Origin of the sequence: Gemella sp. 20925_1_85 (genome assembly GCF_041433735.1) — a bacterium.
GTDB lineage: Bacteria > Bacillota > Bacilli > Staphylococcales > Gemellaceae > Gemella.
In genome coordinates this window covers 1-42,276 of record NZ_JAPWCC010000019.1, presented here as the reverse complement: position 1 = coordinate 42,276, position 42,276 = coordinate 1, and the positions used below count along the sequence as shown (strand labels likewise).

Sequence of the window (42,276 nt, the reverse complement as noted above, 5' to 3'; positions counted from 1 at the left end):
TAATGGAGCGGGTGATGAGAATCGAACTCACAACATCAGTTTGGAAGACTGAGGTTTTACCACTAAACTACACCCGCATTATTTAATTTTTAACCTTAAGTGTTTCTTCAACACTTAAACTATTCTAACATTTTTAGAAGTCTTTGTCAAGAACTTTTTTTATTTTTTTAAAAAGTTTTTTTCGAAGTTTTACTTCGTTTCTAAGACTTTATTATTTTAACATTATCAATTTCTTTTGTCAAGAGTTTTTTTAAAATTTCTTAACATTTGTTTTTGATTAATGTTTGATTGTTCGTCTTCTCTATCAGAAGACTTTTATTATTCTATCATCACTTATACATTATGTCAATAGAAAATGAAAAAAAAGTTTAGAAAATTTCATTTTTTCTATTTCTAAACTTTTTCTTCTATAAAATATGTTTTTTTTTATTTTTATTTTGTTGTTTGTCTATGTACTATTCTATAAGGTAAATTCATCTCTTTTTCTTGAGCTTTCAGTTCTGCTAACTCTTCTTCATCGATTTCTTCACCTTTACGTTTTGCTTTTTCTATATCGATAATCTTAGTTAAGACACGCATAGAAACTGCACCTATATCAAAAATTGGTTGGAATACAGATGAAATTTTTGGTCTTGTCATATTAATTAGTTTTGTATTTTCTAATGAAAGAATTTGTAAATCACCTGGGATACTCATTCCAAGATCTAGTGCTTGTTGCATAGTTGCTAGTGCTACTTCGTCGAACATTGTAATTACAACTTCTGCTTCAATATTACTTACAGCTTTGTATAGTTTATTACTTTCTTTATATGTTCTATATCCATCAATTATATTTTGAGGTTTAAATTCTACTTTTTCTGATGCTAAGGCATCTTTGTAACCTTTGATTAATCTTTGAGTTTTTTGACTTTCGTATTTATCTATTATTAATGAAATATTCTTAGTACCTTTTGATAAAAATTCTTTTGTAATATCATATGCTGCTTTTTCATAATCAATGTTTACTGAATAAAACTCAGAATCTGTTCCTAAATTCCCAGCTAGTACTACCGGTATTTGAATATCTTGTAGATAATTTTTAGAACTATCTGATAATGAGTGTCCTAAATAGATGATTCCATCTACTTGTTTACTTACGAATGAAGCGAAAATATTTTTTTCGATTTCTTGATCGTCACATGAGTTAGCTAAGATAATGTTATATTTATACATATTAGCTACTGATTCAATACCACTTACTATTTCTGCAGAAGATAAGTCTGCTATATCTGGTAATACTATACCGATTGTTGTTGTTTTCTTACTAGCAAGTCCTCTGGCAACAGCGTTAGGTGTATATCTTAATTTCTTAATAACCTCTTGGACACGTAGTCTTGTATCTTCTTTTACATTAGGATTATTATTAACAACCCTAGATACAGTTGCCATCGATACTTTTGCTTCTTTTGCTACGTCATATATCGTTATTGTCATAGTTTATCTCCTCTACTTTTTTATTGTTAATTTATTTTGATAACTTTTAAAACCTTTTCATCCTTTTATATTGTAACAAATTTTTTAATATAAGTCTAGTACTTGAAAACAAAATTATTCATATTTTTTTATTTTCAAAAAACGTTTACTTATTTATAAATATGGTATTTCCTTTGCTTAAGTTCCACAAAAAAAAGAAGAATTAAATTCTTCTTTAAATTAAAGATTTGAATCTAATTCTTCTATAATTTTTTAATTGAATTAAGCTTCTAAAGCTGCGTATGCGTTGTCTAAAGTTTCTTTTAATACTTTAGCAGAGTGTAGCATTTTAGCTTTTTCATCTTCGTTTAATTCTAATTCAACAACTTCACGAACACCTTCGCGTCCAACGATAGCTGGAGTTCCGATGTATAATCCGTCGATTCCGTAGTGTCCGTCACAGTATCCACTTACTGCAAGCTCAACGTTTTCGTCACGTAAGATAGCTTTAACGATTGTGAATAAAGCAAGACCGATTGCGTAGTAAGTAGCGCGTTTACGGTTAATTACTTCGTAAGCAGCACGCATAACTTTTTCTTCTACATCAGCGAAGTCTTCTTTAGTAAATTTAGAAGTTTCTAAGAATCTGTCGAATTGTTTTCCGTAAACATTTACGTTACTCCATGCAGCAAGTTGAGTGTCTCCGTGTTCCCCAATGATATATCCACGAACACTGCTTGGTGCTAAGTTTAATCTTTCTCCTAAGATGTAACGGAATCTTGAAGAGTCAAGAGTAGTTCCTGATCCAACGATTTTGTTTCTTGGGAATCCAGTGAATTTTTGTAAAGCGTTAGTTAATACATCTACTGGGTTAGATGCAATAACGATAACTCCATCAAATCCAGAAGCTACGATTTGCTCAGACATATCTTTAACAACTTTCATGTTTTTGTCAACTAAGTCAAGACGAGTTTCACCTGGTTTTTGTGGAAGACCTCCAGCGATTACGATTACGTCTGCATCAGCACATTGTTCGTATCCACCTGAAGTTACTTTAATAGGTGGTACTAAAGCTCCACCGTGGTTAAGGTCCATTGCTTCACCTTCAGCTTTTTCAGCGAAGAAGTCAATTAATCCTAGTTCTTCACAAAGTCCGCTTGAATATAATTGATAAGCAAAGCTCATCCCTACCATTCCTGCTCCTATTAAAACAACTTTTCTGTTTTTCGCTTTCATAAGAAAACCTCCGTTTATTATATATAATTTTAGATATTTTAAAGTAATTATTTTTACTATTTTATATTTATGAAACAAAATACTATAATATTTTAAATTAAAGTATAAATATCTCATTTCCTCTAGAATTATATCACATTATTGTAAAAAAAGAAAGTGTTTTTATCCCTTTGAATTATACTATCTTGTTATTAATCTAAACAAATTTTCATATATTTTTTACAATTTATTATGTATTATTTCAATTTTAGTTAAAACGTTTTCTTCTTTTATTCTTAATTTTTGCTTATGCTTATATTATAAGATAATTTTTCAATTTTATTTTAATTTTTTTCAAAACACCTTGATTTTTTATTAAAATTCTTATTCTTGTACTATTATTTTTCTCTAAACTGTATTTACAATAGATTAATATATTATATAATATATCAATTACTTCTTCTTACTGTATTATTCATATACTTATTTTTGTTTCTTTAAACTTTTCTTTATGAAAATTTAATATTATAAAAAAAGAGTAACTAAGCTCTACTATTTTCACAGAAATAGCTAGTTAGTTACTCTTATTTATTATTTTTCTATAATATTTCCTTTTGAACTACAGTGAATTAATGTCACTAGTAATACAACTGATGTCGCTATTAATACATATAGTGCTTTATTCCAATCAGAGATATCCCTAATATATCCTAATAATGGTGGGAATACCGCCGCTAACAAGTATCCTCCTGATTGCGCTAATCCTGAGATATCAGCCGCTTCACTTTCATTTCTTGATTTAGCTGAGAATAGATACATAACATATGAGAATGATCCTCCCCCAGCTAACGCGAAGATAACTATAAATGTTAACATTAATACGAAGTTTCCACTTGTAGAAAGCATTCCAACAAGTGACACGATATATCCAATAGTAATTATTGTAGGGATAATTAATTTATTGTGTAATTTATCCGCTAAAATCGGTACTATAAAAGTAGATGGGAATTGAGCGAATTGACTAATTGATAATAATAATCCTGCTGTTTCCGGTGAGAAATCTTTACTAATCATAATTTCAGCAAACCATGAAACACTACAATAGAATAATGCAGATTGTAATCCCATACTCAACATAATCGTCCACATTTTAGAATATTTAAAATATCCATGTGCTTTTTCATGAGTATCTTTAACATCATTTACTACATTATTTTTCGACAGCGCAATATAAATAAAGATATTAATAACCGCAATCACAATCCAAATATTTACCGCAAGTCCTGTTGAGAATTTCTCGCCACCAATATTTGTACTTAATAGTGGATAACTAATACCCGCAGCAACCGCAGCTCCGATATTCATAACAACCGCATAAAACCCAGTCATAACTCCTAGTTTTTCTGGATAATATTTCTTAACTAATCCTGGTAATAATACATTACCTACTGTTATTCCTACTCCTACGATAAATGTCGTAAGAAAGAATACATAAGTATTAATATAGAACCTAAATCCTAAACCTACAGAAATAATTACCGCAGCTAATAATATAGTTTTTTCTAAACCTACTTTATTAGCCAGTTTTGCCATCATTGGACTAAATATTGCAAAGGCAATTAACGGTATTGTTGTGATAAATCCAGCAACCGTATTGTTAATATCTAAGATAGATTTTAACGGTCCAACGATTGCCCCCACTCCTGTAATAGGTGTTCTAAGGATAAGTCCTAAAAAGATAACACCTAGTAAAACTAAAATACTACTCTTTTTCTTTGTCATTGTTCCTCCTAATTTAACCTTGAAAAGGGAGTAACTCAAAAATACTGATTTTATATAAATCATATTTACAAAGTCACCCCCGTATAGTTAATAGATATTCTAAAAATTATTGGGAGTGACTCAAAAATCGTGATTTCGTAGAAATCTATTTCGTCGAGTCACCCCCGCACAGTTTATTAGATATCTAAAGAACTTTCATAAAGCGAATTTAGATATCAATAAACCACTGTGTCTAAGAGTTTTCTTGTAAACTTTTTTTAAATTTAGTACTTTTGGGTCATCCCCTTATCTATAAACCATTACGTTTTAAATTTAATAATTGATTTTACGGATTTTTTTATTTCAATCCGCTTCCCCTATTTATTATTAGTAAGTTCTTACCGGTAGAATTAATTCAATAATTTCTCTGTGGTAATCACTTGGTTGAATAATAAACGCTGTTAGTTCCCCTGAGAACTTAACGATAATTTCTTCTGCCGCAACCGCAGATACCGCATCTTTTAGATATTTTCCAGATACAGAAATTTCGAATTTTTCATCTTCTAATGTAGAAGAAACTTTTAATTCCTCCACTGCACTTCCTAAGTCTTTAGATTGAGAAGAAACTTCTAATAGATTATCAGTTACTACTAATTTAATAATATCATCTTTATCTTCTCTACTCATTAATGCAACCCTATCAACTGCACTGAAGAATTCTCTACTGTTCGCTACGAATGTACATTCAAAAACAGTAGGAATAAGTTTATTAGTATTTGGATAGTTTCCGCTAATTAATAATACTGTATAAACTACATTTTGGTAGTAAAGAACTATTCTATTATTTTCATAGAAGATTTCTACTTGATCTTTTCCATTTTCTATCATTCTTTGGAAATAAGTTAGAGCTTTTCTAGGAATAATTAAGTTAAACTCTTTATTACTATCTTCATCATTTAGTGTAACTTGTCTTCTACTTAGACGATATGAGTCAGTTGCTGTAGCTGTTAAGATTTTGTTACTTAATGAGAAGTTAACCCCCTCAAGAATTGGTCTTTGATCATTAGGTGCTGTACAGAATACTGTTTCTTTAATAATATCATTAAAAACATTAGCTTCTAATTTAAGACTATTTTCTTTAGAGATAACTGGAAATTCTGGATAATCATTAGCATCATATCCTTTTACGTTAAATTCACTTTTCCCTGATTTAACTAAAATATTGTTACCAACTGTTTCTATCTCTATTAAATCTGTTGGTGCTTTTCTAATTATTTCTATAAAATTACGAGAAGGTAATACTACTTGTCCTTCTTCTTCTATAGTAATAATTTCTTTATCATCTTCATAACTATCTACAGAATATTCTACAGATACTAAAGAATCACTTGCTTTTAATATAAGTTTATCTTTTTCTAATTCTATTTTAATACCTTTTAAGATTTCAAAAAGAGAATTAGGGGCAATTACTCTTGATACGTGATTTAAGCCATCAAGAAAATTTGATTTAGTTATAGTAAATTTCATTTTTTCTCCTTATATATAATATATATTTAATAAAATAATAATAATAAGGCCTGTAAAAACTGTGGAAAACTAAAGAATACTCAAAAATAATGAATTTTTCCTTGTTAATAACTTGTGAAAAAACATATTAATATCTTTAGTAGATTTTAACAGCCTCTTATATTTTTCCTAAACGTTCTTTTATTACTTCTATATCTTCAAAAATTTCAGGATTTTCATCTTTGCTAAGTTTTGCTATTTTATTGAATGAATAAAGAATAGAAGTATGATCTTTATTAAAACAATCACCTATAGAAGGGAATGATAATGTAGTAAGTTCCCTACATAAGTAGATAGCTATATTTCTAACCTGGACGACTTCTTTTTTACGAGAAGATGAAAGAATATCATCAACCTTGATTTTATAGAAATCGGCACAAACATTAATAATGTTCTCAGGTGAGATATTTTTTCTAGGTGAAGTTTTCGCGCTTTTTAGTATTTCCTCGGCAATACTAAGTGAAGGTTGTTCATGTTTAGAAGTTGCAGTGAACTTAATACGTTTAAGAACACCTTCAAGCTCTCTTATATTAGATGATACATTACTAGAAATATAAGTAAGTGTCTCTTCATCTAGTTTAATATCGAACTGTTCACATTTGAATTTAATAATTGCCATACGTGTTTCGAAGTCAGGAGGTGTAATGTCCGCAGTTATCCCCTGACTGAATCTAGTAACTAATCTATCTTCCAAATCATTAAGTTGAGATGGAGAGCGATCACTTATAAGGACGATTTGTTTCTGATTCATCTGTAGTTCGTTAAATGTATGGAAAAATGCGTTTTGTGTTTCAGTTTTACCTGATAAGAATTGAATATCATCGATTAAAAGAGCATCAACATCGCGGTATTTTCTTCTAAAGTCTTCATCCGCATTAGTATAGTTGTTTTTATCTTTCATAGGTTTAATAGAAGCAAGAAATTCATTTAAAAACTTCTCAGATGAAATACATTCAATTTTAAAATCAGGAAAATTAGCTTCCATTTCATTACCAATAGCGTGAAGTAAGTGAGTTTTTCCTAATCCAACACCTCCGTAGATAAATAGAGGATTATAGATACCACCAGGAGAAACTGCAACGTTCCATGCTATATTATGTGTAAAAGCATTCCCTTCCCCTACTACAAAATTCTCAAAAGTGTAGTTTTTATTAAGCGTAGGATTCTTTTTACTCGCTGTAATATTTTTATTAGGGACAGGATGTTTATAGTCTTCTAGAGGAAAAGTTTGTTTTTGATAAAAATGTTGAGCTCCAGAAGGTTTATCACCTTGAAGAAAATTCTGTCTAATTAGATTTTCAGCTGCTGGCTTTTCATCAACAACATGAGGTGTAATTAGAGGAATATCAGTGTCAAGGGAAGTATAGTCTATATTAAAATCAAATCCAGTATTTTTCTTTAGTATTTCTTTTAATTTTTGATCATAAGCACCTTGAATAAATTGAGAAATAAGAGCTTCTTTACTAGTAATAACGATAGATTTTTTCATAAAATCGACGTTATCTATAGAAGCACCAGAAAACCAAGTATCAAATACATGAGGATCAACGGTACTTTTTAGTTCACGAAGAATAATTTCCCATAAGAAATTAGAATTACTCAATGAAATACCTCCTTAAAAAAATATATAAATAATTATAACATAGATTGTTAATAAAATAAAATATTAGTTATTCACAAGTTGTTAACAGAAGTTATTAACTATGTGAATAAAAAACTAAGAAAAAGCTGTGAATATGTTAAAAAGAAAAGAAATAAGGGAAATTTATAATAAGATTTAATAGTTTTTTAACACCTATTAAGATTGCTATAAATATACTTAAAGAGTTTTTCACACACAATTCACACCTGTGAATAACTTTTAAATGTGAAATTGTGAATAACTTTATAAAACTGTTAAAAACTTAAGAAAAAAGAAAATGTTTTCTAGATGTTAATAAAGTTATTAACAAAGATATGTGGATAACTTATAATAAATTGTGGAAAACTGTTTAAAAGAGATACTTAAATATTTTCTTATACTGAGAAGAAAATATTAACAGATTATTAACAACAAGGGCTGATAAAAAGGTCCTAAATTTTTACGAAGTGTATATGAAAACTCGTAGATGCAGTGGTTTATTGATATCTAAATTCGCTTCATAAAAGCTTTTTAGATATCTAATAAACTGTGTGGGGGTGACTCGACAAATCAAAATTACGATTTTTGAGTCACTCCCTTATTTTTATGTATAATGAAAGAAACAAGAATTTTAATCATAATTAGTGATAATATTAAGTTATTAATTATAGTATATTTGCATCTGTCTAGATTTTTTTTAGAAAAAATGAGGTTTTTACTTGATAAATTATTTTAGATATGTTAAACTAATTCAGTTATTACATCTATCTAAGTAAAGAAAAGAAAACTCGAGGAGGACAAAATGAAACGTACGTATCAACCAAATAAAAGAAAACATTCAAAAGTACACGGATTTAGAGCTAGAATGAGCACTAAAAACGGAAGAAATGTATTAGCAAGACGTAGAGCTAAAGGAAGAAAAGTTCTTTCAGCTTAATGTTTGCACAGAGGGTATCACGAAAGTGGTACCCTTTTTTTATTAGATAGTCCTAAAAAATAAGAAAGATAGTTGTAAAAAGTTAAATAAACTGTTAAAATATTAGTGTTAAGAAAGGTTTTAAGATGAAAAAAGAATATAGAGTAAAAAGAAGTCAAGATTTTGATAATATTATAAGAAAAAAACAATCTTTTGCGAATAGACAGTTTGTTATTTATTATCAAAAAAATAATTTAGACCATATGCGTTTAGGTATTTCTGTTAGTAAAAAATTAGGAAAAGCCTTTGAACGTAATAAAATAAAAAGATATATACGAGAAACTTTTAAAACAAGAAAAGAATTTGTTAAAAACTATGATATTATAGTGATAGCAAGACCTGGTGCTAAAGAAATGCCATTCTTAGAGTTCGGCAGCAGCATCGATCATGTTTTAAAAAGATCAAAACTTATGAAAGCGAAGAGGAGTTAAGAATGGAAAAAGAATATTATTATGTTGGAGTTACTGTAGATGAGGCTATTAAAAAAGGATTAAAAGACCTAGCTTTATCAGAAGATGCAGTAAAAATTGAAGTAATCGAAGGTGGTAGCGCAGGTATTTTCGGTTTATTCAAAAAAGAAGCAAAAGTAAAATTAGTTCCATTAGATGAAGATTATAATAAAGAAGAAGCAGTTGAATTAGCTAAAGCTACTGAAGAAGTAGTTGAAGTTGAGAAAGTAGCAGAAAAAGAACAAGAAGTTGAAGTTAAAACAACAGAACAAGAAGAAGTTGTTGAAGAAAAAGTAGTTGCCCAAGAAGTTCATGCAGAAGAAACAAAACCAGCAGTAGAAGAAACTGTTGTAGAAGCTGAACAACACGAAGAACCAGTTAAAAAAGCTAAAAGAGAAGATTACATCGTAAAAAATAAAGATCGTATTGTAAATTATCTACAAAATATTGTTGTTGCGATGGGATATCCTGATGCGACTGTAGATTTTAGAGAAGATGGTAATCGTCACTTTACTTTAAATATTAAAACAGAAGAAAACACTAGTTTAATAATTGGTAAACGTGGAATAACTTTAAACAGTTTACAATTTTTAGTTAATAACTACGCTAAAAAATTCAGTTCACACTACTTCAGAATAGAAGTTGATTGTGATGATTACAGAGAAAATCGTAAGAAAACATTAGAAGAATTAGCGTTAAACTTAGCTAAAAAATCTAAAAAAATCGGAAAACCTGTTGAATTAGAACCAATGACAAGCATTGAAAGAAAAATTATTCACAATGCCTTAACAGGAATTAAAAATGTTGAAACAGAATCACGTGGTGAGGAGCCACACAGATATTTAGTTATTACAGCTAAATAGGAGGCCTAATGAAGTCAGTATTAATAGTTGATGATAGTTCATATTATAGAAGTCGTGGAGCAGAAATTGTTAGTCGAGCAGGATATAAGTGTCATTTTGCAGAAAATGGAGAACAAGCTGTGAGAATGTATAGAAGGATACAACCAGATTTCGTGACGATGGATATTTGTATGCCGATAATGGATGGTTTAGAGGCGACGAAGGAAATTTGTACGAAGTTTCCTGGTGCAAAAGTGCTTATCTGCAGTAGCGTTGGTGAAGTACCTGTGTATAAAAGACAAGCATTTGCTAATGGAGCATGTGGTGTACTGCCAAAAGAGTATGATTTAGATGATTTAGAATTTGCGATTTCAGAAATAGAACTTATCAATGAGAAAAACTAGTTAATTTATTACTAACGTCCTTTCAATTTAATAATGTCAAAATAAGTAGTTTGGAGATTTATCCAGGCTACTTGTTTTTTTGTTACTAAAAAATCGTGATTTTGAATTTCCTGTAAAGTTTATTAGATATCTAAAAAACTTTCATAAAATAGAACTTAGATATCAATAAACCATTGCGTCTATTAGTTTTATATAAAATTTTAAAATTTTGAATTTGTTGTCCCTCCCCTAACCTTGTATGTAAAAAGTATATAAAATGTAGCTTGGTCGTATATAGAGAAAAATTTAAAGGAATAGTGTATAATAAATAAGATATGAATTTTTAATTAATATAAAGATTAGAAGGAGTTTGAATAATGAGTGAAACAATTTGCGCTATATCGACTGCTCTAGGAGAAGGAGCTATTGGTATTGTTAGACTTAGTGGTGACGAAGCATTTAGTATTGCTGAAAAAATAGTAAGACTGCCAAAAGGTAAAACGGTAGAGAGTCTAGCTAGTCATACTATAAATTATGGTAATGTAGTTGATCCAGCTACAAATGAAAAAATCGAAGAAATTATGCTTGTAAAAATGGTAGGTCCGCGTACTTATACTACTGAAGACGTTATAGAGATTAACTGTCATGGTGGTATTGTAACTATTCAAAAAGTACTTGCACTTTGTTTAGAACATGGCGCTAGAATGGCTGAACCGGGAGAATTTACGAAACGTGCCTTTTTAAATGGGCGTATCGATTTAACACAAGCAGAGGCTGTAATCGACTTTATTAAGAGTAAAACAGATGAAGCTAGTCAAATAGCCAACAACCAAATGCAAGGACGCTTATCGACGCTTATTAAACGTCTACGTGCTGAAATTCTAGATATACTAACAGTTGTTGAGGTAAATATCGATTATCCTGAATATGATGACTTAGAAATAGAAACGACAAAAACTATTCTTGAAAAATCAACAAGTATTAGAAATAGTTTAGAAAGTCTACTAGAAACATCAAAACAAGGAAAAATTATTAAAGAAGGAATAAATACAGCTATTATTGGTCGACCTAACGTTGGTAAAAGCTCGCTGTTAAATAACCTACTACAAGAAAATAAAGCTATCGTAACTGATATTGCAGGAACAACTCGTGACGTACTAGAAGAGTATGTGAACATTAAAGGAGTACCGATTAAATTAATCGATACAGCAGGTATTCGTGAAACAGACGATATCGTGGAACAAATCGGGGTTAAACGTAGTAAAGAAGCTTTAGAAAAAGCTGATTTAGTATTATTCTTATTAAATAGTAGTGAAGAATTAACTGAAGATGATAAAGAATTATTAAAATTAACTGAAGGAAAAACAACTATCGTAATATTAAACAAACTAGATTTAGAGACGAAAATTGATATTGCTGAAGTTGAAAAATTAGCGTACAACCACCCTATCATAAAAACATCTATGACAACATACAAAGGAATAGATGAACTAGAGAAAAACATCAGAGATCTATTCTTCGGTGGAGCTGCTCGTCCAAAAGATGCGACATACTTATCAAACACACGTCAAATAAACCTTATTCAACGTGCTTTAACAAGCTTAAATGACGCTATCGGAGCTGCAGAATTAGGATTAGAAGTAGATATGGTCTTAATAGACTATACGAATACATTCAATCTATTAGGAGAAGTTATCGGGGAAAACTCTGGTGATGAACTAATAAACGAATTATTCAGTAGATTCTGTTTAGGAAAATAAAATGTTTCACATGAAACATGAAATAAAAAGGAGAACGAAATGAAATGTATAAGTTTTAATGTCAATGGTCTAAGAGCGATCGTTGGTAAAAATTTCGAAGAAGATTTTAAACAATTAGATGCTGATTTCTTCTGTTTACAAGAGACAAAAATGCAAGCAGGACAGTTAGATTTACAATTTGATGGCTATTATAGCTATTTTAACTATGCTGAACGTAAGGGATACTCAGGAACAGCTATATACACTAAACATGAGCCATTAAATGTAACATATGGAATAGGAATTGAAGAACACGATACAGAAGGTCGTGTAATTACCCTAGAATACGATAAATTCTTCTTTATTACAGTGTATACACCGAACTCAGGTAGTGAGCTTAAGAGATTAGAATACCGTATGAGTTGGGAAGAAGATTTTAAAAACTATTTATTAGAATTAAATAAAACAAAAGGTGTCGTTGTTTGTGGAGATTTAAATGTTGCTCATACAGAAATAGATTTAAAAAATCCGAAATCAAACACGAAAAATGCTGGGTTCACACCGGAAGAAAGAGAAAAATTCACGAAGTTATTAGATGCTGGATTTATCGATACATTTAGATATTATAATCCAGACTTAACAGGTGCCTACTCTTGGTGGAGTTACCGTTTTAATGCACGTAAAAATAATGCAGGATGGAGAATTGACTACTTCTTAGTAAGTCGTGACTTAGAAGAGTATTTAGAAAGTGCAGCTATTCACAATGAAATATTTGGTAGTGATCATTGTCCTGTAGAGCTTGTATTAAAAGACAATTTGTTGTAAAATATAATATGCGTTGTGGCTAAACCATGACGTATATTTTTATCTTTAGCATGACTGACAAAAGTAATATCTTATTTAAAATCATGCATAATGATTAAAAATACTTATTAAAAAATAAAATTAGCGGGGGTGACTTAATAAAAATAAATTTCTATGAGATTATAGGTTTAAGTTATTCCTGTATTAATTTTAAGAAAAGAGGTAATTTATGGGACCAAAATTTTATATAGAAGATGTAAATGAATGGGACACAAAATATTCTATCGATTACATTAAATTCGATGAGTTTGGAGTGATTGATGTTGTAAGAGTAACAGAAGAGAAAGATTATCTAGTTCACGGGAATATTAAGTTACCAATCTTTGATTCGGAAAATGAGTATATAGATTACTTGGAAAAAGAAAATATAATAGATCCATACTTGGCGGGTATTCTTCGCAAATTAATAGGATACAAGCCTGAAAGAATGATAATAGACGAAGTTTCACTAAATAATGTACTATTTATAGGTGATCCTAGGGGTGCAGAAAGAGCAACAGGTTTTAAAGATGCATTTGAACTTATGATGGAAGCTACGATGAGATGGGAATTCTCAGCTTTAGAGGCACTTAGAAGAACGATGCAGGTTATAAGAATATTAATGCGGGACAAAGAGCATAAATTAAGTGATGGGCCTATTAGAATAAAAAAGGCGAGCTAATGCTAAGAAAAACAAAATTAGAAAAATAATAGCAAGTAATGAAGAGAATAGCAGAGGGTCGTGTTTTTTAAAGAATAAGCTATAAAAATGAGTGGGAACATGGAAAAACTAGTAAAGTGACGACTAGTAATGATATAAATGAAGGTATTTCTTATGTCTTAGAAAAACTGGGAGAAACAGTAGAGACAATGACACTCACTACTTTTTATGAAGATTATGAGAAATACCCTACTTTTTTGCTGAAAATATCAATTATTTAGTTATTCATCATTTAGCTATGATAAAATATCTTCGAAATCAGTGGATTGTACATGAAATTTTACAATCTATTTAGCTCTTTGCTAAAATTAAAAACATAGAATTTTCATAAATGAATACTCATTTAAACAACAATACGATAAGAAAATATTTAAGTGACTTTAAAATTGTATGAAAATAAAAAACAAAATTATCTATAAAAAATATTTTAGATGATAAAGATAGAATAGCGTAGGAGTTAAAAATAGAATAATATAAATGTTTCACGTAAAACAAAAGGAGTGATAGGTTTGAAATTTTATTCTTATGAATATTTATTAAATAAAATAGATCAGAGTAATACTATAACATATGTAGTAGGAGGATGCTTACTATTAATAATAATAGTATCACTAATTAAGTATTATAAAAATAGACAAGATAGCAAGTATAGAGAATTAGCTATCATAATGATATTAGGTATCTTTTTATTAATCGGGATACAAGTAAGTGATTATCAAAGTAATAGTATATCAGCTAATCAGTATAAAAGCTCTATTGAATTTATTGAGGGAGTTTCAGAAAAATTAAATATTGACAAAACACATATCTATATAAATAGTGAAGCCTCTATAGAAAATTCATTTTTAAAAATAGATGATAACTACTATAGAGTAATAAGTAACGGAAAAAAAGGTGATTATTTACTAGAGAAAATAGAATTGGTAGAACCAATTGTTGAAAAAGTGGAGGTGAAAAGATAATGCAACTTTCATATATAGATATAGCAATAAAACTAGCTTTAGGTTTATTATCGCTTGTAATAGTAATTAATATATCAGGAAAAGGAAATTTAGCACCAACTTCAGCGAGTGATCAAGTTCAAAACTATGTACTCGGGGGAATATTAGGAGGGGTAATATATAGTCCATCAATTTCTATTTTACAATACTTCAATATATTATTAATATGGATAATTTTGGTATTAGGTCTGAAGTGGTTAAAAACAAATAACTCATACTTAAAAAAAATGATAGACGGAGAACCTACAACAATAATAAAAAAAGGAAAAATAGATGTAGAAGCAACAAGAAAAGCTGGTTTAACAGCACAAGACATAGCTTTTAAATTAAGAACACAAGGTGTTTATAGTATTCAAAAAGTAAAAAGAGCGGTTTTAGAACAAAATGGACAACTAATTATAATACAACAAGGTGAGGAAAATCCTAAATATCCGGTAATTACTGATGGAACTATCCAACATAGTACATTAGAAACGATGGATAAAACAGAAGAATGGTTAAAAGAAACTTTATTAGAATTAGGATATGAAGACACATCTAAAATATTCTTAGCAGAGTATGACAAAGGACAATTACATATAATTGAATACTAATATAATTTATTTTTTAAATAAAATTAAAAATTTTAACAAGACAATAACAAATTAATTAAATAAGAAAATAATAATATCGATTAATATAACAAAAAGTAAAAGCAGGAAATTGAAAAATCAATTTTCTGCTTTTTTAAATGTTATTTATCGGCGTTAATAAAATCGTAAGAAGAATCTTCTTGGAATTTTTTAACGACATAAGAGCAAGCTGGTTTAATTTTTTTATTTTGCTCAGTCATATCTTTAACAAGAGCATCTAATAACTTTCCTGCTACACCTTGCCCTCGAAGAGAAGGATCAACAAAAGTATAATCAGCGACAACAACATTAGGGTCATTAGTAGGGAAATAGGTGATTTCGGCGATAATTCTGCCATTTTCATCGTATTTAACGAAACCATCATTTGTTTTAGTAAATTCCATATAAACCTCCTGGGATAATCATATAGTGATATGAGTGTTAATACTGCTATTATATCATAAAAATGATAGAAGGATGATGATTTAGATTGAAGGAAAAAAAGTAGGAACAGAGAAATAAAGTGTAGAAATATGTTTAAAAGTATAATTAGAGACGTAAAATATGATTAGTAGTAGTAAATTGTTAAAAGAAATGTGAGATTACTATCTTTTTTAAGGTCCTCACCTACTCTTTTTATTATGTGTATTATTAAAGTATGATAGTTTTTATTAGTATGCCATTGTTTTATTTGAAATCAGATTGTCCATTTTTTCTATGTTGATTACTCCTGTTTTAAGTTATCTAGGTTTATTATTTTCTTTGCTACTTCTATTCTTTTTTACTAACTATATTTATTATTTTGCGTTTTAGCAGGCTCCATTCTTTTTTTAGTAGTTGTTTCTTTTATTTATTACATCTTTTTCTTGATGTTTTTCTTTGTTTTTTATCCTCTGTTTTCCCTTTTTATATTTTATAATTGAAAAAATTACAAAATCACTATTTCTTAAATTAAAATAAATAGTTTTACTGTATTTTTATTTTCTAAATAATAAATAAATTAAAATATTTCTATATGATTTTTTCTTTTAACATCTTATAGAAGAAAAATAAAACGTTTTATTTTTTTGAAAAAAGTTATTGACAAATATATAAAACGGGTGTACAATTAGTTTAATTTAATACACAAACGTTGAAAAGATAAGTAAATTAATACGTAGCTACAACAGAGAGTTATTGGTCGGTGTGAAGTAACATGGTGAAGATTAGTTGAAAATGGTCTTAGAGTTTTGTTTATCTAATAGGTAAACACGTAGGTTGCACGATATAGCACACAGTATAAACATGTACTGAATAAGGTACTAATCGCAAGATTAGTATAAATTAGAGTGGTAACGCGAATTAAGATGATCGCCTCTATTGCATATGTAAATATGTAGTAGAGGTGTTTTTTTATAAAAAATAACTTATCGAGACGTAGAAAAGAGGAAAAAATATTATGACAAGAAAATTTAGTTTTGAAACATTACAATTACACGCAGGACAAACAGTTGGAGATACAAAAGCAAGAGCTGTTCCTATTTATCAAACAACATCATTCGTTTTTGATGATACTCAAGATGCAGCTGATTCATTTGCATTAAGAAAAGCTGGGAATATTTATACACGTATTACTAACCCTACTACTGCAGTCTTTGAAGAAAGAATTAACGCTTTAGAAGGTGGAGTTGGAGCATTAGCTGTAGCTTCAGGAATGGCTGCAACTACATATGTATTCTTAACATTAGCGCATGCAGGAGATCACATTGTATCTTCTAAAAAAGTATATGGAGGAACATATAACCTGTTAAAACTTACCCTACCACGTTATGGTGTAGAGTCAACGTTTGTTGATCCAGATAACTTTGAAGAAATTGAGCAAGCAATTACTGATAAAACTAAAGCTCTATTTGTAGAAACACTAGGAAATCCATTAGCAAATGTTGCTGACTTAGAAAAATGGGCTGAGATTGCTCACAAACACAAAATTCCATTAGTAGTTGATAACACATTTGCTAGTCCATACTTAATTAATGCATTTAGCCATGGTGTAGATATTATTATTCACTCTGCGACTAAATTCATCGGAGGTCACGGTACATCAATCGGTGGTGTTATCGTTGATAGTGGTAAATTTGATTGGGAAGGTAGTGGTAAATTCCCTCAATTAGTTGATGAAGATCCAAGTTACCACAACTTAAGTTATACAAGAGATGTAGGACCTGCTGCGTTCATTACAAATGTAAGAACACAGTTATTACGTGATACAGGAGCAGCATTATCACCATTTAACGCATTCTTATTATTACAAGGTTTAGAAACATTATCTTTACGAGTAGAGCGTCATGTAGAAAATACTCAAAAAGTAATAGACTTCTTAGTAAAACATCCTAAAGTAGCATCAATCAACTATCCAGGATTAGAAGGAAACAAATATTATGAATTAGCTAAAAAATACCTACCTAAAGGTAGTGGATCAATCTTCTCATTTGATGTTGTTGGAGGAGAAGAAGCAGCTCGTAAAGTAATTGATAGTTTAGAAATTTTCTCAAACTTAGCGAATGTAGCTGATGCGAAAAGTTTAGCAATCCACCCAGCATCAACAACACATGGACAATTAAGTCCGGAGGAATTACAATATACAGGAATTACTCCACAGCAAGTTAGATTATCAATTGGATTAGAAAATGCGGATGATCTAATTGAGGATTTACGTTTAGCATTAGAAAATATCTAAGAGAAAAGTTCCACAAGAAACATTTAATTAAAATAATTAATATTTTATTAAAATTTGTGGATTAAGACAGACTATTAAAAACCCTTGACAGCCATTTATTTTAATACTAACATATAAAAAATATCTTAATCCACAATTTTCTCTTTTTGAGTAGAGATTGTTTAGGAGCATGAAATAGAAGCGAGGCAGCGCAAAAATTTCATATAAACTCCTTCCTAGACAGTCTCTGCTTTTTATTTTTTGGAAAAATAATAGAAAAACATAATTTTTAAAAGAATATATCCTAAGAGGTATGTTTATGATATAATTTTAGTAATAATAGTAGCTAAGGGGTGAAAGTATGTATAAAATAATGATAGTAGAAGATGATGAGATAATTTCAAATTCTATAGCTGGATATTTGCAAAAGTGGCAGTACGCTACGCACGAGGTTGTAGATTTTCAAAATGTAGTTAAAGAATATGTAGAACAATCACCGGATCTAGTATTAATGGATATTAATCTCCCCTACTTTGATGGTTATTATTTCTGTGAGGAGATTAGGAAATTGTCGAAAGTGCCTATAATTTTTATTTCATCTGCGAATGATGATATGAATATTGTTATGGCTATGAATATCGGTGCCGATGATTTTATAGAAAAACCATTTAAGTTAGTTGTCCTAAAGGCAAAAATCGAAGCCCTACTCCGTCGTGTTTATAATTTTAGCGGATCTTCGAATCTTGTAGTGTATAAGGATGTAATTTTTGATATGAGCCGTGACGAGGTAAAGTATCAAGATAATCTAGTTGAACTAACAAAAAATGAAGGTAAAATTCTTACAGTATTATTAGAAAATAGAGAAAAAATAGTAACGAGAGAAGAAATAATTACAGCATTATGGCAAAGTGATAACTTTATAGATGAAAATACTTTGTCTGTTAATATAAACAGACTTCGTTCTAAGTTAAAAAGTATAGGAATAGATGAATTTATTACGACTAAAAAAGGTAAAGGATATATCGTCTAATGGAAATATTAAAAAGTTATTTAAAGAAAAACATAAAAGTTTATATTTTATTTGTAGTTTTCATTTTTATATTTTTCATTATGTTTTACTTATATAATTTACCACTTGAGGCGCTAATATATACAGGAAGTTTTTGCTTTTTAGCAGCTCTTATAGCTAGCATTTCTGATTATGCTAATTACAAAGAAAGTTATAAGAAGTTAAATTTCTTGGAGCAAAATATTCTAAATGATCTAGACGCTCTGCCAAAAAGTTTGGATATTAGAATAGACTATTATCATAAAATTATAGAGAAATTATATGAAGAATTAGAAAAATTAACCCAGGAAAATCGACAAAAAAATACCGACATGGTAGATTACTACAGTATGTGGGTTCATCAGATAAAAACGCCGATTGCTGCGATGAATTTTCTATTGGATAATGAAGAGGTAGATCAAAAAATCTTACAGCAAGAATTGTTCAAAATAGAACGCTATGTTGAGATGGTTCTGACGTATATAAGATTAGATAGCATATCATCAGATTACGTTATTACTAAGATTAATCTTGATGAAGTGGTGAAAGATAGTGTAAAAAAATATGCGACTATATTCATTAATAAAAAGATAAAATTAAACTATGTTTCACATGAAACAATCGTTGTAAGTGATAAAAAATGGTTAAGCTTCGCCTTTGAACAGATACTAGGTAATAGTGTAAAGTACTCTAGTAGTGGTGGAGAAATTACTATAGAAACCTGTGATAATAAACTGGTTATAGAAGATAAGGGTATAGGAATCAAAGAAGAAGATTTACCTCGAATTTTCGAAAAAGGTTTTACAGGTTTTAATGGAAGATACGAAAAAAAATCGAGTGGTCTAGGTTTGTATTTATGTAAAAAAACTCTAGATAAACTTGGACATCATATTGAAATTTCTTCAACAGTTGGAAAAGGAACTAGAGTAGAAATTACATTCCCGAAAGAAGATACATTGAGGGATTAGATAAAGAAAAATCAATAAAGAATCCTCTTGAGAGTTAGATTATGAATTTAACTTTTGAGGGGATTTTTTAATTTAACAAGTGAGACTGGATATAAATTGATAAACTCCCAAATTAAGGTAGCTATAAACCTGACTAAATCTACTTGATATATATATATTATAATGAAAGAAAAGATATTTTCTAACTAATAAAAGAAATTATCTGAAAACTATCTTGTTTAAGTTTATTTTATTTGATAGAATAATAGTAAGGTATAAGGAGGGAAAAGATGAAGCAGTATTTAAAGAAAAGATATTTAGAAAATAGTTTGTTACTTTTACTAATTATTTTTGGAGGAGCATGTAAGGTTGTTGCTGCGTATTTTATAGGGGATGGATTTAACGAATTAATTAAGTCGAATACCGATGGCTTTTTCTATAATATAGCCTATGCAGGTATAGTGTTTTTATTATATTTGGTTTCTATTTATATAAAAATTCCGTATGAAAACTATGTAGTACAAAAGATGATAACTGACATTCGATGTGATGTCGTTGATGCAATTTCTAAAAATAACTATGCTAATTTCAATAAGAAAAATAGCGGAGATTACATATCATGGCTTAGTAACGATTTGATGATTGTTGAGGAAAAAGGATTTGGCAATTTTTATCAAAGTATTACAGCAATTATAGAGACGCTTTTAGCTATAGTTGGACTGTTTGCATTTCACTGGTCGATTATCGTTTTTTCTATAGTAATGAGTGTTCTTACATTAGTTTTACCAGCTCTTGCGCAAAAATCTATCCAGAATAAAGCTCAGAGATATTCAGGCTCGTTAGAAAACTTAATAAGTAAAAATACAAATTACTTACAGGGATTCGATAGTTTACTATCTTTCAATAAATTAGGAATTTTGAAAAAAATTGTAGCAAGTTCTTCTAATGAAGTATTAAAAGAATCTGTGTCTCTAAGAAAAAGTGTCGGATTAGCAGGTGTCCTAGGAGGTCTAGGAAATTTAGTAGGGCAAGTTGGTGTGGTATTACTAACAGGAATACTAGCGCTAAAAAATATTGTTGGTTTTGGATCTATTTTAACGATAGAATCGCTAACATCTACGATTTTCAATTCAGTAGGAAATATTATGAATATTACGGTAGAGTTAAATATTGTAGTGCCAATCTTTGAGAAATTCGAGAAATTCAAAGAAGAGGCTAAGGCAATTAATGACCAAGATACAAGTAAAAAATTATTAAATGATGAAATTGAGACTATAGAATTAGAAGATGTTTCTTATAAATATGAAGAGAAAAGTGTATTAAAAAATATTTCGTACTCATTTAATAAACATGGAAAATACGCGATTGTCGGAGAAAGTGGAAGTGGAAAATCTACATTGTTAAAATTATTGACTGGAAGAATAGAAAATTACGAAGGTGCAATTAAATTTAATGGAGAAGAACTAGAAGGTCTTAATAAGAGCAGCCTGTACGATAAGATGTTATATATTCCACAAGAACCTTATATTTTCACAGAAAGTTTAAGATTCAATATAACGCTAGGTGATGAATATACTGACGAGAAAGTTAAAGCTACCTTAGAAAGTGTTGGACTAGGCGAGTTTTTAGCAAGTCTTGAGGACGGTTTAGATACAGAACTTGTAGAAGGTGGTAAGAACTTATCAGGTGGTCAAAAACAAAGAATAGCCCTAGCTCGTGGAATTATTAGAGAGAAAAAAGTAGTGCTGTTAGATGAGATAACGTCTAATTTAGATAAGGATAATGCAGAAAAAATAGAAGAACTTCTATTAACTAATTCAGAATTAACGGTAATTCTAATAACGCACAGACTAGATAGCAACTCTGAACAAAGATTCACAGATGTATTAAGATTATAATTTCCCAGGAAATAAGGTAGAACTACTTCTTTGAAATCAAATAAAGAGTAATAAATATCCCAATCTTACAAAAGTGTAAGGTTGGGAGCTTTTTTGTAAGGAAAATCGATAGAATCTGTAAGAAAAGTAAGGTAGAATATAAATATAAACAACGAGGAAGTTGTAGAAAAGTTCGAACTAGGAAGATAAGATAAAATAAAAAGAATTCAGGAGTGATAAAAATGTTATTAGAAGTCAACAATGTAAGAAAAGTTTATACGACAAGATTAAGTACTCAAAGTACAGAAGCGTTAAAAAATGTAAATTTCGCAGTAGATAATGGTGAATATGTAGCGATCATGGGTGAAAGCGGAAGTGGTAAAACTACTTTATTAAATATTATCGCAACATTCGATAAAGCAACGTCAGGGAATGTGAATTTAAACAATTTAGATTTAAGTAAGCTGAAAGATAAAGACTTAGCGAATTTCCGCCGTGACAATCTAGGATTCGTCTTCCAAGATTTCAACTTACTTGATAATTTTTCTATAAAAGATAATATCCTATTGCCATTAGTACTGGCTAATAAAAAATATAAAGATATGGAAAAAAGATTAGAGAAAGTAACTAAACCTTTAGGAATTGATAAGTTAATCAATAAGTTTCCATATGAAGTATCTGGTGGTCAACGTCAAAGAGTAGCGGTAGCTCGTGCGATTATTACGAACCCCGCTCTAATCTTAGCGGACGAACCTACAGGAGCACTTGATTCAAAATCAACAGATCAACTATTAGAAGTATTTGAAAAACTAAATAATGCGGGACAAACAATTATTATGGTTACGCACTCTGTGAAAACAGCAGCTCGTGCAAAACGTGTATTATTTATTAAAGACGGGGTAGTTTTCCACGAACTTAGAAAAGGAAATGTGACTACGAGTGAGATGTTCCAAAAAATTAATGACACGTTAACTTTAATGCAGGCAGGTGAGTAAGATGAGCTTCTTTTATAGCAAATTTGCTTTAAACAACCTTGTAAAAAATAAAAAATTTATAATACCTTATGTGTTATCAGCAATTTTTACAATAATGTCATTTTACATACTATCATCTCTAGCTTTTGGAGATAATTTAGACAAACTTCCAAATGGTATCGATGCGACAAAACAGGTGTTAAGTTTCGGGATTATTGTAATTGCGCTGTTCTCTGTAATTTTCCTATTTTATACTTACAGTTTTTTAGTAAAACGTAGAGTAAAAGAATTTGGATTGTATTCTGTTTTAGGTATGACGAAAAAACAAATAGCTAAAATCTTAGTGTTAGAAACAATTTTTATCGCTGTAACTACAATAGTGTTAGGAATTGGATTAGGAATAATTTTTGATAAACTTATGTTGTTAGTATTATTGAAATTATTCTCAGCGGGGGTTAGCTTTGGTTTCAGTATAACACCGATAGCGATAGTTTTCTCAGTATTATTATTCGGAGGAATATACTTCTTACTACTAGTTTATACAGTTATTAAAATTGCTAGACTTAGAATTGTAGCCTTATTAAAAGATGAGAATAAAGGTGAAAAAGAACCAAAATCTAGATGGATTTTAGCGGTGATCGGTTTAGCATTAATCGGTTATGGATATTACACAGCCCAAACTGTACAAAATCCTATAAAAGCATTAACAGTATTCTTCTTCGCGGTAGTTGCGGTAATTATTGGTACATATCTAGTGTTCATGGCAGTAAGTATTACAGTACTAAAAATTATGAAAAATAATAAAAACTTCTACTACAAACCTAAAAACTTTATCAGTGTTTCTGGTTTGTTATACAGAATGAAAAGAAATGCAGTAGGGTTAGCGAATATCTGTATATTATCTACTATGGTTCTTGTAACTATGGGATCAACATCGGCGTTATATGCAGGTATGGAAAAATCTTATAACGAAAGATTCCCAAGACAATTAATGATCGCAGGTTATCATTCTACTAACAGTAAATTAACAGATATTGAAAATAATGTAAAAGCAGCAGCTAAAGAAGCGGGAACTGAAGTAGAAGATTTAGTATCGTATAATTCATTACCTATGGTAGGAAGACTATTGAATGATAAATTCAAGGCAGAAGCTAATCTAGGGGTTGACTTAGCTAATGTAAGAATGATAGTTGTTTTACAATTAAAAGATTATAATAAATTCGCTAATAAAAATAAAACATTAGAAAGTAACGAAATTTTCTTACATATTGATAAAAAAGGTGAGTACAATAACAATACTATTTCACTAAATGGTAGCGAGTATAAAATTAAAGAAAAACTATCAGAGTTTCCAGGAGCAATAGGTTCAGCAGCAGCGAATATTATGGATACTTACTACGTTGTTGTAAAAGATGATAAAGAAGCGGAAAAAATAGCTACACAATTAGCTGCGAGAATGGAAGAACTTAGTAAACAAAATCCAAATAGTAGAGGAATAAGCATAGCAACAGGAGAACCTACAGTTCAAAACTACGTTGCATTTAATATTAAAGATACTACTAAAGAGTCTAAGGTAATTGAAAGCTTTAAAAAATTAGAAAAACAAAGTGGTATAGAAATAGAAGGGAAAGAAGAAAATAAACTTACATTCAGAGGAGTCTTTGCATCATTCCTATTCATCGGAGTGTTCATAAGTTTAATATTTGTAACATCTCAAGTGGTAATCATGTACTACAAACAAATCTCAGAAGGTTATGAAGATAAAGGTAACTTTGAAATCATGAGAAAAGTAGGTATTACAGATAAACAGATTAAACAATCAATCAGATCACAAGTACTGTTAATCTTCTTCTCACCGCTAATTATAGCGACACTACATACGATAGTAGCATATCCATTTATCGAGAAAATCTTAAGATTATTCTTAATAACAGATAATAGCATATTCTTACAAGCACTTGCTGTGACAATCGTAGTCTTCGCAATCTTCTATCTAATAGTTTATGTAATAACATCAAAAATTTACTATAGAATTATAAAAGAATAAATGAAATAAACTCCAGAGGAAAAATCTGGAGTTTTTCTTTTTAAGACATATTGATAAAATATGAGGATTATTGTTGGGACTCGTTACTATTTTTTTCTTTTAGATAAGAAAGATAAGATAATGTTAAAGACCTCATAGTTTCATTATTTTCTAATGAGAATATATTAATAGATTTATTACAAGAGTTAATAGCATCTTCAATAAGTTTTTGCTCCTCAAATAATCGTGCTTGTAAATAATAATTATCTCCCAGAAGGTAAAATGATTTATTTTCTAGAGCTTTAGTGATAGCGATAGAATTCCAATACGTTGCGTCATTAAATATATTTAAAATTCCATAGATGCGTGCAATAGAATAATAGAAGGGCTGTTCAGAACTTGTATTTTGAATAATTTTTATGTATGGTAAAACTTTTTCATACCAAAGAAGAGCATCTTCAAATAATTCTTTTTCTGAATAAAAATTTCCCAAAGTATTACAGATATCACAATATAAAATACAACCAACTTCTACTTTTTCTATTAATGTCTTTAGATTTTCAATCGCAAGATCTAGTTGATTTTTAATGTGATATGTTGTGATAGCTTGAAACCATTCAAAATATAAAATACTTTCTGAATCAAGCGTATTCTTATCAATGGAAGATAAAACAAAATCTAGTGTCTTATAATCTCGTTTATAAAGTAATTCCATAAGTTCATTAACTTTGAAGTGTGAAGGCTGATAATCTTTAGTATCGATATCAAATAATGCTTCTATTTCACTAGTTGGAATATTTAATTTTTTTATGATTTTGAAAAATATATCTATAGAAGGAGTAACTTCTCCTTTTTCTAACCTACTGATAATAGTTTGAGTACAAATACCTTCAGCTAATTTTTTTTGAGACATATTTAGTGATTTTCTTTTAGTTTTTATTAAGTCAGCTAATTTAAGTTTCAAAGTTTATCCACTCCTGAGAATTAATCAAATATTACTATAATAATACTATAAATCTACTTGTAAATCAATAAACTAGAAAGATATAAGTATAATTAAAACACAATAGTGTTAAAAATATATAAATATAGTGTTGACTATATTTGTTATCTCTGATAAAATTTACATAATAAATATACTTTTAAAGTCGGAACAAAAGACTTTAAACTATAGTATAAGGGGTGAAGAGTGTGTTTAAGTTAATATTTAAACAAAAATATAGTGTATTAGTATTTATTATTACAATATTATGCGCAGCAGCACAGGTTGCGACGTCTTACGGATTTAGCTTGATTATCCAGGCGACGGTAGATAAAAACTTAAGATTCATGGTATCGGCGACTATTGCGGTTATGTTGATATATGTTGCTTTAAATACATTGGGTTATTTTAGAGCGATATACGTTGAAAAATTGATTCAAAATTTTTCTACAAGTCTTAGAAAAACAGCAATTGCGGATTTTAAGAAAAAGTTAGTCTACAATGAGAAACATAATAATGGTGCAGAATGTATAGCTTTAAATACTACTGATATCCAGCAGTTTGAACAATATGCTGCTAATTGTTTATTTGCGATTTACAGTATATCTTTAGTTGTTATCTCAACAGTTGCGTTACTTAAGGTGAATATTACGTTATTTATTATTTCATTTGCATTGTCTTTATTAATGATGGTTCTACCTAAGTATTTCAACAAAGCGATAAAAACAACGACAAAAGACATTTCAAAAGCCACAGAAGATTTCAACAAGGATTTAGAAAATGCACTGGCTAGTTCAGAAATGCTAAATAATTTTTCTGCGTTGAATTTATTAGATAGAATTGTAAATGTGGGTTCAAAAAATATAAAAAATGCGAAAGTTAATAGAAAAAAATCTATTATGACTTTACAAGGACTAAACGTAACGTTAAATGCAGGTAACCAAATCGCATTGATTTTCATAGCGGGATATTTCGCATATAAAGGATATATTGAATTTGCGATGATATTTGCGATATCAGGTTATACAGGAGAGTTCTTTGGAGGTTTAACAAGAGTAATCGAATTATATCCGAATTTTGCTTCAGCAAATGAATTGTTGAGTAAGTATCCAGAAATTAAAGAAGAGCAAAGTTTACCTAGAGTAGAAAAATTAGATAAGGCGATTGTAGTTTCTAATGTTAAATATAACTATCCAGATAAAACGGTAGAATTTCCTAATTTAACTTTTGAGAAAAACAAGAAGTATTTAATAAAAGGTAAAAGTGGTAGTGGTAAATCAACGTTAATCAATATTTTAAATGGTGATTTAAAAAACTATGAAGGTAGTGTAGAATGGGATAATAGAGAATTAAAACAATTCGATATTAAATCAGCGATTTCTACGATGAATCAAAAAGTGCAGTTATTAAACTTATCGATCAAGGATAATATTATTTTAAACAAAGAATATAACGACAAGTTGTTTAGAGAAGTTCTGGAAAATTGTAAGTTAGTCGATGTAATTGATAATTTAGAAGAAAAAGAAAATACAATACTAGACAATAAAAACTTAGCTTTATCAGGTGGGCAACTGCAAAGATTAGGGTTGGCAAGAAGTTTATATCATAAAAAAGATGTATTCATAATCGATGAAGGTACGGCGAACCTAGATAGCAAGTTGGCAGACGATATTGAGGAAATAATATTAAAAGACCAAGATTCTACAGTTATTATGATAACTCACAGAAATAGTGAAAAAATCGAAAACTTAGCGGATAAAGTGATAACATTAGATAGCTAGATGGAAAAGAGGGTAAGATTAAAAAATCTTAAACCTTCTTTTTTATTGTGTAGACATGGACTTTTGTTCTTACAAAATAGGAAGTGTAAGAACAAAAGTGAGATTAGGAGTAAAAAGAAAAGCTACCCACTGTCTTTCTAAGAAAAACACGCGCATTAATAAGCAACAGCAAACTGTACACTCCATACAAACAAAACCGTGAAATACAAAGAGTTAGAGAAAATGAGGCGAAACCTAGTTTCCCGAACATTCTCAATATTTTTTGAACATTTTCGTAACAATAAACTTTAAAACTATCTTTTAATTTATCTATATAGTATAATAAAAAAGGTATAATTGATAATTAATATCAATATAGGTGACTAGAACCTTTTTCATAAAAAGAGTGAATGTTGGATTTTTATAAAAAACAACAAAAACCCCACAGCTATTTTTACTCTTTTTATGTAAAATAAATCTAAATTTGAAATTAAATAAGGAGATATTATGAAGATAGATGGTAGAGCGATGGCTCTCTTTAATATCAAAAAAGAAGTATATCTCGTAGCGATTCTTAAACTTGTTGCCTTTTGGTGCTCGCTATTTTTCATCTACAACTTCGTAGACTTTCTATTTTATTCACTAGGTGAAGAGAGTAGAAGCGGCGCTATGTTAGGTTTTATCCTAAAAACGGTAGTAGGTTTAGTAGTTTATTACGCAGCTACAACTGGGGATAATTACTTCAGTCACAAAATTTCTAAACAGGTTAGAAATACATTAAGGAAAGAAATTTACAACAAAGTAGAGAAACTTTCACTAAATTACACAGAAGCAGTAAATACTGGTAGTCTTCTTGTGATGAATTCTTCATCGATTGTGAATATTGAATTTTATTTCAATAAGTTTGTACCACAGATGTTTGCGACATTGTTTATCGTACTTAGCTCGTTTGTGATTTATGGGAAGATTCATATCTTACTATTTATAGCGATGTTGTTATTATATCCGCTGATTCCTGTGTCTATTATGATTATTATTAAGAAGTCGAAAAAGGCTAATAAAAAGAATTTCAGCGATTTCTTAAGTTTATCAGAGGTATTCTACGATAGATTATCAGGTTTCACAACGGCAAAAATTTACGGTAAAGAAGATAATGTAGCGAGTGATGTTGATACTCGTAGTGCAAAATATAGAAAATCGACGATGGCATTACTTCGTCACCAACTTAATTCTATTAATGTGATGGATGCTATTACTTATATTTCTATTTTTGTCTTATCAATTATCGCTATCTTTGCGGTGAAAGATCAGAAACTTATTGTTTTCGTAATCGTAGCTTCTTTAGAATGTTTCAAACCATTGCGTGCTTTAGGTGGCTTGTTCCATATTTCGATGAAAGGGAATGTTGAGTTAGATAATATCTATAAACTTCTTGATCATCCGGAGCAAGAAAAAGATGAAACTATCGAGGTAGAAGCTGGGAAAAATATTGTTCTGAATAATGTAAGCTTCTCTTATGGTGAGGAGACGACTTTAGAAAATATTAATATGCTATTTAAACCTGGTACGAAAACAGCATTAGTAGGAGAAAGTGGAAGTGGTAAGTCTACTGTTATCAAATTAATCTTAGGTCTAAATTCTAACTATAGCGGAAGTATAAAATACGATAACTTTAATATTGATACTATTCCTACTAGAGAAATGTCTAAAATTACTACACTTATTACTAATGATAGTTACTTAGTTAAAGGTACTATTAGAGAGCATTTAAGTGTTCGTAAAAATATAACAGAAGAAGATATGTACAATGCTTTAGAAAAAGTTAATCTTAAAGATTTCGTGGAAGAACATGGTGGTCTAGACTATGAACTTGCGATAGGAGCTGCGAACCTTTCTGGAGGTCAAAGACAAAGATTACTTGCAGCAAAAGCAATTTTAAAAGATTCTTACTTGTATATACTTGATGAAGCTGTATCAAATATTGACGATTACAGTAAGGAAATCGTACTTAACGCTTTTGATTCAATTAAAGAAGGAAAAATTATTATCGTTATTTCTCATGATTTAGAGACAATAGCAAATTCAGATAATATCTATGTTCTAAAAGATAAGAAAATTATTGAAGAAGGAACACATGATGAGCTGATTGAAGAAAATTCTCTGTATAGAAAATTATTCACAGATCAACAACAACTAAAATCAAAATTTTTAGCTAAGGAGGTAGAGTAATGACATCATTAAGAGAATTAAAACAACTTTTAGCTATTGCTCAGGACTTTAAACGTCCATTGCTTAGAGCGACTTTATTCGGAAGCTTAGGTCACTTAACACTTGTCGTATTTACCTACTTCATCTCGTTATTCTTTTTAACAAAAATAACGACAATAGCTGTAATTTTATTCGTAGTAATCTTTGCTTTAGCTGTATTAAAAGGACTATTTAGTTATACTGAGCAACTTTTAAATCACTACGTAGCATTCAAAGTATTACATGCCTTACGTGTTAAAGTTTTAGAAAAATTTAAACGCATATCTGTCGACAGTTTTACGAAAAACACTTCAGGTGATTATATGACGATGATTACGACTGATATTGAATTATTAGAAGTTTTCTACGCACATACGATAACACCTTTTATGATTTATATCGTACAAAGTTTAGTAGTTAGTTTCTTCTTACTATTTTTTAGTGTGAAACTAGCATTAGTAGCTTTAATAATCTATATCGTAATCGGACTTGTATATCCGTTAAGTTTTAGGAATGTTGGGCAAGATGTTGGTGAAAATTATCGTCGTAAACTGACTCAAGTAAACAACAATTCATCAGAAGAAGCTTATGGAATTTTTGAAACATTGCAATATGGAAAAATCGATGAAGCAAAACGTAATATCGATATGGAAACTGAAGAGCTAACAAGAAGTTCATATCTTAAAAATAAATTTTTAGTAGATTTGAATGTTCTAAATGTTGTAACTTATAATATCGGGGTATTGGCATTTATCTATGTGGCATCTTCACTTGATAGTCAGTTTGTAACTGTATCATTAGTTGCGATGTTTATCGTATCTTTTATTCCTATTTTATACATGGGTAACCTTGCTTCAACATTAAGTCAGACGATGGCGAGTGGGAAGAGATTTTTAGAGCTTATGAATACGCCGGAAGAAGCGGAAAATAGCGGAGTAGTTGTTGAGTTTAATGAACTTAAAGTTGAGAATCTAACATATCGCTACGCTGATAATACTGTAGTAGATAACTTAAGCTTCGATGTGAAAAAAGGTGAAATTATCGGATTAAGTGGACCTAGTGGATGTGGTAAATCTACAATAGCGAAGCTTATTATGAAATTTATCTCAGATGAAAATATGGAAGGTAATATCACGATCGACGGTGTTGAGCTAAGAGACATAGATAATCGTTACTTTAGAGAAAATAGCTCGATAATTTTACAAGATAGTTACTTATTCAATGCAAAAATTAAAGATAATATCACATTCTTCGAAAAAGATTTAGATAAAGAAGAGTTGGATGCATCTTTAAGAAAAACTAACTTAAGAGGTTTTGTGGATAATTTGAAACGTCGTGAAAATGAAATCGTTGGTGAGAGAAGTTCGAACATAAGTTCAGGGCAAAAACAACGTTTATCAGTAGCTCGTTCATTCTACAATGATAGTAAACTTCTGATTTTAGATGAAGCAACAGCAAACATCGATATCTTCAGTGAAATCGAAGTGCTAAAAGCTTTAGAAGAAAGTAAAAAAGACAAGATAACAATAATAATTTCACACAATAAATCAACATTATCAATCTGTGATAAGGTGATTAGATTAGGTGAATAAAAAGTGAGAGGAACTTGGAAAATACCAAGCTCCTCTTTTTTTATTATCGTGTTAAGTTTTTATAAATTTGTTGTTTAATAAATTGTAAATCATGCTCCTCAGTAGGACAAGGAACGTCTTCAAAAAGAATAAATCTTTGGACTGAGTAAGTACTGATAGGTCCTGCGAATGAACGAATTATTTCAGATGTTGATAAGTTTTCGTTAATTTCAGGATTAGTTTCTCTATATTTTTTTAATATAGATTTGAAGTTTATTTTTTCAAATGTTATTTTTATAGAATCAATGAGTTGTGTTTTAAAATTTTCATTTGTTAATATTTCTGAGTATACTATTTTTATAGTATCCTTATTTTCTTTTAGGAAAACCATGCGATCTTCGACAACGTAACTGATTAATTCTTCAAGGGAATTAGTATTTTGAGTTCTTTTTAGAAAATTTAAAAATAATTTAGGAATAACAGGGACTATTATTGAATATAATAAATCTTCTTTAGTTTTAAAGTATTTAAATACTGTTGCCTGACTAACGCCTGCTTCTTTAGCGATTTGAAGTGTAGATGTTCCGTGGTATCCTTGTTTTGCGAATAATTTAATCGCAGCTTCTATTGTTTTTTTCTTACCAGGTGGAAAGGTTTCGTCATGAGAAATGCTAAAGTAAGATTGTAAGATATTTTCAGTCATAAGGGTCTCCTATTGTTTTTTAAACTTTTCTATATCGTTTTAAGCCTAGAATATTAAGTATTATTAGAAGGATGCAAAGTGCAAGTAGAACAACGATATCAGTTTTAATCGCAAGAAGATTTTTACCTTCTAAAATTATTTTGCTTAAACCATCACTAGCATACGTAACAGGTAGGATTTTACTAATATAGACGGCGATTTTCCCCATACTCTCAACAGATACTATTCCAGAAAAGAACATTTGAGGAATGACTATTATGGGAACGAACTGCATAATTTGAAATTCTGATTTTGCGATTGTTGAAATTAGTAAACCTAATGTTAAGGCAACCATTGCTAGTAATACATTAACTATTATAACATAAAACGGATTTCCAGCAACTTCAATATTTAATAAATATATAGATGATAAAGTGACGATAATAGTTTGAATTACGGCTAATGAGCTATAAGATAGTACATATCCTAGGACGACTTCGCTTCTTTTTACCGGGGTTGCCAAAAGTCTATCTAGAGTTCCGCTAGTACGTTCTTTTAGTAGAGCCATACCAGAGATTAGAAATATGAAGAAGAATAAGATATAGCCGATTAAAGTAGGTGCGACTTTATTAAAAAATGTTGAATCTACATTACCGTAGTTATAATATTCTTTAACTTCAGGTTCTTGTTTGTTTTCACCTAATTTAGGATTCACTTTTTTAATAACTTTCACCAAGTTTTTTGCTTCTGATGCTTTTATAGAGCTTTTTAAAACTTGTTGAGCTTGCATAGTTTTAGTAGAATCTATGTTGGCGTGAGTTACCGTATAAGTATTGTTATCATAAGAAATTACGGCATCAATCTCATTGTTTTTTAATTTTTCTTCAGCAGCTTCTTTTGATTGGTATTCTTCTAGATGAACGTTGTCGATATCTTTCATTACGGATACGACACTTTGAGGAGTATTTACAGAAGCGACAGTAATTTCAGAATTTGTATTTGCTGAAAAGACTATGCTTATCAACCACATTATAAAAATTGGAGCAACGAACATCATTGCTAAAGTTCTTTTATCTCTAAAAAATTCTTTAAATATTCTTTTTGAAATAGTTAAAATTCTCATTTTATTTTTCCTCCACTTTTAAGAATACTTCTTCGATAGTAGTAACATTATTTTTTTCTTTTAGATTTTTTGGTGTGTCAAAATCTAAAATATCTCCACGAAGAAGAAGACCAACTTTGTCTGTAAGTTCTGCTTCGTCCATTACGTGAGTCGTTACCAGGATGCCAACTCCGTTATCCCTTTGCTTGAATAATTCTTTCCAAATGTTACGACGAAGGCTAGGGTCTATACCGACAGTAGGTTCATCGAGTATAAGTAACTCGGGGCTACCGATTAGAGCAATAGCGAGTGAAAGTCTTCGTTTCATACCTCCTGAATAATTCGATACTAATTTTTTCAAGTGGTCGGTTAGGTCGACTATTTTTGCCACATAAGCTATTTCTTCTTTTAGTTGTTTTGAAGGAATACCTTTCATTTTCCCGAAAAATTCTAAGTTTTCATAGCCGGTAAGCATCTCATAAAGGGCATCGCTTTGTGCCATATATCCAATATTAGAAAGAATTTCTCTTTTTGGCATTTTGTTATCAAGAACAAGTGCTTCACCTTTATCTGCTTTTTCCATACCAAGCATTGTTTTTATTAATGTTGATTTTCCCGATCCTGATGGACCGATAAGACCGACAATTTCACCTTTTTCTAGGTTGAAATCAATATTGCCAAGTACAGTTTGATCCCCGAAACTTTTTGATAATGAAGTAATTTGTATTAATTTTTTCATAAGAATCACCTTTCTTTCGTAAAGTGAGCAAACACTCACTTTATAAATAAAAAAATATAGATGAGATTATTTGAGGAATATTAGTGCACTTAATTATTTTAGAACAGCGATTATTAAAGCATAGTTCAAGGTAGGTGCTAAGAAATATCCCATTAGAAATAATAATTTTAACCCTCGGTGAGTGGACACTCACTTTATAGTTAATATTATAGTGAGTAGACGCTCACTTGTCAAGAAGAAAATTTTAAAAACTTTAAAAAGAGGATGAAAAACAATTAGATAAATATTCCGCTGTTATTGTGACTTTTGAGATATTTTCTTAATAATATAAACTTAGTTTAAAGTCACCTGAGTACAATAGTTAATATATATCATAGAAATGTGATATAATATTTATAAAGTCAGAATAATAAAATATCAACAATAAAGTCAGGAGGAATTTATTATGATAGATGGATTAAATAAATTATGGAATAAATTTCTTAATTTTTTAGAAGATAAAAAAATTTATAAATCATACGAAGGAGCTTTAATCTCTGGGGTATGTAGTGGTTTAAGTAAAAGATTTGGAATAAGTGCTAGTTTCTTACGAGTACTATTCTTATTAGCGAGTATTTTCTCATTTGGTAGTCCGATATTAATATATATACTGTTATCGATAATAATGCCGGCAAAACCGATGAAAGAAAATTACAGAAAGTCAAGTTACATCGATGGACGTGCTTGGGAAAAATAATAAAAAGAAAAGTTCTAATTGATCATGTGTCAATTAGAACTTTTTAATCATACAAAATAGGTTGAATTAATCCTATTTATTTATTATAATAATATTAAAAGGAGGTGTTATGTATGAATATAGACACAAATAATTTAGTTTCAATAACAGAAGCGAACCAGAACTTTTCTAAGATAGCAAGAATGGTAGATGAAAATGGATCAGTTGTTATATTGAAAAATAATGCACCAAGATATGTTTTAGTAGAATTTAATGAATTTGAAAAAACTCAACAAGCCTCGGATGAAGACGTATTGGCACTTTCTAAAAGTTTAATGAAAAAAAATAAAAAGGCTTATGAGGTGTTGGCAAAATGATAAAATTATCAACTAATCAAATACTTTTACTTCATAAAGATTTGATTTCTGAGTTCGGAGGATTAGATGGTGTGAAAGATTTAGGGATGTTAGAATCTGCAATTAATGCCCCGTTTCAGACATTTAATTATCAGGATATGTATCCAACAATTCAACAAAAAGCAGCAAGACTATGCTATGGACTGGTAAAAAATCATCCATTTATTGATGGGAATAAACGGATTGGAGTCCACGCTATGCTCGTCTTTTTAGCTCTAAATAGAATAGAATTAGAATACTCACAGGAAGAATTATATACTATTATTTTAAACATCGCTTCAAGTCAAGCAACTATTGAAGATTTATCTTCCTGGATAATAGATCATCAGTTATAGTAAAAAATAAAACAACTCTGAAAATATCACTTCAGAGTTGTTTTTTCTTATTTCACTGCATTGATAAATCTAGCTGCGATTTCTTTTGGACGAGTTATTGCTCCGCCAACTACTACGCTAAATGCCCCTGCGTCATAAGCTGCTTTTGCATGTTCAGGGTAGTGGATACGACCTTCTGCGATTATTGGTACAGAAATAGTTTCAGATAGTTTTTTGATAAGACCTAAGTCTACTTCGTTCGGTCTATCTTTTGTATTTTCTGTATAACCACTTAATGTAGTTCCGACAAAATCAAGACCGATGTTAGCTGCATTTACACCTTCTTCGAATGTAGCAATATCTGCCATTAAAATAATGTCAGGGTATTTAGCTTTGATTTCTGCGATAAAATCATTGATTGTTGTTCCATCAAAACGAGGGCGTAAAGTACAGTCTAAGGCGATTATTTCACAACCTGTTTCTACAAGAGCATCTACTTCTTTCATAGTTGCTGTGATGAATTGTGACATACCTTCATAGCTTTGTTTAATAATTCCGATAACAGGTAGGTCAACTGTTTCTTTAATTTGAACTATATCAGTAACTCCTTGTGCACGAATACCAACAGCGCCAGCTTCTTTAGCAGCTAGTGCCATAAGTTTCATGATTCCACCTTGTTCAACATAAAGTGGTTCTCCAGGTAATGCTTGGCAAGAAACGATAATTCCGCCTTTAATTTGGTTTAAGATTTTTTCTTTTTTGTTCATAGTTAGCTCCAATCCAACGCTTAATCTTTAATTGTTAAGCTGTAGTATTTGTAATTTATAAAGATTTTTACATATTCGAAAATTTTCCCATCAGCAAAGTAGGTGTACCTATCAAATTCAAAACAAGGTTCACCGTCTTTTGCGATAAAGTTGGCAATTTCTTCAGGAGTATCAACTATAACTTTCATATTTTTTTTAGATTTTTCTTGGTGAATATCTATACGATATTTTTTTCTAATCATAGTAGCAAGCTCTTTGAAACTGTCGATATCATCGATATTAACATCGGGTAAATATTTAATTGGAATATAGTTAGTTTGGTGAGCCCAAGCAACATTACCGATATATTTTATACGAGCTACTTTTAGAAGTTTTTGATTTTTTAATTTTAATTTCGAGCAAAGCTCTTTATCTTGAATAATTTCAGCTTCTACAACTTCAGAATGTTCAGATACTGATTCTTTGAAGTGTTTATGAAAGTTGTTGTTTTCTGTAACAAAAACTTTTTTATTAACTAGAGTTTTGTTAACGAAACTTCCTTTACCTTGAATTCTAAAAATGTACCCTGCTGATTCTAGTTCGTTTAACACGCGAACAGCAGTAGTACTACTAACATTATATATTTCTTTTATCTCTTTTTCTGTATAGAGCTGTTCACCTTCTTTAAAAATACCAGTTTGTATTTTTAAGATGATATCATTTATAATCTTTTCGTATTTTTTCAAGTTGATCCCTCCTTGACTTAATTATTATTTATTTATCAAAATTTAATGTGTTAACTTAAATTTATATTATCACTTATGCAGGACTTTGTAAAGAAAAAACTTAAAAAATATTAGAAAAAAATTTAAACGGTTGCAAAAAGTATAAATTAACGTAGAACAGAGCTTTGAAGTTCTGTTGGAAATATAGAAAGCCCTCCTTACTTTTTAAGTAAAGAGGGGATAAAGTTTGATATCTTATTTTTCTACAAATGGGCTAATAGCTCCGTATAGAGCTGCATCGTTTCCTAATTCAGCAGCTAGGAATTTAGTTTGGTTGTTTTCGATTGGGTGAAGTTCGCGTACTTTTGCTTCAAGTTTGTTTAATAAGTAATCACCTTGAGCAGAAACAGCACCACCGATTACGATGTACTTAGGATCTAGGATACATAGTAAGTTAACAATACCACGAGCAAGTTCGAATAGCCATTCGTCTAATACTTTTAGTGCAGTTGTATCTTCACGTTTACAAAGGTCGAAGAATTCGATAACGCTAAGCCCTTCGTACATTTCAGCCTTGATTTTTCTATCTAAAGCGATAGTAGATGCACGTTGTTCGTAAGTAGTTTTAGTATCGAAATCGTAAACAGATTGTCCGATTTCTCCAACTCCGAAGTTAGATCCGAATGGAAGGCTGTTTAAGTAGTAAGCCCCACCGATTCCAGTTCCTAAAGCCATACAGAATACTTCATCTAAACCTTTTGCTCCACCAAGCCATTGTTCTCCTAGTAAGGCACAGTTAACATCGTTATCTGCGTATACTGGAATACCTAGTCTGTCTCCAAAATCGCGTTTGAAGTTAGTTCCAAGATAGTTTTTGATAGTTGGAGCTGCACGGATTACTTCCATGTGAACATTATCAATAACACCTGCAGCTGAAATACCAGCAGCAGTGAAGTTGTAAGATTCACGAATTTTACTTGCGATTCTAAACATTTCATCAGTGATTTTTACAGTTACATTGTCAGGAGTTTTACAAGTTTCGTAATGTACGATTTTGTGATTCTCATCGAATACAGCAAATTTTATACTTGTTCCACCAATATCTATACCTAATAACATATTATACCTACTTTCTTAATAAAGACATGATTATCTTTAATGTTAATGATTTTTTAAATTTCTATACAACGATATATTACCATAAAAATAATATTTTGAAAACTGTTTCTTGAAAAATAATAAAAGGTATATACTGTATAAAAAATAGTGACTGGTGTATAATAAACTAGAAGTTAGAATAGTTTAAGGAGAATAAAATGGATAAAATTATATTTTTAGAGCCTGTATTTTGTGAAAGAATATGGGGAGGACGCAATTTAGAAAGTTTTAATTTTTCTATTCCACAAGGGAATATTGGAGAAGCATGGGTTATTGCCGCTCATGATAATGGTAGCTCAAAAATAACAAATGGCGACTTAGCAGGCTTAACATTAAAAGAAGCATACGAGAAACAACCTAGTTTATTTACTGAGAAAGTATATGATAAGTTTCCGTTGCTAATTAAGATTTTAGATGCTAGTGATAATCTATCAGTTCAAGTACATCCCGAAGATGATTATGCACGAGTAAATGAGAATGGAGAACTAGGTAAAACTGAATGTTGGTATGTACTTGATGCAAAAGAAGGTGCGAAGTTAGTATATGGACACACTGCAAAAACAAAAGAGGAGTTCAACGATAAAATAGATCGTGAACAGTGGCAAGAATTATTCCTAGAAGAAGAAGTAAAAGTGGGAGATTTCTTCTATATTCCAGCGGGTACTCTTCATGCGATAGGAGAAGGAATATTAATATATGAAGTGCAACAAAATTCTGATACGACATATCGAGTATATGATTATGATCGTGTCGATAAAGATGGCAATAAACGTGAACTTCATATAGAAAAAACAAAAGATGTAAGTAAAGTTCCATTTGAAAAAGTTACTACAAACCCTAAAGAGGAAAGATTAGAAGGGGCTACAGTAACATACTTAGCAGATGAGAAGTACTTCTCTGTGTTTAAAGTCGAAGTGGAGGGACAAGTTTCTTTAGAAAAAAATCGAACTGGAAATCTATTTACCGTACTTAATGGTAGCGGAAGTGTAGAAATAGATGGTAATAGTTATGATGTGAAAAAAGGAGATAGTTTCATCTTAACAACTGATTGTAGTAACTACATATTAAAAGGAAATATGTTCTTAATTGGAAGTTATGATAGATAAAATAAGGGAGTGACTCAAAAATCGTGATTTCGTAGAAATCGATTTAGTTGAGTCACCTCCGCACAGTCTATTAGATATCTAAAAAGCTTTTATAAATCGAATTTAGATATCAATAAACCACTACGTCTATGAGTTATCATATGAACTTTGTTAAATTTTAGGGATTTTGGGTCAACCCCATTTTAAAATTACAATATAATATTAAAGTTATTACTAGATTAATATCTGATAGAATTAAATAAAAAATTAAAAGATATCTTATGTAGTGAATAGAAGCGACTTTTTAAATCAATTATGAGTAAAGAGTCGCTTTTTATTTTTAAAAAAAGTAGAGTTTAATGTATTAAATAGAGATAGTAAGACTAGACAATAGATTTACATATACTATATAAGCGTTAACTGGATTAAGTATTATTGTATAGCGTAAACATGATAACAACAGCAACGGTTAAAAGGTTTTCAAAAAAATAAAAATTTTAAGACTTTTCTATTGACAAACTAAAGAAAACGTTTTAAAATATAAGTGTATTAAAATTTAATGTGTTAAATAAATGCACAATATTAAAAACAAATAACGGAGGTTATTATAATGAAAGATTTAAAAGGACTTTATTCAGCTTTACTTATTCCATTTGACGAAAATGGTGAGGTTAAAGAAGAGGGGCTAAGACAGGTTATTGAGCACAACATTAACGTAAGTAAAATTGATGGTTTATACGTTAATGGAAGTAGTGGGGAGAACTTCTTATTAAACACTGCTCAAAAGAAACAAATTTTTAAATTTGTAAAAGAAGTAGTTGGGGACAGAGTTAAACTTATCGCTCAAGTTGGATCTTTAGACCTTAATGAAGCGGTAGAATTAGCTAAATACGCTACAGAATTAGGATATGATTCATTATCAGCAGTTACTCCATTCTACTACCCATTATCATTTAACGAAATTAAACACTATTACAAGACAATCATCGATGCTACAGATAACAGCATGATTCTTTACTACATTCCATTCTTAACAGGAGTTAAAATTAGTTTAGATCAATTCGCTGAATTACTAGAAGATGAAAAAGTTATCGGTGTTAAATACACTGCTGCAGACTTCTATCAATTAGAAAGATTCAGAAAACGATTCCCTAACAAACTGATTTGGTCTGGATTCGATGAAATGTTAGTTCAAGCTGCTATTACGGGAGTTGACGGAGCTATCGGTTCTACATACAATGTTAACGGACAAAGAAGCCAAGAAATCTTCAGACTTGCTAAAGAAGGTAAAGTTGCTGAAGCTTACGAACTTCAACACGAAGCAAACGATGTAATTGAAAAAGTATTAGAATTAGGATTATATCAAACTCTTAAAGAAATCTTAAAAGTTAAAGGTATTGATGCAGGATACTGTAAACAACCTATGAAAGTATTTGATCCAGCTAAATTACCAGAAGTAGAAAAATTAGTTAAAGATTACAACCTATAATTTTAAAAATAAGGGGTAAAAAATTAGGGGTGGAAAGAGGAGGATTTCTCCTCCTTCCTAATTATTAGAAAAAATATTATTAAGAAAAAATAGGAGGGGAGTACCATGGATAAAATAGGATTTGGTACACTTAACAGTATAGTTTTAGCGGTTTATCTGATAGCTATGCTAGCGATAGGGGTGTATTTCACTAAAAAAGCAGGTGAAAGCACGGATGAATTCTTTAAAGCCGGAGGGAATATTCCATCTTGGGCAGTAGGATTCTCAATTTACGCAACAACATTATCTGCCATTACATTTATGGCAACACCGGAAAAAGCATTTAACGGAGACTGGACATACGCAGCAGGGAACTTCTCAATTATCGCGATTATTCCGATATTGATTCACTACTATGTTCCATTCTTTAGAAAATTAAATGTAACGACAGCATATGAATATTTAGAAGAACGTTTTAATCCTAGTGTACGTGTAGTAGGAAGTGTGTTATTCTCACTATTCCATATTGGACGTGTAGCTATCGTTATTTACTTACCAACAGTTGCTATTACATCAGTATCGACACTTAACCCATTCTTAGTGTGTGCGGTTATCGGATTACTTTGCGTAGTTTACTCATTCTTAGGAGGGGTAGAAGGAGTTATCTGGACAGACGTTATCCAAGGGATTATCTTACTTGGAGGAGCTATTCTAGTAATTATCTTAGGAGCTTACCACGTAGGTGGATTTGGTAACATTACCCAAGATGCTTTAGCAAATGGTAAAATTGTAACTGCTGAGAAATTTAGCTGGTCATTAACAGCGTCAACTATTCCAATTATCTTCATTGGATCAGTATTTAACAGTTTACAACAATACACAGCTTCTCAAGACGTAGTTCAACGTTATAGTACTACTGAATCTGTAAAAGAAACTAACAAATCAATCTGGACTAACGGATTATTAGCATTCATCTCTATTCCAATCTTCTACGGAATGGGAACAGTTTTATACAGCTTCTACAAAGGTAGCCACGCTGTAACAAAATTACCAGACTTCATGAACGCTGAAGTAGTAGGTAAAGCAGCTAATACAACAGCTTTAGTACCTTACTTCATCTTAACAGCATTACCTGCTGGGGTTGCGGGATTAGTTATCGCAGCTATCTTAGCAGCGGCTCAATCAACTATCGCATCAAGCTTAAACTCAATTTCAGCTTGTATCACAGTTGATATTAAACAACGTTTCTTCGGTTTAAGTAAAGATGCTAAACAAGACGTTCTATTAGCTCGTATTATCATTATCGTAGCTGGTGTATTAGGAACAATCGCAGCATTATACTTCGTAAACTCTAACCAAAAAGAAACTTGGGATTTATTCCTTAAATATATCGGACTTCTAGGGGTGCCTTTAGCTGGTACATTTGCACTTGGTATCTTCACTAAACGTGCAAACGGAGCTGGAGCATTATTAGGATTAGTAGTTGCAGGGCTTGTATGTTGGTACATCCAAGACTTCACAACTTACGCTAAACAAAGTCCATTCATCTTCTCAGGATTCTCATTCTTAAGTGCATTAGTATTCGGTTATATCTGTAGTTTCTTCTTCAAATCTACTAAAAATATCACTGGACTTACTATTCACACTAAAGATCAAGAATACGTAAAAGAAGCAAAATAATAATAAAGTCAAATCTCAAAAAATATAACGAACTTACAGAAAATAATCCTCAACCTAGTGTTGAGGATTATTTTCAGATTGTTGACAAAACGACAAAAATATCAATGAACATATTGATGTTTTGGTCGTTTTTCAAAAA

At 30.2% G+C, this 42,276-nt stretch carries 37 protein-coding genes, 1 tRNA gene and 1 other annotated feature; of the genes, 24 read left to right on the top strand and 14 right to left on the bottom strand.

The features are described 5' to 3' along the window. Positions 1-3 precede the first annotated feature (3 nt). The 6 genes from O3884_RS06640 to dnaA form a co-directional block, all read right to left on the bottom strand. Positions 4-77 (bottom strand) — tRNA-Gly (locus O3884_RS06640). Between the two features lie 355 nt (positions 78-432). Continuing rightward, positions 433-1,473, bottom strand: a complete 1,041-nt coding sequence (locus tag O3884_RS06635) for a LacI family DNA-binding transcriptional regulator (RefSeq protein WP_299325016.1) — start codon at positions 1,471-1,473, stop codon at positions 433-435. 261 nt (positions 1,474-1,734) lie between these two features. Then, on the bottom strand, positions 1,735-2,688 hold the full coding sequence (locus tag O3884_RS06630) for an L-lactate dehydrogenase (RefSeq protein WP_371452548.1): 954 nt from the start codon (positions 2,686-2,688) through the stop codon (positions 1,735-1,737). 570 nt (positions 2,689-3,258) lie between these two features. Then, positions 3,259-4,449 (bottom strand): CynX/NimT family MFS transporter, encoded by a 1,191-nt coding sequence (locus tag O3884_RS06625; RefSeq protein WP_371452547.1) that lies wholly within the window; start codon positions 4,447-4,449, stop codon positions 3,259-3,261. Positions 4,450-4,815: 366 nt separating this feature from the next. Next, entirely contained in the window at positions 4,816-5,955 is a 1,140-nt protein-coding gene (gene dnaN, locus O3884_RS06620; RefSeq protein ID WP_371452546.1) for a DNA polymerase III subunit beta, read from the bottom strand. A 157-nt stretch (positions 5,956-6,112) separates the two neighbouring features. After that, a complete protein-coding gene (dnaA, locus tag O3884_RS06615; RefSeq protein ID WP_371452545.1) occupies positions 6,113-7,597 on the bottom strand; it encodes a chromosomal replication initiator protein DnaA in 1,485 nt (494 codons plus the stop codon). A gap of 820 nt (positions 7,598-8,417) precedes the next feature. Here dnaA and rpmH point away from each other — a divergent pair. The 9 genes from rpmH (at position 8,418) to O3884_RS06570 (ending at position 15,162) form a co-directional block, all read left to right on the top strand. Further along, positions 8,418-8,552 carry a 50S ribosomal protein L34 gene (gene rpmH, locus O3884_RS06610; RefSeq protein WP_003144116.1) on the top strand — a complete coding sequence of 45 codons (135 nt, stop codon included), beginning with the start codon at positions 8,418-8,420 and terminating at the stop codon, positions 8,550-8,552. A 125-nt stretch (positions 8,553-8,677) separates the two neighbouring features. After that, a complete protein-coding gene (gene rnpA, locus O3884_RS06605) occupies positions 8,678-9,022 on the top strand; it encodes a ribonuclease P protein component (RefSeq protein WP_371452544.1) in 345 nt (114 codons plus the stop codon). 2 nt (positions 9,023-9,024) lie between these two features. Next, positions 9,025-9,903, top strand: a complete 879-nt coding sequence (gene jag, locus O3884_RS06600; protein ID WP_371452543.1) for an RNA-binding cell elongation regulator Jag/EloR — start codon at positions 9,025-9,027, stop codon at positions 9,901-9,903. Between the two features lie 8 nt (positions 9,904-9,911). Then, positions 9,912-10,286 (top strand): response regulator, encoded by a 375-nt coding sequence (locus O3884_RS06595; protein WP_371452542.1) that lies wholly within the window; start codon positions 9,912-9,914, stop codon positions 10,284-10,286. A 356-nt stretch (positions 10,287-10,642) separates the two neighbouring features. Next, positions 10,643-12,025 (top strand): tRNA uridine-5-carboxymethylaminomethyl(34) synthesis GTPase MnmE, encoded by a 1,383-nt coding sequence (gene mnmE, locus O3884_RS06590; RefSeq protein ID WP_371452541.1) that lies wholly within the window; start codon positions 10,643-10,645, stop codon positions 12,023-12,025. 39 nt (positions 12,026-12,064) lie between these two features. Then, positions 12,065-12,829 (top strand): exodeoxyribonuclease III, encoded by a 765-nt coding sequence (locus tag O3884_RS06585; RefSeq protein ID WP_102169911.1) that lies wholly within the window; start codon positions 12,065-12,067, stop codon positions 12,827-12,829. A 208-nt stretch (positions 12,830-13,037) separates the two neighbouring features. Then, positions 13,038-13,529 carry a hypothetical protein gene (locus O3884_RS06580; protein ID WP_371452540.1) on the top strand — a complete coding sequence of 164 codons (492 nt, stop codon included), beginning with the start codon at positions 13,038-13,040 and terminating at the stop codon, positions 13,527-13,529. Between the two features lie 548 nt (positions 13,530-14,077). Next, positions 14,078-14,530, top strand: a complete 453-nt coding sequence (locus O3884_RS06575; RefSeq protein ID WP_003144311.1) for a DUF3290 family protein — start codon at positions 14,078-14,080, stop codon at positions 14,528-14,530. Further along, positions 14,530-15,162 carry a DUF421 domain-containing protein gene (locus tag O3884_RS06570; protein WP_003144086.1) on the top strand — a complete coding sequence of 211 codons (633 nt, stop codon included), beginning with the start codon at positions 14,530-14,532 and terminating at the stop codon, positions 15,160-15,162. Before O3884_RS06575 ends, O3884_RS06570 begins: the two co-directional genes overlap by 1 nt. 140 nt (positions 15,163-15,302) lie before the next feature. On the opposite strand, the gene O3884_RS06565 is transcribed toward O3884_RS06570, so the two are convergent. Continuing rightward, positions 15,303-15,584: a GNAT family N-acetyltransferase gene (locus tag O3884_RS06565; protein WP_371452539.1), complete on the bottom strand. Its 282-nt coding sequence runs from the start codon at positions 15,582-15,584 to the stop codon at positions 15,303-15,305. Between the two features lie 719 nt (positions 15,585-16,303). Then, positions 16,304-16,541: a binding site (T-box leader), on the top strand. Positions 16,542-16,618: 77 nt separating this feature from the next. Between O3884_RS06565 and O3884_RS06560 the strand changes: the two genes are divergently transcribed. The 6 genes from O3884_RS06560 (at position 16,619) to O3884_RS06535 (ending at position 24,768) form a co-directional block, all read left to right on the top strand. After that, positions 16,619-17,896 carry an O-acetylhomoserine aminocarboxypropyltransferase/cysteine synthase family protein gene (locus O3884_RS06560; protein WP_371452538.1) on the top strand — a complete coding sequence of 426 codons (1,278 nt, stop codon included), beginning with the start codon at positions 16,619-16,621 and terminating at the stop codon, positions 17,894-17,896. A 340-nt stretch (positions 17,897-18,236) separates the two neighbouring features. Then, entirely contained in the window at positions 18,237-18,905 is a 669-nt protein-coding gene (locus O3884_RS06555) for a response regulator transcription factor (protein ID WP_371452537.1), read from the top strand. A gap of 80 nt (positions 18,906-18,985) precedes the next feature. Continuing rightward, on the top strand, positions 18,986-19,891 hold the full coding sequence (locus O3884_RS06550; RefSeq protein ID WP_371452536.1) for a sensor histidine kinase: 906 nt from the start codon (positions 18,986-18,988) through the stop codon (positions 19,889-19,891). Between the two features lie 269 nt (positions 19,892-20,160). Continuing rightward, complete coding sequence (locus tag O3884_RS06545) at positions 20,161-21,768, top strand: ATP-binding cassette domain-containing protein (RefSeq protein ID WP_371452535.1); 1,608 nt, start codon at positions 20,161-20,163, stop codon at positions 21,766-21,768. A 221-nt stretch (positions 21,769-21,989) separates the two neighbouring features. Further along, positions 21,990-22,742 (top strand): ABC transporter ATP-binding protein, encoded by a 753-nt coding sequence (locus O3884_RS06540; RefSeq protein WP_371452534.1) that lies wholly within the window; start codon positions 21,990-21,992, stop codon positions 22,740-22,742. Between the two features lies 1 nt (position 22,743). Then, entirely contained in the window at positions 22,744-24,768 is a 2,025-nt protein-coding gene (locus O3884_RS06535) for an FtsX-like permease family protein (RefSeq protein ID WP_371452533.1), read from the top strand. 67 nt (positions 24,769-24,835) lie between these two features. On the opposite strand, the gene O3884_RS06530 is transcribed toward O3884_RS06535, so the two are convergent. Continuing rightward, the gene (locus tag O3884_RS06530; RefSeq protein ID WP_371452532.1) at positions 24,836-25,711 is read right to left on the bottom strand and encodes a helix-turn-helix domain-containing protein; all 876 of its coding nucleotides are present in this window, start codon (positions 25,709-25,711) and stop codon (positions 24,836-24,838) included. 227 nt (positions 25,712-25,938) lie between these two features. Here O3884_RS06530 and O3884_RS06525 point away from each other — a divergent pair, with 227 nt between their 5' ends. The 3 genes from O3884_RS06525 to O3884_RS06515 all read left to right on the top strand — a co-directional run bounded on the left by O3884_RS06525 (position 25,939) and on the right by O3884_RS06515 (position 31,328). Beyond that, positions 25,939-27,510, top strand: coding sequence for an ATP-binding cassette domain-containing protein (locus O3884_RS06525; RefSeq protein ID WP_371452531.1), 1,572 nt, complete (start codon positions 25,939-25,941; stop codon positions 27,508-27,510). A gap of 486 nt (positions 27,511-27,996) precedes the next feature. Next, the gene (locus O3884_RS06520; protein ID WP_371452530.1) at positions 27,997-29,718 is read left to right on the top strand and encodes an ABC transporter ATP-binding protein/permease; all 1,722 of its coding nucleotides are present in this window, start codon (positions 27,997-27,999) and stop codon (positions 29,716-29,718) included. Next, positions 29,718-31,328, top strand: coding sequence for an ABC transporter ATP-binding protein (locus O3884_RS06515; RefSeq protein ID WP_371452529.1), 1,611 nt, complete (start codon positions 29,718-29,720; stop codon positions 31,326-31,328). The genes O3884_RS06520 and O3884_RS06515 overlap by 1 nt, the downstream gene beginning before the upstream one ends. Positions 31,329-31,371: 43 nt before the next feature. On the opposite strand, the gene O3884_RS06510 is transcribed toward O3884_RS06515, so the two are convergent. Genes O3884_RS06510 through O3884_RS06500 form a run of 3 tightly spaced genes read right to left on the bottom strand, consistent with a single transcriptional unit; the run spans position 31,372 to position 33,830 of the window. Beyond that, on the bottom strand, positions 31,372-32,010 hold the full coding sequence (locus O3884_RS06510) for a TetR/AcrR family transcriptional regulator (RefSeq protein ID WP_371452528.1): 639 nt from the start codon (positions 32,008-32,010) through the stop codon (positions 31,372-31,374). 19 nt (positions 32,011-32,029) lie between these two features. After that, positions 32,030-33,112, bottom strand: a complete 1,083-nt coding sequence (locus O3884_RS06505; RefSeq protein WP_371452527.1) for an ABC transporter permease — start codon at positions 33,110-33,112, stop codon at positions 32,030-32,032. A 1-nt stretch (position 33,113) separates the two neighbouring features. Then, entirely contained in the window at positions 33,114-33,830 is a 717-nt protein-coding gene (locus O3884_RS06500; protein ID WP_371452526.1) for an ABC transporter ATP-binding protein, read from the bottom strand. Positions 33,831-34,275: 445 nt separating this feature from the next. Between O3884_RS06500 and O3884_RS06495 the strand changes: the two genes are divergently transcribed. The 3 genes from O3884_RS06495 (at position 34,276) to O3884_RS06485 (ending at position 35,296) form a co-directional block, all read left to right on the top strand. After that, positions 34,276-34,566 carry a PspC domain-containing protein gene (locus O3884_RS06495; RefSeq protein ID WP_371452525.1) on the top strand — a complete coding sequence of 97 codons (291 nt, stop codon included), beginning with the start codon at positions 34,276-34,278 and terminating at the stop codon, positions 34,564-34,566. Between the two features lie 113 nt (positions 34,567-34,679). Next, positions 34,680-34,922: a type II toxin-antitoxin system Phd/YefM family antitoxin gene (locus O3884_RS06490; RefSeq protein ID WP_294683425.1), complete on the top strand. Its 243-nt coding sequence runs from the start codon at positions 34,680-34,682 to the stop codon at positions 34,920-34,922. After that, on the top strand, positions 34,919-35,296 hold the full coding sequence (locus tag O3884_RS06485; RefSeq protein WP_294683424.1) for a type II toxin-antitoxin system death-on-curing family toxin: 378 nt from the start codon (positions 34,919-34,921) through the stop codon (positions 35,294-35,296). The genes O3884_RS06490 and O3884_RS06485 overlap by 4 nt, the downstream gene beginning before the upstream one ends. 47 nt (positions 35,297-35,343) lie before the next feature. Here the strand turns inward: O3884_RS06485 and O3884_RS06480 are convergent, their stop codons facing one another. The 3 genes from O3884_RS06480 to O3884_RS06470 all read right to left on the bottom strand — a co-directional run bounded on the left by O3884_RS06480 (position 35,344) and on the right by O3884_RS06470 (position 37,865). Continuing rightward, positions 35,344-36,042, bottom strand: a complete 699-nt coding sequence (locus tag O3884_RS06480; protein ID WP_371452524.1) for an N-acetylmannosamine-6-phosphate 2-epimerase — start codon at positions 36,040-36,042, stop codon at positions 35,344-35,346. A gap of 20 nt (positions 36,043-36,062) precedes the next feature. Then, a complete protein-coding gene (locus O3884_RS06475) occupies positions 36,063-36,767 on the bottom strand; it encodes a GntR family transcriptional regulator (RefSeq protein ID WP_299323654.1) in 705 nt (234 codons plus the stop codon). Positions 36,768-37,001: 234 nt separating this feature from the next. Next, a complete protein-coding gene (locus O3884_RS06470; RefSeq protein WP_371452523.1) occupies positions 37,002-37,865 on the bottom strand; it encodes an ROK family protein in 864 nt (287 codons plus the stop codon). Between the two features lie 197 nt (positions 37,866-38,062). Here O3884_RS06470 and manA point away from each other — a divergent pair, with 197 nt between their 5' ends. The 3 genes from manA to O3884_RS06455 all read left to right on the top strand — a co-directional run bounded on the left by manA (position 38,063) and on the right by O3884_RS06455 (position 42,137). Further along, the gene (gene manA, locus O3884_RS06465; protein WP_294683418.1) at positions 38,063-39,010 is read left to right on the top strand and encodes a mannose-6-phosphate isomerase, class I; all 948 of its coding nucleotides are present in this window, start codon (positions 38,063-38,065) and stop codon (positions 39,008-39,010) included. 589 nt (positions 39,011-39,599) lie between these two features. Further along, a complete protein-coding gene (locus O3884_RS06460; protein WP_060913391.1) occupies positions 39,600-40,478 on the top strand; it encodes an N-acetylneuraminate lyase in 879 nt (292 codons plus the stop codon). 105 nt (positions 40,479-40,583) lie between these two features. Further along, positions 40,584-42,137: a sodium:solute symporter family protein gene (locus O3884_RS06455; protein ID WP_294683417.1), complete on the top strand. Its 1,554-nt coding sequence runs from the start codon at positions 40,584-40,586 to the stop codon at positions 42,135-42,137. Positions 42,138-42,276 lie beyond the last annotated feature (139 nt).

Excerpts from the sequence above, each read along its gene's own strand:
- O3884_RS06635 (WP_299325016.1), bottom strand. The coding sequence starts at position 1,473 with ATGACAATAACGATATATGACGTAGCAAAAGAAGCAAAAGTATCGATG.
- O3884_RS06630 (WP_371452548.1), bottom strand. The coding sequence starts at position 2,688 with ATGAAAGCGAAAAACAGAAAAGTTGTTTTAATAGGAGCAGGAATGGTA.
- O3884_RS06625 (WP_371452547.1), bottom strand. The coding sequence starts at position 4,449 with ATGACAAAGAAAAAGAGTAGTATTTTAGTTTTACTAGGTGTTATCTTT.
- dnaN (WP_371452546.1), bottom strand. The coding sequence starts at position 5,955 with ATGAAATTTACTATAACTAAATCAAATTTTCTTGATGGCTTAAATCAC.
- rpmH (WP_003144116.1), top strand. The coding sequence starts at position 8,418 with ATGAAACGTACGTATCAACCAAATAAAAGAAAACATTCAAAAGTACAC.
- rnpA (WP_371452544.1), top strand. The coding sequence starts at position 8,678 with ATGAAAAAAGAATATAGAGTAAAAAGAAGTCAAGATTTTGATAATATT.
- jag (WP_371452543.1), top strand. The coding sequence starts at position 9,025 with ATGGAAAAAGAATATTATTATGTTGGAGTTACTGTAGATGAGGCTATT.
- O3884_RS06595 (WP_371452542.1), top strand. The coding sequence starts at position 9,912 with ATGAAGTCAGTATTAATAGTTGATGATAGTTCATATTATAGAAGTCGT.
- mnmE (WP_371452541.1), top strand. The coding sequence starts at position 10,643 with ATGAGTGAAACAATTTGCGCTATATCGACTGCTCTAGGAGAAGGAGCT.
- O3884_RS06585 (WP_102169911.1), top strand. The coding sequence starts at position 12,065 with ATGAAATGTATAAGTTTTAATGTCAATGGTCTAAGAGCGATCGTTGGT.
- O3884_RS06580 (WP_371452540.1), top strand. The coding sequence starts at position 13,038 with ATGGGACCAAAATTTTATATAGAAGATGTAAATGAATGGGACACAAAA.
- O3884_RS06570 (WP_003144086.1), top strand. The coding sequence starts at position 14,530 with ATGCAACTTTCATATATAGATATAGCAATAAAACTAGCTTTAGGTTTA.
- O3884_RS06565 (WP_371452539.1), bottom strand. The coding sequence starts at position 15,584 with ATGGAATTTACTAAAACAAATGATGGTTTCGTTAAATACGATGAAAAT.
- O3884_RS06560 (WP_371452538.1), top strand. The coding sequence starts at position 16,619 with ATGACAAGAAAATTTAGTTTTGAAACATTACAATTACACGCAGGACAA.
- O3884_RS06555 (WP_371452537.1), top strand. The coding sequence starts at position 18,237 with ATGTATAAAATAATGATAGTAGAAGATGATGAGATAATTTCAAATTCT.
- O3884_RS06550 (WP_371452536.1), top strand. The coding sequence starts at position 18,986 with ATGTTTTACTTATATAATTTACCACTTGAGGCGCTAATATATACAGGA.
- O3884_RS06545 (WP_371452535.1), top strand. The coding sequence starts at position 20,161 with ATGAAGCAGTATTTAAAGAAAAGATATTTAGAAAATAGTTTGTTACTT.
- O3884_RS06540 (WP_371452534.1), top strand. The coding sequence starts at position 21,990 with ATGTTATTAGAAGTCAACAATGTAAGAAAAGTTTATACGACAAGATTA.
- O3884_RS06535 (WP_371452533.1), top strand. The coding sequence starts at position 22,744 with ATGAGCTTCTTTTATAGCAAATTTGCTTTAAACAACCTTGTAAAAAAT.
- O3884_RS06520 (WP_371452530.1), top strand. The coding sequence starts at position 27,997 with ATGAAGATAGATGGTAGAGCGATGGCTCTCTTTAATATCAAAAAAGAA.
- O3884_RS06515 (WP_371452529.1), top strand. The coding sequence starts at position 29,718 with ATGACATCATTAAGAGAATTAAAACAACTTTTAGCTATTGCTCAGGAC.
- O3884_RS06510 (WP_371452528.1), bottom strand. The coding sequence starts at position 32,010 with ATGACTGAAAATATCTTACAATCTTACTTTAGCATTTCTCATGACGAA.
- O3884_RS06505 (WP_371452527.1), bottom strand. The coding sequence starts at position 33,112 with ATGAGAATTTTAACTATTTCAAAAAGAATATTTAAAGAATTTTTTAGA.
- O3884_RS06500 (WP_371452526.1), bottom strand. The coding sequence starts at position 33,830 with ATGAAAAAATTAATACAAATTACTTCATTATCAAAAAGTTTCGGGGAT.
- O3884_RS06495 (WP_371452525.1), top strand. The coding sequence starts at position 34,276 with ATGATAGATGGATTAAATAAATTATGGAATAAATTTCTTAATTTTTTA.
- O3884_RS06490 (WP_294683425.1), top strand. The coding sequence starts at position 34,680 with ATGAATATAGACACAAATAATTTAGTTTCAATAACAGAAGCGAACCAG.
- O3884_RS06485 (WP_294683424.1), top strand. The coding sequence starts at position 34,919 with ATGATAAAATTATCAACTAATCAAATACTTTTACTTCATAAAGATTTG.
- O3884_RS06480 (WP_371452524.1), bottom strand. The coding sequence starts at position 36,042 with ATGAACAAAAAAGAAAAAATCTTAAACCAAATTAAAGGCGGAATTATC.
- O3884_RS06470 (WP_371452523.1), bottom strand. The coding sequence starts at position 37,865 with ATGTTATTAGGTATAGATATTGGTGGAACAAGTATAAAATTTGCTGTA.
- manA (WP_294683418.1), top strand. The coding sequence starts at position 38,063 with ATGGATAAAATTATATTTTTAGAGCCTGTATTTTGTGAAAGAATATGG.
- O3884_RS06460 (WP_060913391.1), top strand. The coding sequence starts at position 39,600 with ATGAAAGATTTAAAAGGACTTTATTCAGCTTTACTTATTCCATTTGAC.
- O3884_RS06455 (WP_294683417.1), top strand. The coding sequence starts at position 40,584 with ATGGATAAAATAGGATTTGGTACACTTAACAGTATAGTTTTAGCGGTT.